This is a genomic window from Chondromyces apiculatus DSM 436 (genome assembly GCF_000601485.1).
Classification (GTDB): Bacteria; Myxococcota_A; Polyangia; order Polyangiales; family Polyangiaceae; genus Chondromyces; species Chondromyces apiculatus.
Genome location: NZ_ASRX01000018.1, coordinates 1 through 56,975 on the forward strand (window position 1 = coordinate 1; position 56,975 = coordinate 56,975).

The 56,975-nt window shown below is 68.7% G+C and carries 51 protein-coding genes and 1 other RNA gene (1 of these 52 running past the window's edge); 18 read left to right on the forward strand and 34 right to left on the reverse strand.

The window, feature by feature from the left end; genetic code table 11:
• Positions 1-27: 27 nt before the first annotated feature.
• The 9 genes from CAP_RS50310 to CAP_RS44445 all read right to left on the reverse strand — a co-directional run bounded on the left by CAP_RS50310 (position 28) and on the right by CAP_RS44445 (position 6,866).
• A complete protein-coding gene (locus tag CAP_RS50310) occupies positions 28-570 on the reverse strand; it encodes a hypothetical protein (RefSeq protein WP_156040751.1) in 543 nt (180 codons plus the stop codon).
• Between the two features lie 722 nt (positions 571-1,292).
• Positions 1,293-1,535: a hypothetical protein gene (locus CAP_RS13280; RefSeq protein WP_044240643.1), complete on the reverse strand. Its 243-nt coding sequence runs from the start codon at positions 1,533-1,535 to the stop codon at positions 1,293-1,295.
• Positions 1,536-2,364: 829 nt separating this feature from the next.
• Positions 2,365-3,429, reverse strand: a complete 1,065-nt coding sequence (locus CAP_RS13285) for an AAA family ATPase (RefSeq protein WP_044240645.1) — start codon at positions 3,427-3,429, stop codon at positions 2,365-2,367.
• On the reverse strand, positions 3,426-3,632 hold the full coding sequence (locus CAP_RS52260; protein WP_197041161.1) for a helix-turn-helix domain-containing protein: 207 nt from the start codon (positions 3,630-3,632) through the stop codon (positions 3,426-3,428). Before CAP_RS52260 ends, CAP_RS13285 begins: the two co-directional genes overlap by 4 nt.
• The gene (locus tag CAP_RS55705; RefSeq protein WP_156040752.1) at positions 3,629-3,958 is read right to left on the reverse strand and encodes a helix-turn-helix domain-containing protein; all 330 of its coding nucleotides are present in this window, start codon (positions 3,956-3,958) and stop codon (positions 3,629-3,631) included. The genes CAP_RS52260 and CAP_RS55705 overlap by 4 nt, the downstream gene beginning before the upstream one ends.
• Positions 3,927-4,256, reverse strand: coding sequence for a hypothetical protein (locus CAP_RS13295; protein ID WP_044240649.1), 330 nt, complete (start codon positions 4,254-4,256; stop codon positions 3,927-3,929). Before CAP_RS13295 ends, CAP_RS55705 begins: the two co-directional genes overlap by 32 nt.
• Complete coding sequence (locus CAP_RS47965) at positions 4,253-5,020, reverse strand: dUTP diphosphatase (RefSeq protein ID WP_081864849.1); 768 nt, start codon at positions 5,018-5,020, stop codon at positions 4,253-4,255. The genes CAP_RS13295 and CAP_RS47965 overlap by 4 nt, the downstream gene beginning before the upstream one ends.
• A complete protein-coding gene (locus CAP_RS13305) occupies positions 5,017-6,138 on the reverse strand; it encodes an adenylosuccinate synthetase (RefSeq protein WP_044240651.1) in 1,122 nt (373 codons plus the stop codon). Before CAP_RS13305 ends, CAP_RS47965 begins: the two co-directional genes overlap by 4 nt.
• Before the next feature lie 2 nt (positions 6,139-6,140).
• On the reverse strand, positions 6,141-6,866 hold the full coding sequence (locus CAP_RS44445) for an HAD family hydrolase (protein WP_052375034.1): 726 nt from the start codon (positions 6,864-6,866) through the stop codon (positions 6,141-6,143).
• A gap of 372 nt (positions 6,867-7,238) precedes the next feature.
• On the opposite strand from CAP_RS44445, the gene CAP_RS13315 reads away from it, so the two are divergent.
• Positions 7,239-7,673, forward strand: coding sequence for a helix-turn-helix domain-containing protein (locus CAP_RS13315; RefSeq protein WP_231511437.1), 435 nt, complete (start codon positions 7,239-7,241; stop codon positions 7,671-7,673).
• Here CAP_RS13315 and CAP_RS13320 read toward each other — a convergent pair.
• The gene (locus CAP_RS13320) at positions 7,648-7,956 is read right to left on the reverse strand and encodes a hypothetical protein (protein WP_044240656.1); all 309 of its coding nucleotides are present in this window, start codon (positions 7,954-7,956) and stop codon (positions 7,648-7,650) included. The two genes, CAP_RS13315 and CAP_RS13320, sit on opposite strands and share 26 nt — an antisense overlap.
• 564 nt (positions 7,957-8,520) lie before the next feature.
• On the opposite strand from CAP_RS13320, the gene CAP_RS55710 reads away from it, so the two are divergent.
• From CAP_RS55710 to CAP_RS13355, 9 genes are all read left to right on the forward strand, one after another.
• Positions 8,521-8,685, forward strand: coding sequence for a helix-turn-helix domain-containing protein (locus CAP_RS55710; protein WP_370865976.1), 165 nt, complete (start codon positions 8,521-8,523; stop codon positions 8,683-8,685).
• Positions 8,682-9,752: a tyrosine-type recombinase/integrase gene (locus CAP_RS13325; RefSeq protein WP_052375037.1), complete on the forward strand. Its 1,071-nt coding sequence runs from the start codon at positions 8,682-8,684 to the stop codon at positions 9,750-9,752. Before CAP_RS55710 ends, CAP_RS13325 begins: the two co-directional genes overlap by 4 nt.
• A 226-nt stretch (positions 9,753-9,978) precedes the next feature.
• Positions 9,979-10,284 carry a hypothetical protein gene (locus CAP_RS50320; RefSeq protein ID WP_156040753.1) on the forward strand — a complete coding sequence of 102 codons (306 nt, stop codon included), beginning with the start codon at positions 9,979-9,981 and terminating at the stop codon, positions 10,282-10,284.
• Between the two features lie 251 nt (positions 10,285-10,535).
• Positions 10,536-11,465 (forward strand): hypothetical protein, encoded by a 930-nt coding sequence (locus CAP_RS13335; RefSeq protein WP_156040754.1) that lies wholly within the window; start codon positions 10,536-10,538, stop codon positions 11,463-11,465.
• Positions 11,466-11,587: 122 nt separating this feature from the next.
• The gene (locus tag CAP_RS50325) at positions 11,588-12,082 is read left to right on the forward strand and encodes a DUF6573 family protein (RefSeq protein ID WP_156040755.1); all 495 of its coding nucleotides are present in this window, start codon (positions 11,588-11,590) and stop codon (positions 12,080-12,082) included.
• Positions 12,083-12,239: 157 nt separating this feature from the next.
• Positions 12,240-12,623: a DUF6573 family protein gene (locus CAP_RS13345; RefSeq protein WP_044240662.1), complete on the forward strand. Its 384-nt coding sequence runs from the start codon at positions 12,240-12,242 to the stop codon at positions 12,621-12,623.
• 2 nt (positions 12,624-12,625) lie between these two features.
• Entirely contained in the window at positions 12,626-13,009 is a 384-nt protein-coding gene (locus CAP_RS50330) for a DUF6573 family protein (RefSeq protein ID WP_156040756.1), read from the forward strand.
• A 253-nt stretch (positions 13,010-13,262) separates the two neighbouring features.
• The gene (locus CAP_RS13350; protein ID WP_044240664.1) at positions 13,263-13,805 is read left to right on the forward strand and encodes an RNA polymerase sigma factor; all 543 of its coding nucleotides are present in this window, start codon (positions 13,263-13,265) and stop codon (positions 13,803-13,805) included.
• The gene (locus CAP_RS13355) at positions 13,802-14,341 is read left to right on the forward strand and encodes an RNA polymerase sigma factor (RefSeq protein WP_052375042.1); all 540 of its coding nucleotides are present in this window, start codon (positions 13,802-13,804) and stop codon (positions 14,339-14,341) included. Before CAP_RS13350 ends, CAP_RS13355 begins: the two co-directional genes overlap by 4 nt.
• Before the next feature lie 106 nt (positions 14,342-14,447).
• Here the strand turns inward: CAP_RS13355 and CAP_RS44450 are convergent, their stop codons facing one another.
• The 11 genes from CAP_RS44450 to CAP_RS13400 all read right to left on the reverse strand — a co-directional run bounded on the left by CAP_RS44450 (position 14,448) and on the right by CAP_RS13400 (position 26,534).
• The gene (locus tag CAP_RS44450; RefSeq protein ID WP_156040757.1) at positions 14,448-15,320 is read right to left on the reverse strand and encodes a DUF6573 family protein; all 873 of its coding nucleotides are present in this window, start codon (positions 15,318-15,320) and stop codon (positions 14,448-14,450) included.
• A gap of 26 nt (positions 15,321-15,346) precedes the next feature.
• Positions 15,347-16,687 (reverse strand): toll/interleukin-1 receptor domain-containing protein, encoded by a 1,341-nt coding sequence (locus CAP_RS47975; RefSeq protein WP_081864851.1) that lies wholly within the window; start codon positions 16,685-16,687, stop codon positions 15,347-15,349.
• A 490-nt stretch (positions 16,688-17,177) separates the two neighbouring features.
• Positions 17,178-17,523: a transfer-messenger RNA gene (gene ssrA, locus CAP_RS47045) on the reverse strand.
• A 185-nt stretch (positions 17,524-17,708) separates the two neighbouring features.
• Positions 17,709-18,203, reverse strand: coding sequence for a nuclear transport factor 2 family protein (locus tag CAP_RS13365; protein WP_044240666.1), 495 nt, complete (start codon positions 18,201-18,203; stop codon positions 17,709-17,711).
• A gap of 405 nt (positions 18,204-18,608) precedes the next feature.
• The gene (locus CAP_RS13370; RefSeq protein ID WP_044240668.1) at positions 18,609-19,388 is read right to left on the reverse strand and encodes a hypothetical protein; all 780 of its coding nucleotides are present in this window, start codon (positions 19,386-19,388) and stop codon (positions 18,609-18,611) included.
• Between the two features lie 130 nt (positions 19,389-19,518).
• Positions 19,519-21,084: a M66 family metalloprotease gene (locus CAP_RS13375; RefSeq protein WP_044240670.1), complete on the reverse strand. Its 1,566-nt coding sequence runs from the start codon at positions 21,082-21,084 to the stop codon at positions 19,519-19,521.
• An 88-nt stretch (positions 21,085-21,172) separates the two neighbouring features.
• On the reverse strand, positions 21,173-22,636 hold the full coding sequence (locus CAP_RS13380; RefSeq protein ID WP_044240671.1) for a GDSL-type esterase/lipase family protein: 1,464 nt from the start codon (positions 22,634-22,636) through the stop codon (positions 21,173-21,175).
• On the reverse strand, positions 22,633-24,123 hold the full coding sequence (locus tag CAP_RS44455) for an FHA domain-containing protein (protein ID WP_052375047.1): 1,491 nt from the start codon (positions 24,121-24,123) through the stop codon (positions 22,633-22,635). The genes CAP_RS13380 and CAP_RS44455 overlap by 4 nt, the downstream gene beginning before the upstream one ends.
• A gap of 297 nt (positions 24,124-24,420) precedes the next feature.
• Positions 24,421-25,110, reverse strand: coding sequence for a TIGR00266 family protein (locus tag CAP_RS13390; protein ID WP_044240674.1), 690 nt, complete (start codon positions 25,108-25,110; stop codon positions 24,421-24,423).
• Between the two features lie 14 nt (positions 25,111-25,124).
• Positions 25,125-25,793: a TIGR00266 family protein gene (locus CAP_RS13395; RefSeq protein WP_044240676.1), complete on the reverse strand. Its 669-nt coding sequence runs from the start codon at positions 25,791-25,793 to the stop codon at positions 25,125-25,127.
• A 45-nt stretch (positions 25,794-25,838) separates the two neighbouring features.
• On the reverse strand, positions 25,839-26,534 hold the full coding sequence (locus CAP_RS13400) for a TIGR00266 family protein (protein ID WP_044240677.1): 696 nt from the start codon (positions 26,532-26,534) through the stop codon (positions 25,839-25,841).
• A 35-nt stretch (positions 26,535-26,569) separates the two neighbouring features.
• Here CAP_RS13400 and CAP_RS44460 point away from each other — a divergent pair, with 35 nt between their 5' ends.
• On the forward strand, positions 26,570-27,373 hold the full coding sequence (locus CAP_RS44460; RefSeq protein ID WP_052375050.1) for a M48 family metallopeptidase: 804 nt from the start codon (positions 26,570-26,572) through the stop codon (positions 27,371-27,373).
• A gap of 1 nt (position 27,374) precedes the next feature.
• On the opposite strand, the gene CAP_RS13410 is transcribed toward CAP_RS44460, so the two are convergent.
• Both CAP_RS13410 and CAP_RS13415 read right to left on the reverse strand, forming a co-directional pair.
• On the reverse strand, positions 27,375-27,911 hold the full coding sequence (locus CAP_RS13410) for a hypothetical protein (protein WP_044240678.1): 537 nt from the start codon (positions 27,909-27,911) through the stop codon (positions 27,375-27,377).
• Positions 27,912-27,982: 71 nt separating this feature from the next.
• On the reverse strand, positions 27,983-29,890 hold the full coding sequence (locus CAP_RS13415) for an ABC1 kinase family protein (RefSeq protein ID WP_231511439.1): 1,908 nt from the start codon (positions 29,888-29,890) through the stop codon (positions 27,983-27,985).
• A gap of 26 nt (positions 29,891-29,916) precedes the next feature.
• Here CAP_RS13415 and CAP_RS13420 point away from each other — a divergent pair, with 26 nt between their 5' ends.
• Positions 29,917-30,567, forward strand: a complete 651-nt coding sequence (locus tag CAP_RS13420) for a GNAT family N-acetyltransferase (RefSeq protein ID WP_231511440.1) — start codon at positions 29,917-29,919, stop codon at positions 30,565-30,567.
• Between the two features lie 60 nt (positions 30,568-30,627).
• Here the strand turns inward: CAP_RS13420 and CAP_RS13425 are convergent, their stop codons facing one another.
• The 4 genes from CAP_RS13425 to CAP_RS13440 form a co-directional block, all read right to left on the reverse strand.
• The gene (locus CAP_RS13425; protein ID WP_231511442.1) at positions 30,628-31,443 is read right to left on the reverse strand and encodes an alpha/beta hydrolase; all 816 of its coding nucleotides are present in this window, start codon (positions 31,441-31,443) and stop codon (positions 30,628-30,630) included.
• Positions 31,444-31,519: 76 nt separating this feature from the next.
• Positions 31,520-33,073 (reverse strand): HD domain-containing phosphohydrolase, encoded by a 1,554-nt coding sequence (locus tag CAP_RS13430; RefSeq protein ID WP_044240683.1) that lies wholly within the window; start codon positions 33,071-33,073, stop codon positions 31,520-31,522.
• A gap of 31 nt (positions 33,074-33,104) precedes the next feature.
• Complete coding sequence (locus tag CAP_RS13435) at positions 33,105-34,298, reverse strand: hypothetical protein (RefSeq protein WP_044240684.1); 1,194 nt, start codon at positions 34,296-34,298, stop codon at positions 33,105-33,107.
• Between the two features lie 15 nt (positions 34,299-34,313).
• The gene (locus CAP_RS13440) at positions 34,314-36,881 is read right to left on the reverse strand and encodes an alpha-amylase family glycosyl hydrolase (protein WP_044240685.1); all 2,568 of its coding nucleotides are present in this window, start codon (positions 36,879-36,881) and stop codon (positions 34,314-34,316) included.
• 531 nt (positions 36,882-37,412) lie between these two features.
• On the opposite strand from CAP_RS13440, the gene CAP_RS44465 reads away from it, so the two are divergent.
• Entirely contained in the window at positions 37,413-39,872 is a 2,460-nt protein-coding gene (locus CAP_RS44465) for an SUMF1/EgtB/PvdO family nonheme iron enzyme (protein WP_052375052.1), read from the forward strand.
• Between the two features lie 85 nt (positions 39,873-39,957).
• Here the strand turns inward: CAP_RS44465 and CAP_RS13450 are convergent, their stop codons facing one another.
• Positions 39,958-41,328 carry a carboxypeptidase-like regulatory domain-containing protein gene (locus CAP_RS13450; protein WP_052375054.1) on the reverse strand — a complete coding sequence of 457 codons (1,371 nt, stop codon included), beginning with the start codon at positions 41,326-41,328 and terminating at the stop codon, positions 39,958-39,960.
• A 454-nt stretch (positions 41,329-41,782) separates the two neighbouring features.
• Here CAP_RS13450 and CAP_RS47980 point away from each other — a divergent pair, with 454 nt between their 5' ends.
• Positions 41,783-42,013, forward strand: a complete 231-nt coding sequence (locus CAP_RS47980) for a hypothetical protein (RefSeq protein WP_156040758.1) — start codon at positions 41,783-41,785, stop codon at positions 42,011-42,013.
• A complete protein-coding gene (locus CAP_RS13455) occupies positions 42,003-42,488 on the forward strand; it encodes a hypothetical protein (RefSeq protein ID WP_052375056.1) in 486 nt (161 codons plus the stop codon). Before CAP_RS47980 ends, CAP_RS13455 begins: the two co-directional genes overlap by 11 nt.
• A gap of 33 nt (positions 42,489-42,521) precedes the next feature.
• Here CAP_RS13455 and CAP_RS13460 read toward each other — a convergent pair whose 3' ends face one another.
• Together CAP_RS13460 and CAP_RS13465 are read right to left on the reverse strand one after the other, a co-directional pair.
• Positions 42,522-43,151, reverse strand: a complete 630-nt coding sequence (locus CAP_RS13460) for a YkgJ family cysteine cluster protein (protein ID WP_231511444.1) — start codon at positions 43,149-43,151, stop codon at positions 42,522-42,524.
• A gap of 416 nt (positions 43,152-43,567) precedes the next feature.
• On the reverse strand, positions 43,568-44,254 hold the full coding sequence (locus CAP_RS13465) for a hypothetical protein (RefSeq protein ID WP_156040759.1): 687 nt from the start codon (positions 44,252-44,254) through the stop codon (positions 43,568-43,570).
• Positions 44,255-44,513: 259 nt separating this feature from the next.
• On the opposite strand from CAP_RS13465, the gene CAP_RS13470 reads away from it, so the two are divergent.
• Positions 44,514-44,945 carry a hypothetical protein gene (locus tag CAP_RS13470; RefSeq protein ID WP_156040760.1) on the forward strand — a complete coding sequence of 144 codons (432 nt, stop codon included), beginning with the start codon at positions 44,514-44,516 and terminating at the stop codon, positions 44,943-44,945.
• A gap of 80 nt (positions 44,946-45,025) precedes the next feature.
• Here the strand turns inward: CAP_RS13470 and CAP_RS13475 are convergent, their stop codons facing one another.
• From CAP_RS13475 to CAP_RS13490, 4 genes are all read right to left on the reverse strand, one after another.
• On the reverse strand, positions 45,026-46,582 hold the full coding sequence (locus CAP_RS13475; RefSeq protein ID WP_081864854.1) for a cytochrome P450: 1,557 nt from the start codon (positions 46,580-46,582) through the stop codon (positions 45,026-45,028).
• A 75-nt stretch (positions 46,583-46,657) separates the two neighbouring features.
• Positions 46,658-48,118 (reverse strand): SDR family oxidoreductase, encoded by a 1,461-nt coding sequence (locus CAP_RS47985; RefSeq protein ID WP_052375059.1) that lies wholly within the window; start codon positions 48,116-48,118, stop codon positions 46,658-46,660.
• 3 nt (positions 48,119-48,121) lie between these two features.
• Positions 48,122-48,883 (reverse strand): 4'-phosphopantetheinyl transferase family protein, encoded by a 762-nt coding sequence (locus CAP_RS13485; RefSeq protein WP_044240696.1) that lies wholly within the window; start codon positions 48,881-48,883, stop codon positions 48,122-48,124.
• On the reverse strand, positions 48,880-55,593 hold the full coding sequence (locus tag CAP_RS13490) for a type I polyketide synthase (protein WP_081864855.1): 6,714 nt from the start codon (positions 55,591-55,593) through the stop codon (positions 48,880-48,882). The genes CAP_RS13485 and CAP_RS13490 overlap by 4 nt, the downstream gene beginning before the upstream one ends.
• Before the next feature lie 466 nt (positions 55,594-56,059).
• Between CAP_RS13490 and CAP_RS13495 the strand changes: the two genes are divergently transcribed.
• Both CAP_RS13495 and CAP_RS13500 read left to right on the forward strand, forming a co-directional pair.
• Positions 56,060-56,596: a MarR family winged helix-turn-helix transcriptional regulator gene (locus CAP_RS13495; protein ID WP_044240697.1), complete on the forward strand. Its 537-nt coding sequence runs from the start codon at positions 56,060-56,062 to the stop codon at positions 56,594-56,596.
• Between the two features lie 44 nt (positions 56,597-56,640).
• A protein-coding gene (locus tag CAP_RS13500) for a cellulase family glycosylhydrolase (RefSeq protein ID WP_044240699.1) crosses the window boundary here: on the forward strand, positions 56,641-56,975 show its start. It continues 1,207 nt past the right edge of the window; only the first 335 of its 1,542 coding nucleotides appear in the window; its start codon is at positions 56,641-56,643; its stop codon lies beyond the right edge, outside the window.

Consider the following 56,975-nt stretch of genomic DNA (forward strand, 5'->3'; position numbering starts at 1 on the left):
CGCCTGGATTGGGCGCCCAAGTCGAGACTAGAAAGTCAAAACTACTTTCTTGGACGCATTAGTCATAGATTCGAGGACAATCGTGTCCCAATTGTAGCGAAATATTTCAATCTTGATCCTCCCGCCAATAATAGCATCATGGAGATAGTAAAATTCAATGGAGTCGCCCGTCAGCAGCCCCTCAACACTACCGTAGAATGTAAATTCACCCTGAATTGGACCAAGTGGCCGGACCTCAGTCCGGGCTTTACCCATGTAGCGAAACGGATCAGCCAACGCACATCGAAACGTTGTTATTTGTATCGAATCATTGATTTTCACTTCAGTCGAGCGCATGGCAAGGCTTCGATACGCAGAAGGACCAGGGAGATTTTCCTTTCGATAAAAATCAAAGTTGCAAGAGGCAATGGGACTAATTGTAATCCGCACTTCTCGCCAGGGGTCGTTAGCTTGAGCAGTATCTTTTTTTGCGAGTTCTTCGCCATCGCGAGACTGGCTTCCTCCATCGGAAACAACACCGTCTTCTTGTGCAATCTCATTGGTGGTCTGCGTCTTCCCTGTGCTTGTCATATCAGCTCTCCATAGCTGACATTACCCTGCGCTGGTTCTGAAACAAGCCAAATCCGAAGAACACCGCTACGGCCAGTGAACCCCGGTCGGCGGAACTGCTGAGTCCAGCGTCGTTCAGCCCGATGCGACTCATAGAGTTCGGAAGCTATCTGGCCATCTAGACAAGCCCCATGAAGTTGCCGGCCTCGACTCGACCGACGCTGGAGCGATTCGACGCCAAGCCGAGCAAGGCTGGACGACGGTGGAATCTACCAGCAACCTGTCGTCCCGGACCAAAGCACGCCCTTCGGCATCGCCTCCGCAGCTCCCTATGCACGTTCGTGACACCATGTCAGGTGTAATAGAGTGACTTGCAAGCGGCCGTTTTCGCAAGTTGGGACGGTGTTTGCCGCCTTCCTTGAATCGCAGCACGTACTACATGTGTGATTGTTTTCGGTCCCTCTGTGCGTGCCTCGTCGCACGAGCGGCAGCCCAGTGTTTCGGATCTCCCCAACTGTTCTCGCGGCCTCTCGTGACGCGGGGAGGCATCACCGTGGGGCTGCGGGGATGAGGGCCGCCATGGGGATAGCCCGGCAGCGCCCGGGCCCCAAGACGGGGTTTCCAGCCCCTCCCGTTAAGATGTCAGTGACATAGAGGTGCTCGCGTCCGCCATCGCGTCCTCCCAACGGCGCAAGGCCCAACCCCTTACGAGGATGCGGGGCGAGGCCGCCTCTCGCCGCTCGTCAAGGTTGCGCGAGGGCGGTGTGCAGCTCGGCGCGGAAGTCGAAGCCGAACCGCTGTTGCACCGCGTCCAGGGTCACCTCGAATTTTCCGCTCGTGAGGATGTGCTGAAGCGAGATGTTCAGCGCGTCATCCCACGGCAGGTCAGGATAGAAGTCGTACAGGAATGACTCGAAATCCGAGTAGCACGGCGGGAGGCCCTCCCGCGTGTAGCGCTGCACCGACTGCATCACATTGTCAGCCATCTCGATAGCTCGCTCTCGACTGGTCATCGTCGAACCTCCATCCACCAAAGCTGCATGCGACGTACCAAATCCAGCAATCACTGATAACCGGTAGCGAAGCCTGCCGCGAAACAGGGAATCATGGCGGCCGTGTCGGCGAGGCAGTACTGAGACGCCATAAGGAGGGAAAGGGTCCAGGGAACCGGTTCGAACCAGTACGAAGCTGGTTCTTGCTCGGTTCCTGCAGTTCCCCGCGCTCCCGCGCGCTGGTTCGGCGGTCCCCCCTAAAGGGGGGAGGACCGCCTGAGAACCAGCGCGGCAAGGGGTGCACTGGGAAGGCCACGGCAACGCCACGACGGAGCGCCGGAAGCTCAAGCCTTGTAGGCGCACACACCGACGCGCACAACCCGCCGAGAAGGCCGTTACCAGCGCCCGCGACGCCGGGGAGCACCCTAGGACGTAGGGCACCACCAAAAACCCCGAGAAGGCCCTCCAGCGCGGCGGCAAGGGGCTCTCCTGGGAGGCCCCTCCACCACACAGAACGAAGCACCACCAAGAGAGGATATGCCACAGGGCACGCTTCGGCAGAGGGGACCACATCCTTGGCAGCACGCAGCACGAGCACCGCGCGGCCATCCATCGCATCCGACAGCTCCATACCGAACAGGGATGAAGGCCGCGCAGCGCCGCCCACAGCACCGACACACCGAGAGCGGCAGCGGGGCCGCCAGCAGCCCGAAGCGCGGAAATGTATAAGCAATTTTGCATTCTCGCGAACAGCGCGAATCATTGCTCGCGAATCGCGATTCGCATTTGGCGCCTTCGGCCCGAGAGATTGCCGCGCAGAAGCCTAACCGCGCCCTACACGGAATGCGCCGTTCGCCTCGACAAGGCGCCGTTCGTCGAGCAGTTCCTGGATAGCACTGAGCTTCATGGAGCGGGTCCCGGGCACGCGCTCGCAGATGCTATTCTTGCTAGGCAATTTTCCGTGCGTACGGACGACATCGAGGATTTCTACCTTCAGCGCCTCGAATCGGTCCGCGGCTGCAGCGGGGCCAGAGGCAGCCTGCTCCGCAGGCTTGAAGACCACGCGCACGCCAGCACGCGGATCCTGGTCGGTGGCGACGTCCTCGATCTCCAAGTGAAAGTCATCGAGGGCGCCTCCCTCCGACTCCGCGGCCCCCTTCTCGTGCCGTACGAGCTTGGGCTTGCCTTTCTCACCGCTCATCACGAGGACCGAGCCGCAAGCATCGAAGATCGCGCTTGAGCCGCGCGGGATCATGCGTGCATCGCTGTGGTTGTCCTTCGGCTTCCCCGAGTGGTGGATGATGAGGAAGCTAGTTCCCGTCCTGTCAGAGACACGACTGAGGGTGTCGATGCAGTGGCGGATCTTGGAGTCGTTCTCGTCAACGCCTGGAGTTGCGCCCTTGAGGGCGTCGATGATCACCAGGTCGACGCCTTCGCAGGTCTTGGCGTAGGCATCCTCGGCATCGGCAAGGTTGAGGTAGACCGAGGGGAAGATGGACACCGCGAGGCGCCCTTGCAGGTCGTCTGGCGTGAGATCCATACCCACCGCGAGGCGCTGGTAGCGCTTGAGGGTCGCGTGGCGCCCCTGCTCGTGGTCGACGTGCCGGACGGTGAGGGCCGCCGGGCAATCGAACGCCCCCCAGACACGACGCCGCGCACAGGCGGCGAGGGCAAGGGACTGGGCGGCGAGGGTCTTACCCGTGGAGCCGTAGGCGGCGAGCATGGCAGGCCGACCCTGGCAGAGTTGCAGGGCGGGGACGAGCCATCGCGTCGGCGGCAGGTGCATGAAGATGTCACGGGTCGGGATCCAGTGGAACGGGGCCGGTGAGGTGTTCCCCTGGAGCGCCGCGCGCTCCTCGGCGATGTAGGTTCGTTCGCTGACGATCATGACTCCTCCGCCGTGCGATCCCACGCATCCATGGGGATGTCGTAGAGGGTGAACAGCGTCTGTCTGCTCTCGTAGTTGGGTCTGCGCTTGCCCGAGATCCAGGAGCTGATGGTTGCCTGACCGACGCCGCACTTGCGGGCGAGACGCACCTCCGAGAACTTGTGGGCAAGCCGGAGCAGGAGCACTTGACCTTGACTCCTCATGCCGCGCTCCGCGTTTTGGCGACTGCGCCCTCTGCGCCCTCTGCGCCCTCTGTGTGCTGTGACCCCTGCACACCTTGCGTGCCTTGCGCCGGCCTGTCCCACGCCTCCATGCCAATGTTGAAGCGCGCCAGGAGCGTCTTGCGGTTCTGGTAGTTGGGCCTCCGTCTGCCGTGGATCCATCGGCTCACAACGGGCTGACTGACCCGGCACAGCCGGGCGATCTGGGAAACAGTGAGCTTGAGCGCGAGCTGTCCGAGGATGATCTGACCTTCGGTATTCATAGGACTCGGGGAACTAGTGGGGGTCGTGGGTGATGGTGACGGCATGTGTCGAGCGAAGTGATGGATGCGAGCGCAGCCCCTCCCCTCCCCTCACAGGTGCGGAGATGCGCGAGGGGCTCACCGACGCCTCGGGGCCGTGGTCGAGGAACTGACCGATCCGATCGATGGCGAGATCGCACTGGTGCGCCGCGTACTCGGCAGCCGTCTCGATGCCCTCGGGGAGCGGCCGAAGCCGCTCCTCATAGGCAAGCCGCCGGGTGATGTAGACCGCGATGGACAGCGCGCGATCGGAGAGCATCTCACCGAGCTGGCCCAGTTCGGCAAGCGCGATGCCTCGGTTCATGACGCGAGGTTCCCCCGGTGAGCGGTTGAGCTGCCCGCGGTCTCGCCCGTGGAGCCAAACCCCTTACTACCGCGGCCGGTGTCGGGGAGCTGCTCCACGTATGCAAGGCGCGGCGTGATGACGGGGCAGAAGATGAGTTGAGCGATCCGCTCACCGGCCTTGATGGTGAGCTGCTGACCGGAGAGGTTGAAGCACGCGACGAACAGCTCGCCGGTGTAGCCGTTGTCGATGACTCCCTCTGCGACTACGACTCCGCGCATGGTGGTGCTGGAGCGGCCCACGATGCGGGTCCAGAGGCCCTCAGGCGCCTTGATGCGGATGCCGGTCGGCACGTACATGGGAGGCCCGAGGCGCGCGGGGAGCGTGACATCCTCGGCGGCGCGAAGATCGTACCCCACATCACCCTCGACCTGCGGAGCGGCGAGGCTGCTTTCGAGCCGCTCATGGACCTGCAGGGCATGGAGCAGATCGGGGCAGTCGACATCCCGCGTGTAGCCAGGCCAATTCCCCTGCCGCAGGAGCAGGAGGATCGCGGCGTAGTTCATGAGGTCGAGGAGAGCATCGTCGACCGCCTCACCGGGGATGTGCTGGTGACGGAGCCGGGCAAACTTGTCCGTCATGCGGAGCATGACGCCCTGCTCGCCGGCCTCGGTGATGTTGGCGCAGCCGTACGCCGCGCTCTTGGCGTGGAAGATCTCCGCGGCGCGGTGCTGCACTGCCGCAAATTTCGTGAAAAGCTCCTGATGGGCCGTCGTTGCATTCATGAGAGGTGTCTTCTCCAGGGGATGATCACGTCGTCGTGGTCCGGCCCAGTGCCGATCGCGGCAACGGAGACGCCGGACAAGCGCTCAAGCAAGCGAACAAAGTCCCGAACACGTTCGGGCAAGTCATCGATGCGCACCTCGCCGCGCTGCTGGTAGACGCTCCAGTCGAGGTACTGCGCGAAGTTGAGTAGGATCTTGGTGGCACCGTTGGCGCGACAGGCATCCACGAAGCCCATGCGGCTGAAGGTGCAGACCCGCCGAAGCCGCCGCGTCACCGTGGTGAGTTCGGTTTGGCGGAGAGCGCGGATCTCCTCCTCGGGCATGCCGGCGAGCTGGCCGATGGTCTCCCAGGTGGTCTCCCGCGCGTCCGGGTAGAAGTGCCCCGAGAAGCCGATGACCTCGCCGTCCTTCTCGATGTTGCCCACCCGGATCGGGTAGGGCCGGACGTTGAGGTAGACCTCGCCGAGAAGCCAGGGGCTCACGCCGAGGTCATCGAGGGCGCGCGCCGTGGTGCAGTTCCGGCTGGTGCAGTGGGGGAACTGCGAGCCGTGGTCGATGCTCAGCGCGTAGCCCTGCGAAACCTCGTGCAGGGCAGCCTCGCCCCGCTCAAGGCTCTGGAGGAGCGCCGCCCTGCACTCGGTCGTGCTGGCGACGTGGGCCCGCCCGAGCTCGTGCCAGTGGGCGGCGGCGATGACGCCAGGCTCTCTGAGGATCTTCTCGATCGCCGCGGCGGCGGAGCCCTGCTGGGTCGAGGCGATGGCGGTAAGGCCCCGGTGCTGCTGCTCCTGCTCGCGGTGCCGCGGCTGCAGCACCACGGCACGCTCGTGGATGAGCACCTCGGCGCGCGTCCAGGTGCTCTCGGTCCGGAGCTGCTCGGGGTCAAATACGCTTGCCCCCGTGATGAAGGCAGTCTTCACCGATGGCGAAAGCGAGGCGCTCGGCAGGCACTTGAACACCCGTCGCTCGCCCTGCCACACGACCGAGTGCCCCGCGTTCGGCGCGTTGCTCGCTGAGGCGAACGAGACGCCGTGGCGCTCGGCGAGCCACAGAGAAAACTTCCCCTTCCCGGAGCTGCCCCATTGGGCGTCCAGGAGGACATTCAATTTGCTGTGGTGCATGACTAGGCCGGCTCCTGCATCTGGTCGTGGCACAGCACGCACTCGTCCTCGGGCCCGCAGAGACACAGCACGGCGCCCGTCGGGATCCGGCGAGGCGCCGTTGGGGACAGGAGGCGAGCCTGGGAGGAACGGCAGCGCAGGAACTCCCCTTCCGGCCGCCTCCAAGTGTGCCCGAAGCTCTCAGTGATCCCGTTGATGTTCGCCGCCGCGGGGAAGATGTCCGGGGCCTTCAGGGCTACGAATCCCGCGCGCTCGGCGGCGAGGAGCATCCGCGGGTCATCGTCGATCCAGACCCCTCCACGGTCACAGCCTCCGTAGGTCCGGATCATGTCGAGCTTCACGTCAACCGAGGGCCGCAGGTCCGACCGCCGCCGCATGAGCAGGAAGGGCCGGAAGCTCGGATAGTGACGTTCGAGCCAGCGTGAAGTGGTCCCCCAGAGGGTGTTCCAGCGCGCGGTCACCATGAGCAGCCGCGGCTCCCCTGGTGAGGCAAGCAGGCTTGCCAATAGGCCCGACGCGCCCGGGATCGGCTCATCGAGCGCGACCAGCGCCGGATCCATGTACTGCTCGATCTGCTCCTGCCCGATGCCTGCGAGACAGGAGGTGTTCGAGCGAGGCCGCAGATGGCGACGGGCGACATCGGAGGCCAAGGTGCCGTCGATGTCGCAGACGAGCGCGGCGCCGCGGCGCTCGAGGGCGCGCGAGGCTCGGTCGAGAGCAAGGCTCATGACGCCTTCTCCGAGGAAGAGGAGCCGTGGCTTTGGAGGCCCGGGTTGTTGCCGAGGGCAGCGGCCAAGTCCTTCTGGGCCACAGCCCAGAGGCGGCAAGCGCCCCCGGCCAGAGCGTGGCCGAGGAGCATCGTAATCATGCCGCAAGGTCTAGGCAGCGCACCTAAATCTGTCAATTGGAAATTTGTCAGACTGCCAAGTCAGACACCGCGACGGACGGCCAGTAGGTAGCTGCACCTTGTGCAAGCGGCAGACCACGACTAGGCTCTCCCTCGCCGCCGCACCACGGTGAGCCCAACTACGATGGCAAAGCACACACAAGGCGAAGGGGGCCAACTCTCGCCGCAGCCCCTCGACACGCTGGCGACCCGAATGGACCACGCCTTGGGGCTGCGGGGCATGACGCGCCTGGCGCTTGAGGAGGAGGCGCGACTCGCCCGCGGCTACGCCTCCCGCATCCTCAAGGGTGAACGCCTCAAGCTATCGCCGGAGCTGCTCCGGAGGATCGCCGACGCGCTGCAGGTCAGTTACGAGTGGCTGGCCACGGGGCGGGGGAGCCTCGATGACCTCTCCTCCCCTCCCCCGGCCTCAGCGTCAGGGGCAAGGATGCAGCGAAGCCGCGCTTTCGCCCTAGAGGCTGCCCTCGCCTACCACCAGAACAAGTGGTCGGCGCCTACGGTCGCCGCGGCGCGGGCCATGGCCTCTCAGCCGGAGGGTGAGGAGTTGCAGCCGCCTGAATGGACCGAGACGCTCGACGCCATCGAGGCGGCCCTGGGTAAGATCAAGCTGAAGCGACGGGCGGGGTAGGAGGCCGGCTCTCCCGCCTCCGAGAGAGTTCAGCGAGCACTCGCAGGCGTTGCTGGACCTGGTTGAGCAGTCCGCTGGCCCACAGCTCGCCACGACTGTTGCACAGCTCGTAGAGCAGTTCGAGCTCCCGCGCGCTCGCCTCGATGCCTCCGGCGATCGTTGGGTCCTCGCCGCCGGCGATGGCGAGCAAGAGCATCTCGTCGACGCTGGTCTGACTCAGGCTAAGCGGCGTGGCAGTACGGGGATCGACTGAAAACGACTTGAACTGATCGGGTTTACTCAAGGCGCACCTCCTGTGTGTGTTGGCGAGCCGGCGAGGAACCCTCGTCCTAACTCGCGTTGTTGGGAGAGCCGGGGACGGCAGGGCTGGAGCCCCGCCGCACAACCCGGGGAGAACCTCACACGGAACCACCATGTGTCACACGGTCTGCTTCCAGATGACATCTGACACTGGGTGCATGTCACGAAACCCGCGGATAATAAGACGCACTCCAGCCCTGTCGATAGAAAACTACGTCCGCGGGACGCCTTCTGTAGGCACGCTTGTAGGCCGACTATGACGCCGGACATGCGGCGCAGCCTCGCGACACTTACCCACATCTGTCAAATCTGACAGTTGACAGATTTAAAACCGGATGCTTACTTGCTGGACGACAGGGCGCGCCCCTCCGGCCACGCTCTCTGCCTGCCGCACGACCCTGCGGGCGGGAGGAGAGTCGTGTCTCTTGGGAGTTCGCGTCGATACGGAGTTCGTTCGAACGTGAGTAGAACTGCTCAACAGCCCGATTACGAGAGGCTTGGTACTGGGGCGGAGACGGAGCCGCCCGAATTCTGGACAGTGGAGGAGGTGCGGAGCTTCCTGCGCCTTGGCCGCAAGACCGTTTACGCCATGATCAAGGAAGGGAAGATTCCCGGGGTAAAGCGATTCGGACGGGCATTGCGCTTGCACAGAGCCACCGTGCGCCAATGGGCGATTGATGAGCGCCATACAAAGCGAGGCAGGCAAGCATGACGGTACGCAAGCGTGGTGGAACGTGGCAAATCGATGCTGTTGTATGGAGAGGTGGCGAGCGAGTAAGGATCCGCAAAAACGTCGACGTTAAGACGCGGAATGAGGCTCTCATTCTGGAGCAGCAAGAACGGGCGAAGGTCCAGCAACGCGCCAAGCAGGTCACCGGGCGTGCTCCGCTCTTCGGCGATTTTGGCAAGGAGTTTCTTGAGACCTACGCCTACACCAACAACAAGCCCTCGGAGGTCGAGACCAAAGAGGCGATCCTGAGGCTGCACCTCCGCCCCTTCTTCGGCGAGCTGCGCCTCGACGTCATCGGCCCGCAGCACATCGAGCGCTTCAAGGCCCAGCAACTCAGGGCCGAGCTATCGCCAAAGACGGTCAACAACCAGCTCACGGTACTGCGGAAAGTACTCGCCGTGGCGAAGGAATGGGGACAGCTCGTCGCCTTGCCCCCCCTTCGGCTTCTCAACGCACCCGAGCCGGAATTCGACTTTCTGACCTTCGACGAAGCAGAGCGCCTCGTGCAGGGCGCGGAGCCCGAATGGCGACCGATGGTCCTGCTCGCCCTGCGGTCAGGGCTCCGGCAAGGCGAGCTTCTCGCCCTCCGGTGGGACGACATCGATTTGGAATCCGGCCTGCTCAAGGTGCGGCGAGCTGCAGCGCGCGGGATCGTCGGGACTCCCAAGAATCACAAGAGCCGCGAAATCCCCCTTTCGGACGAGGCGCTTGCGACCCTACGCGACCTTCCATCGCGGGCCCATCGAGAGTTGGTCTTCCCCGCCGACAGCGGGCGCCTACTCACCCGCAACGAATGCAAGCACCCCCTTCGGCGGGCCTGCCTCAGGGCCGAGCTGCGCCGCATCGGCTGGCACGTCCTGCGGCACACGTTCGCCTCGCATCTCGTGATGCGAGGCGTAGCCCTCAAAGCGGTCCAGGAGCTTCTCGGACACGCCACCATTGAAATGACGATGAGGTATGCCCATCTGTCCCCAGACATTCGACGCGACGCCGTGCGGCTCCTCGACCGCCGCACAGGTGACACGCAACCCCAGCAACCGAGCCTCTGAGCGGCCGGAGAGGGGAGCACGCGATCCTGAGCTGCTCCTCGGGCTCGTCGTGGAGCTGCGGGACGCGCTCCTCGCTGTGCTCCGAGGCCTTGGGCTTGTGCTGGCAGCGAGGCGGCAAGCGTGGTTGAACGCCGCGCTCGCCACTCGCCCTCCGGCCGATGTGGACGCGGAGCGGGCTGTTCTCGCTGCCGCCCTCCGGCGGAACGCGCTTGAGCCTTGGGTTGGGGTGGAGGACTTCTGCGAGCCCCTCCACCGCTCCCTCGCCGCGGCCCTCGTGGCGGGGAGGGTGAGCGAGGAACTCGGCTACCCCGAGGTCGCGGGCTACCTCCGAGGTCTCCTCCGGAGCCACGCTCCCGACGCGGATCCCCTCCCCGCAACCCTGAGGGTTGCCACCCTCGGCAGGCAGCGCCGCGCCCTCCGGATTGTCGAGCGGGTGGCGAGCGACCTTCGCCAGGTCACCTGTGATCAGGCGCAGGTGATCGGGCAGCTTCGGCAGGTCATCGAGCGTCTGGAGGGTGGCGAGGTTGTATAGCGTGGTTTGCATAAAACGACTCTCTCGATTCGCATAATCGCAAATCCGCTTATGCATTCGTGAGCCGGTAGACGGGTGTTGAGGAACCTGCTCGGGGGCCGGCGCCGAGCCACATTGAAGCGTCGAGAGGCGTTTTTGTAGCGGCAAAGCATTTCCAGGGCGCCCTCACACGTGGAGCGCAATGGCCTGGGTTCCAAATCATTGGAGGCCTGGCACGTCGAGTGAAAGGACCAAGGACAAGGAGAATGAACGTGAACAATACATCGCTGACGGGACCGCAGATCAGGGTTATCGAAACCATCGAGAAGCACGGCCAGATCGAGGCCATGCACCTCAAGGCCTACGGGCTCGACCCCAGGGCCGCAAATAAGCTGGTTAACGCTCGGGTGCTCACCCTCACCAATGGGGTTTACCGCCTCCGCGACCAGCGGAAAGGCAACGCTGAGAGCGAGGAAGCTCCCACCACCAAGCGCAACGGCAGCCAGGCTGCAGGTGAGGAGCCGGCGGCGATGCCCGCGGCACCGACCAGCAAGCCAGCGTCGGTGACGGTGGTGCAGGCCAGTGACCCGGAACCGAAGGAGGAGATTGAGCAGGACCCCCCTACGCAGCCGGCTAGCGACGCCGCGCCGAAGGTGGGACCGGAGAGCGACGCCGCGCCCTCGGAGGAGCCGGAGAGCGACGCCGCGCCGGAGAGCGACGCCCCGCCAGTAGAGGGGGTGACGGAGCAGGCAGCACTGAGTGTGGAGCCCGCGAACGACGCAGCCCCCGCCGCGAAGCCCGCAGCCCCCGCGGCAGCGCTGGCCGGCGGGGCCAAGCCCAAGGCGACGGCAGAGACGAAGGCGGCGCAGCCGGCGCGGAAGGCAGCGAGCGCGCCTCCTGCGCGTGCGCAGGCAACGAAGGCCGGGGGGGCTAGGGCCGCGAACAAGGCCAAGGCCCCCAAGGCTCCGAAGCCGAAGCCCGTGGTCAACCCGGCTGGCAAGTGCCTGTGCGGCTGCGGCGGCGAGGTCGGCGACAGGCGGAGGTTCACCATCGGCCATGATGCCAAGCTCCACTCCCTCGTGCTCCGCGCCTTCCGCGGCGCCGTGGACAAGAGCGAGGTCCCCTCGACCGAGGCGACCCTCACCTACCTCCAGACCGCGCCCTGGATGACGGACGAGATCCGCGAGTTCCTCGGCATCTGAATCCCCTTCCCGAGCTGCCGCAATAGCTGCGGCTGCATGGCATATCGCTTGAAAGCGTGCCCTTGCCACCCCCGCACCTCCGCACAGCCGAAGGCCGGGGGTTTTGGCGTTGGAGGAATGACATGGATAATTTCTTCGGCAAGGTGAGCCCCTGCCAAGGCGTGAACGCAACAGAGGGCTATTGCACGCTGGCATCCCAGTGCCGCACGCAAGCGAGACGTCTTGGCGGGGCAGCGACGGGAGATTTTGTGAGGTGCTCCTATAAAAATTACCGCCTCCTGGCCATTGAGGATGGCGAGTTCGTGGACGTGACCGAGCGGGCCAAGAAGGCGGGCTTCAAGATCCCCGTCGTCCTCACACAGGACGCGTGGGAGCGCTGCGTCGAGATGACAGAGGTCGCCAGGATGGCGGGGCTCACCGAGAACAGCAGGCTCGCTAACCTGCTCTCCACGGCCTACACCGCCGCAGCTCAAGAGCCAGACGCGGAGGAGGTCAAAATGCGCCTCTACGTGGTGACGAATTCTCCGGACGTGGAGTTGATCACGCTGAAGATGCGGCGCGAGCCAGGAGATGAAGGCGACCCTGAGTTCACCATCATGCTCCCCGAGGAGGACTGAGCGTCAATGCTACCATCAAGTGCTCACGAGCAAAGGCGCTTCAATGGATGCCCCCTCCATAGACGCGCCTGCGTGGCATATCGCTTGTAAGCGTGCCCCGGCTACCCCCGCCCCTCCGCACATCCGGAGGCCGGGGTTTTGGCGTTGGAGGAATGCCATGCATGAAATCTTTGGCGAAGTGATTGATGCGTATACCCGAACCCAAGCCATCCAAGATGGCGTGCTCGTGGACGTGACCGAGCAGGCCAGAAAGGCGGGCTTCAAAATCCCCGTCGCCCTCACGGGCGGCGTGTGGGCCCGGTGCGTCGAGATGACCGAAGCCGCCGAGAAAGCGGGCAACAGTGAGGATAGCAGGCTCTCGGACTTGCTTTGGATGGCCAGGGCTGCCGCCGCCCAGAAGCCGGATGCTCGGGAGGTGGACGTGCGCCTCCACGTCGTGACGGACTCTCCAAAGGCGGCGCTGGTTGAGCTGACGATGCAGTGCGGGCCCGGGGACGACGGTGAGCCCGTCATCACCATCATGCTGCCCGGAGAGGATTGATCATGGGTGCTCCCACGATGTGCTTCCGTGCGGAGGCCCTGGCATCAGGGCAGCTCCTCGACGTGTCTGAGACTGCAAGAGCGGCACAGCTCAACCAGCCGACCGCAGTAACGCATGCCTTCTGGGCTCGTTTCACGGCCGCCCTCCCCTCAGGGCCGGCGCGAGAGACCCAACTGAAAGCCCGGTTGCTTGGCCTCCTTGTGTCTTGCCGCATGGCCCTTGAGGACAGACCCGAGGCGAAACAGATCGGCCTGATCTGTCTGATGGACAAGAAGCTGAAGCCAGGGGTGATGCCTGACCTTGATGGCGCACTCCACCTCAAGCTGGTGCGCGGGGAGGGAGACCAAGGCGAACCCGTGCTCACCATTGTGATGGATGAAGATTGACGCACCATTAAAATGGCACGCGCCTTGTAACGGGAAAAGCCACGATCCCGCACTGATTCGAGAGCCATTGTGCTCACGGGGCAGACGTGGGAATCGCAAAACAGTGCAGCCCGCGGGTGCTACCAACACCCCGGGCTGCGTGGCCGAACCCCGCTGTAACGAGGTACGACGTGCGCCTTGTATCGCTACGCCCCCGAAGGGGCCAAGGAACCGATCCGTCTTTCACCCTCCCCCCAAGCCGGAGGGATGAACATTGAGCGCCCGCGGTGATTTCGCCGCGGCCATCCCCTCCATCGCTGAGTTGCTCCGAGAGGTCCCCGCCATCCGGCGGGTCCTCTTCCGGTGCGGCATTCGCCCGGCAGACCGGGCGGACCTGATCCAGGAGGTGCTCCTCGGCGCCTGGGTCAGGATCGCGGAGGGAGAATTCCGACCAGATCCGCAAGCCGCCCCAGGCGTGGCCCTGCGGGGGTGGCTCTGCCGCATCGCCTACAACAAAGCTGACCACTGGCGAAAGAAGGCCTGGTCCCGACGGATCGCCTTGGTCGGCCTCGACCTTGCCGGCGCCTCGCCCGAGTACGCCACCCACCCCATCGCCTACCTGGAGGCGCGGGATGAGCTTGCCTCCGTCCGCCATCTATACTGCGAGGACCGGAAGGCACTCCTCGCCCGTGCCGCGGGCGCCACCTTCGAGGAGATCAGCGCCAGCCTCGGCATCCCCCTCGCGCTCGCCGTCCACTGGACCAACACGGGCCGCGAGAGGCTCGCCGAACTCCTCGGCCGGGAGGGGAAGCGATGACCCGCCCGCAGGGAGCACCGCACCACGTCAGCCTCGCCATGTTGGTTGCGGAAATGCCAGCCATCCGCGAGAAGCTGCCCTTCTACGGCGTCAGGACGCGCGAGGTCGACGACGCCGCACAGGAGATCCTCATCGCCGCATGGCGCGCCGTCCGCGAGGGGCGCTTCTACGTCGAGCCAGGGATCGGTTTGGCCGCCGCCGTCCGCAGGTGGATGTACGGCATCGCCTGGAGACAGGCCTCTCACTTCCGGGGCAGCGCCCACCAGCGGCGCGAGATCCCCTCCGGACTCGCCCTCGAATTTGTCGCCGATGATGGACGGGATGTGGACAGCCAGCTTGAGGCCCGCGAGGCCCTGCGCGCCGTCCTCGACCTGCCGCCCGTACCACGCGAGGTCATGCTCCTCACGGGCGCAGGGATGACCCGGGAAGAGACCGCCGCCGCCATGGGCAGCCCACAGGGCACCGTCGCCTCGCACCTCCGCCAGACACGCGCCAGGCTCGCCAAGAAGCTCAAGCTAGGCGAGCGCGCACGGTAGGATTGCGCGACTTCAGCTTGAAGTACACCGCCCCGGGAGCGTCCGACACCTCAAGCAGGTGACCTGGATGCTCCTGCGCACCGGAACCGCGCGCTGAAGCGCCGAATCACCCGCCCACCGCAACGGGCGTGCCGGTGCCAATGGATTCGCAATCCCCCTCCATCACCACTATCGTGAGCACCGGCTCTCCTCTATCCCCCTTCCCACGCACGACCTTGAGGTGCAAGTCCCCTTCAAGGGTCAGCACCTCCCCGGGCGCCAGATCTCGGTCTAGCAAGCACACAAACCCGATCTGCTCTGCATCGGGGTTATTGTCCATCACAATGCGGCAGCACTCGAGGATCGAGAGTTCCCGCGTTTCCGGAGTGCCCCGCATCGACTCCGAGCGAAGCGGGGCTGTGATGTAACCCCACACCGCGCGTGTCACCGCCGTCGGAACAGAAATCCCCGCGCTCTGCGCCGTCTCGCTCACATCCACAAGCTGTCCCGACGAGAGGGCCTCTGCACGCGAGCACGTCACGTAGCTGTCCACGCTCTCCCCACCCTCCGGCAGCATAATAGTGACCACCGGCTCCTGGTCGTCCCCGAGCCCGCACCGCATCATCAGCTTGACGTACACCGCTGTAGGAAAGTCCGTCGGCTCAAGCAAGTAAACCGAATGCTGCTGCTCACCAGGGCTGCTTTCTACACAGAAATAAGAGCCCCGGAGCAGGTCCGAGAGGCGGTCCTCTTCCGTGTGGCCAACCATCTCAAGCTCCTCCGTCACCGCCACGCAGCGGGCCCACGCCCCAGCGGTGAGAGCGACTGGCACCTTGAACCCTTCCTTCTTCGCCTGCTCGGTCACATCAATGAGCACACCATCCTTGATCGCCTGCGCCCGGCTGTAGGTCCCCCCATCACCACAACCACCCGCCTCGACCGTCTCGACTGCCTTGAGCTGGGAACCCGTGAATTTGGTTAGTAGCGACCGGATAGCCAAGCAAAGCGAAGGGCCTTACCTACGAGCTAATCTATCTCTACTCTGGAGACCCGACCATCAAGCTTACGCTTCCGCATGTACCGGATCTGCACGTAGTCGTCGTTGACATCTCTCTCGAATGTCTCAACCGTATACCGGGGATGAGATCTCTTGACCGTGATCACAATCCAATCTTCACCACGATCGCCAGCAGGACTGTCGAATAGAGTGATCACTGCTCCGGGACGGACGTTGTGCAGTACGCAAGAGCGTGCCTGATCGTTGGCCAGAGAATCGGTCGCTGTCTGCAGATTAATCCTCTGACCAGGATAATCGAAAACGTCTCCCAAGCTCCTACCGGAAGCACGACCGGCATCATAGAAAGCGATGGCGTTCGTCTTGACGAGAGGGTCCTCCATGTCATCGGGAAACAAAGCTGAAGCATCGGACTCGCCAGCTTGGAACTCCTCCGCAGCAGTCGTGGGTTGATCGTGTTTGGCCTGTTCCTCTTTTGCCTCCTGCATAAGCGCCTCAAGAAGGCGCTCTGCCTCAGTCTGCGCGGAAGTACCTTGCCTCCGGCTCTCTTGGCCGTTGGCACCTTTGGTCTTGGCATCGTTAGCGCCTGAACCCACTATGGTGATTAACCCAACCCACGCGACCAGTGAGGCAGCTACGAGGGGCCAATACTTCTTGGCAGTAACCTTAAGCGAGCGGCCGGGAACCGAACGAGTCAATTCATGATGACTCGGGCTTGCATGATGGTAACTGGCTGGCAGCGATCGGACCGGAAGAGCGTTGCTAAAGGTGTAGGTGGGAGAGGGCGGAGCGTGAGCCACTGCCGGAGATGCGTGGGGCCGATAAGCAGTGGGATCGTCCGCTGCCACCGACATAGACACGGTCCCCTCAGACGATTGGGCTGACGGCAGTTCGGCCCCCCGCTTGAGGTTGTGAACTACATCGCGGATGCCCTGCACTACTTCCGTCCACCCCTCTTGGGGTAGTCCACGCTGACTAACAATGGGTCGGCCACCGCGAGGCAAATGGGATAGCTTCCCCAAAGGTGCATCCCGCCAGTCACATGTCTCAACAATGATGGGTATAACAATCGCCCTACCATTATCGTGACGCGCAACTGCTTGCTCCATCTCTGGCCAGCATGCATGCATGTAGCTGGCCGTGACGAGCAATAGCAGTATCTGCGCTTCAGCCATGTGAAGCGCTTTCTCGGCTTGATAATCGTGCCCTGCCCCTATCAGCCTGGCATGCCAGACGTGGATCTCGCCTCGTTCCTTAAGCACCTTGAGGTGCTTCTCCAAGTCTGCGAGTTGGTCTTCATCTTCATCTGCGTAAGAGATAAAGACCTTGATAGAAGCCGGCACTGTGGCCACGTATGAAAGTTACCATGACCTTCAACGTGTCGGAAGACAAACGCCCCGCGTACCTTGTGCCGGCAGAACAGCGCACTGGTTGATGAATCCCGAGCAGAACCACGCGCCATCGGTCTGCCCATGCGCCCAGAGAGCCCCTAGCCACCCCCCGGGAGCTACCCCCGAGTGAATGTCGCGCCGCGCAGCCGTCCCGTGTCCCCTGACGCCCATCTCACGCGCCAGCATGCCGGCGAGCTATCTCATCAAGAGATCCAGGTCCAGCGAACCTCAGCCCCACGGCTTGCCATGAGCGCGCACGCCCCCCCCGAGGCTCACCCAAGCATGACCCATCGCCAAAGATGACGAACGTCCTGACTAGCTCAGGTACTCGCCTCAAGGCCGACGACCGGTTGCTCCTCGCACAGACGAAGCGGGAGAAGTGATCCGTAACCCGGATCACCTTGTCGGGTCACAAACAGGGCACAAGCGATACAAAAACACCGAGAAAAACAGGTGGAGGCGCCGGGAATCGAACCCGGGTCCGCAAGGCATCCAGCCTACCTTCGTTCACGTGCGTAGTCGTCAATAACGCCGACGACCGCGTTCGTAGATTCGGCCACGACCTATCCCTCACTAATCTCGGTCACGCTATCGAGGGCTCCCTCGCGCGACCCAGCCCTCGTAGTTCACACCCTCGGGGTACCAGGACGATCTTCCCTCTGGATGTCTCACAGTTTCTTAGGCTGCGAGAGCGTAGGCGTTGTCGTTCGCACTTATAACGTCCCGCTTGATAGGCGGAGCAGGAGCCGCCGCACGCAGATAAACCTTCAGTCCCCACGTCGAAGCCGATCGCCCCCGTGGTATCGCCCGTCATCGGGGCGACAGGTTCAATCTAGTCTCAGGTGTAAGTCTGTCAATGTTGTGCAAGCCTTGGACCCCGGCAGGCTCAAGAAAGGCTGCCTGAGCACCACGTTCTGCTGGGCTCACGGACAGCCTTCCTGGCGGGGAACCCGCGCTATGCCTTTGCAGGCTCAGGCGACGCTCAGGCGGCCCTAAAGCGGATGGTGGGGGCTCGGGGCGCCCGTGGGACGATGGCGGGCGAGGGAAAGCTGGAGGGAATGAGGCCTTCGGAGCGCGGAAGCTCGGATTTCGGAGAGGGTCCCGCCAGGTCGAGGAGCATCTGCAGGGTGTCTCCGTAGGTCGCCCCTCGGACGAGCTTGCCGTGTCGGAGTTGCTTGATGTCGCAAGCCATCGCGTGCGTCGAAGGCGGGTGCTTGCCGCCACTGACCACGTAGATCCACTCGCTGGCCACGGTGGAACCGGTCTCGTGGAGGCCAGTCACGTGGATCTGGGCGTGGGGGAAGGCTTCCGCGGAACTTTGAAGGAGGGCGGTGACCGCCTCCCGGCCGCAAATACGCTCGCCTCGCGAAGCGTGGAACCACTCCACGGAGGGGGAGAGGTGCGCCGCGAGTGCCTCCCAGTCCCGTCGGTTGTAGGCATCGTAGAAGACCCGGATGATCTCGGCGTTACGACCCATCCTACCCTCTGCCTTCTGACGACATGCGTCATGGTGGTCTGCACAAGTCACGCCAGAAGAACAGCACCTCGGAGCCGCCCGGTTCTTCGAGAGGAGGCAGGGAGTTGGTTGGCTGGCAGGGGAGCGAGAGAACTAGGGGAGATGGATCAACCCGAGCCCAGCGGATCGACCCCGATCCCTGCACAGCAGCCAGGGCAGAGGGGCGAAAGGGTGGCTCAGGGCGGCTCACGCCTGGTCAGGGCAGAGGGGCGAAGGGGCGGCTCAGGGTGGGTCATGCCTGGTGACTTTTTTCACCAGGTCAAATCACCTCCGTGGGCTCAGCTTGCCCCAGGGGGTGTCGTCCCTGGACAGCTTGCGTCAGCTTGCTTCAGCTTGCTCGAGGCGGGGCTTCGGTCCGAGCGATCCTCAGGGCTTCAGAGGCTCGGGAGTCGGCAGCGCGCCTCCATTGCGCACGTACTCGACGATGACCTTGCTCATCATCTTGTCTGCCTTCTCGCACTGGAGGGAGACGGACCCCATGGTGGCACCTTTGCACTCGCGGCGGCGCTCGCCGACCACCTTGCCCACTTTCTCGTCGGCCTCGAGCGCATTGCGGGTCTTCTCGTCGAGGCTCTTCCAGGGAATGGGGGCGTACTTGGGCTGCCCTGGGACCTGGGTACGAAGCTCGCCGCCGGAGAGGGAGGCGCAGGTGCCATCCCAGCGGAGGACGTCGTAACCACCCCCGGCGCCGCTGACCATCATTCCCCCCGTGTCGGCAGTGCGCTGGATCAGGATCAGGACCTCCTCCTCGAAGACGAGCTTGTCATTCGAGGACATGCCGCCAGACGCATTCCAGGCCTCCACGTTGCCAGCGAGATAGCCGCGGCTGAAGGGAGAGTTCTTGCCGAGAAGCGTGAGCGCAATGTCGGGGTGAAAGCCTTGGCAGAGGCGCTTCGCGAATGCAGGGGGAGGGAGGCAGAGCTTGCCGTCACCGACGCCCTCGGCGCACTGGGTCGGGATCTGACGCGCTGCCTCTTCCTGGGCCTTCTTCTTGGCGTCGGCTTCGGTGGAGGCGCTGGAGGGAGCAGCGGTTGTCGTGGGCGCCGGGGCCTCGGCGGTTGTGCTTGCAGGCGCGGGAGGCGCCCCGCCACATGCAGCAGGGAGGCCGACCGCAGCGAGGGCGAAGGCCTGGACGATGGAACGCATGCAGCGAACCTAGCGGACATGAACGCGGCAGTACGCGGAAAACGTCACGTCTGGCGCGCCGCCGGGAGTGGTTCCGCGGCACTGCGTGCAGGGCAGGACGAGCACCGCGACCGGCGAGACGTCTGCAGACTCACCGCACTGCTTGCACGAGGCCATCGGGCAGGTGCGCCCGCGCAGTGATGGCCGCATTCGAGGTCCGTGGCCAGAGAAGCAGCCCACCCTCGATGTGGTCATAGCGGTAGAACTGAGCGGTGACGGCTTGAATGCCGTTCGCGGTCTGCACGTCGACCTGCGTGGCCTGGGCAATGGGAGGACGCTGCAAGGTGACAGGCTCGAGGAAGGTGCCGTGCCCATCGATGCCGATGTGCACCCGGTCGTAGGTGAGGCCGAGGGACTCGGGGGGGAAGACCATCCTCACGCCATCGATGAACTGAACCCGCTCGTGGATCTGGCGGAAGGAGTAGTCGCTGATCCAGATGGGGACGCAGTAGCCCATGAGGTCCGTGAATGAGGTGGGGTCGTAGAGCTGCTTGCTCACGATGTTGTAGCCCCAGGTGCCAATCCCCCCGTCTGCATAGGGGAAGGCGGGATCGGGGTCGCCCGCGCCACCGCAAGGGGAGTGCGGGCGGCCATGGGCGTGGCCGATCTCGTGCACTGCGGTCTCGATGTCGAGGTTGTTCTCGGGATAGCCGAGGCCCACGGCGACACGACCGTACGTGTCTCCTGGTGAGGGGAGAAAGCCGAGCCCCGCCACGCAGCCACCGCCGCAGAACTGACCGACGTCCGGGAGCGGATTGAAGATGCCGTAGTAGTACGTCGTGTCGGGCGCGCCCTCCTGCTGTCGGTAGCTGGCAAGGCCGTCGAGCACCTCGCCCCAGCCGCCGCCGTTGGGGCTGATCGCGCCGCTCCAGGGCATCGGCTCGTGCAGGACGACATCGACGCTGGTGACCGGGTACATCGCGTAGAAATAGTCCTGATAACGGCGGAGCTGCGCGGGCGAGGTGTCGGGCACACGGTCCGAGCCATCCGCGCTGTACGTGACGGGAACGATCTCGATCCGGAGGACGGCGGGAGATTCGTCGATGGGGATGGGATCGAAGCCGGCAGCGGGGTACTTGGCCGCGGGGTTGTCGATGGGGGAGTCGGCCGGCAACTGGAGGAGCTCGACACGGTAGGACGTGGCGCCGAGCACGAGGTCCGCCGTGAGTTCGAAGTTGATGGTGCTGCCGAGGTTGGTCTCGACGGAACTCTGGAGCAGAGGCTGTACGACCTGCAGGGTCGAGCGCCCGTCGAGGTACAAGCGTGCCGTGACAGGGTCGCCGTTGTAGCCAGCGTCGGTGTCGTAGAAGACGCGGATCAGGGCGTCGCGACCGAACACGACGGGCAAGGTGCTCGTGGAGGCGACGCCGTTCTCCATGAGGGGGCGCTTCACGCCCTGGTACAGGGAGATTTCCCGCACGTTGACGCCCGCAGCGCCCACCATCGGCGTGGGATCCACGATGACGGTGCCGCTCGATCCGGCCCCCGTGCCCATGTTCGTGCCCGTGCTACTGACGGTCGTTCCGCCAGCACCCGTCGCGCCGTCCAAGTCGCGGATCGTCAGATCGTCTGCACCGGTGAGGGCATTGCAGGCAAAGGCACCGGAGGTCAGAGCGGCGAGGAGGGCGTAGAGGCGCCTGGAGGGGCGGAGCACCATGGGCGGCGCGCAGTATTGCGCGCCGTTGCACGAGACCCAAGGACGAACGACCGGTGTGTGCACCGCGGGGCTGGCTGGCAGTCCAGGCTCAGCGACCACCCTTGGCCTGCCACTCGGCGTAGGACTCCATCAAGGCCAGATACACCCAGCGGCCCAGAACCTCGGCGCCAGCGCTGGACGGGTGCGCCAGATCAGCCCCACCGAGCCCACGCTGCACCCAGACACCCATGGATCCTGGGCCCCCCATCGCCGTCAGCGTGTCCCAGAACCCGCACCCCACCTCTCCGGCCACCTTGCGCTGGATGCGCGCGAGCTTCGGGATCACCGGCCGGCTCCGGTACACGTCACCCCGGCGATCCGCCCGATCCATCGGGCCCACGAGCAGGCACGACGCTCCTGGCAATGCGGTGCGTACCTGCTCCAGCACGGCCTTCATCGTGGCCTCGTACTGGTCCAGCGGGTACAGCTCGCCGTCTTCGCTCTCGTTCATGCCAAACTGGAACACCGTCAGCGATGGGGACCTCATCTTGAGCTGCTCGGCGAAGTGCGCATCGTCGCTCTTGTCCAGGAAGCGGATGCGGCAGCCCTGGATCCCGATGGCATCGAGCACGACCCCCGGCACGTTGCGCTCCATCCACACCCCGAAGGCCCGCACGTTCGGCCCGAGCGCGCGCACTTCGAGTTCATGCGGACCGTCCGGCACCTCGTACGTCTTCAGCGCCACCCGCGTCGTCGGGGCCTCCGTCGCGATCTCCTCGTGGGGCGCGCCGTCGAGGGCCACCGCCATCCGCCCGCCCCCTGGCTGCTCCAGGTAATCGAGCACGAACGTCGACACCGCGCGCCCGAACGCTCCCTCCTTTGCCGTCGCGAACCGCGAGAACACCCCCGCCCCCTGCGAGCGAAACGACACGCCGCCGAGTCCGTACAGCCCGTCCTCCGCGAAGGGCCCGACCACGCGGCTCACCTGCCACCCTGGCGCCGCGAACCGCACCACGTCGTTGTGGAAGTAGCCCGGCCATGCGTTGGCCATGAGCATGAAGCCGTGCCCGGCGTCGCCGAAGCGACGCTGGAGCCTGCGTCGAAGCGTCGCGGTCACGAAGTCGCTCGCCACGATCGAGTCGCCGAAGTACGTGATGCGCGCGATCGAGCCCGCCTCCTTGCGCTCCACCCGCGAGAGCGCGCCGAAGAACCCATCGAGCGCGTGTCCGCCGGGGTCCTCGATCGATCTCGGCGGCTTCTCCTCGTTCACGGAGGGCAGCACCGACGCCGCGGCAGGCGGGATCACCTGCTCCTCGGGCTGCTGCAGCTCGACTTGCTCCGTGGTCTCGATCTGGAGCGTCGCCTCACCCACCGACGCCACGGGCGCGGGCGCAGGGACGGCCACGAGGCCTTCGCCTTCCGAGAGCGGCGTGAGCACGCGCAGGCGGCTCACGCCTGGCACCGCGTACGGCAAGGCCACGAGCACCCCCAGCGTCACCAGGGCTGCTGCCGCCTTCGAGAGCAGCCCGTTCTCGACCCGCGCCGGCTCGGGCCCGGCGTCCTCCTCGGTCACGGACCCGACGCTTCCTTCTGCTTCAGCATGGCGCCAGCCCGATCTCGGCAAGCCTTGTCGCCCATGTGGTTGCAGATCGCCCTCAGCATCTTGATCTCTTCGACGCTTGCCCTGCCGCCCCACACCTTGGGCTCCAGCGACTTGCGCTGCGCGGCGTAGCCGCTCATCTCCGGCACGTTGGCCGCAGGGGGATCGACGATCTTCGTCGGCGAGGAGACCGAGGTCTGAACGGGCTGGGGTACAGGCTGGGGCACGTACGAGTTCGTGCCCCCGCCCCCAGGCAGCCGCGAACCCCGGATCGCCGGGTTCACCGGAGGCAGCGAGGGATCTTCCTCGATCACCTTCGCCATCAGGTCGATGGCCCGATCGCGCATGGCCGCATCCACGGTCTGCGTCCCCGCCACGCTCGCGAGCAGCTCGTAGCGCTGCGACGTGGAGAGCGCCTTGTCCTGACCGCGCTCGACGGCCCACTGCGCCCAGCGGTTCTCGACCTCGCGGAACAGCGGATCCTGCCGCACCGTCGACGCTTCCGGGAGCTGCTGCGCGAGCTGGTGAGCCTTGTCGTACTCGCCCCGGTCGAGCGACTCCTTCGCCCGCTGGAGCTGGATGCGCTCCTGCTCCTCGGGCTTGCTGGCCTGCGCGCTCTCCACCTGCTTGTCGTCGCCTGGATCCGACCGGGTCAGCGCGTACACCGCCGCCCCCGCGACGACCGCCAGCAGCACGAGCCCCACCACGATCTTCCAGGCGCCGCTCTGCCCTCCCAGCGCGCCCTGACCCGCCACACCTCCAGGGGTGACGATGGGGTTCAGGAGCGAGGTCTCGACAGGCCGGAAGATCTTGCCCGCGCCCACGAAGCGCAGCCGCACGTCGCCGAGCTCCAGCGCGTCGCCCGCCTCCAGCAACCCTCGCTTCAGCTCCACGCCGTTGATGCGGATGCCGTTGGCGCTGCCCTGATCGATGACCTCGTAGCGGCCCTTGTCGATCTTCAGCAGGTCGGCGTGCAGGCGGCTCACGGAGCTGTGGTTGATCGAGACGCTGCACTCCTCCGAGCGACCGATGCTGAGCCGATCACCGTCGAGCGCGTACTCGGCGCCGGGCGTGGGACCGACGATCATCACCAGCCGATCGGGCCGCGTGTGCAACGGCGAGAGCGTCGTGCCCCGACCCTCGGGGGCCGGCATCGGCACCGCCAGAAGCGACTCGTCGACGACCTCCAGCCGGTAATCGCCGAGCTGCACGAGGTCCGCGTGGCGCAGGTGCTGCTCGCCAGCGACGCGCACGCCGTTGACGAACGTGCCGTTGTAGCTATCCAGATCCTGGAGCAACCAGCCCTGGCTGTTCTTCACCAGGACGGCGTGTTTGCGCGAGATGTTGCGATCGGTGAGGCGAACTGAGTTCACCTCCGCGCGCCCGAGCGAATACTCGTCGTGGGCGAGAGGGAGGGTCGTCTGCTTTCCCTCGTCGTCCTCGATCGTCAGCTTCCACATGGCAGCAGGGGGCTTTGGGGGGGCGAATCCGGCTCGTCCGTTGATCTGAAGTCGGTCGCCCGGCGGGCCGGGCACCCCTCAGAGAGAGCTTTCCGCGAGGCCGCACTACTCTAGCGAGCCCAGCTCCTGAAACGCAACGATGGCGGGGCCTCTGCGCTCCATCCACGTGTCGGGCGCCCTCGCGCACCGCCACGCCCGGAGCCCGCGACGGCCGCGTCGCTGCGCAAAAATTCCGACGCTGGTGAGAAAGAAGGCCCCCGCGGAACCTCGCCGAGGGCGTCAGCCGGTGAGCCCCCGTCAGCCGCTCCGGACCTCGACCCGGCGGAAGGGGTGCACGAACGACGCGAGCGAGCTCGGATTGCGGGTCTGGATCCACAGCCGCCCCTGACCCTGGAACTCGCAGATCAGGCCCTCGCCCGACAGGAACAGGCTCTTCAACCCTCCCAGCTTGCGCACCTGGTACTGGAGCCCCGCGGTGAACCCGACGAGGTGGGTGTTGTCGCAGATGTACCCGCGGTACGCCTGGCCGATGTCGATCGCGTGCAGCCCACCGTACGACGAGAACCAGATCTGCCCCTGACCGTACGCGCGCAGCAGGAAGAAGCCGCCGGCGAAGAAGCCCTTGGCTCCCTGCCACTTGGTGTCGAGCGTGACCCCCGGCGTCGACGCCAGGTACGCGCCCGACTGGAGGAAGATCTCCATCCCGGGCTGCAGGGTGATGCACTCGACAGCGCCCTCGGGCGCCGGAGCGATCCACATGGTCTGCATGGGCGCGGTGGCCGTGAAGGTGTTCTGGAACAGGCTCTCGCCGCCCAGGAGCTTGCGCTTCAGCGCCCCACCGAAGCCGCCTTGAAGGCTGGTCTTCATGTCGATGGCGCTGTCGCGCGCCACCATCGCGCCGCTCTCCGCGATGATCTGTTCGCCGGGTTGATCGAACGTCACCTGGATGACGCCGAAATCAGGGTTGTGTCGGATCTCTTGCCGCACGCGATCCTCCGATCCTACTGCTTGCGCGGGGGGAGCATGGCGCCGATGGCGGCACCGTATTCGGATGCGTTGCGCGACTGGAGCCAGACGCTGCCCTGCCCCTCGAAGGTGCAGACCAGGCCCTCGCCCGACAGCCACGAGGCGATCCAGCCCGAGCCGCTCTTGCCGACGCGGTACTGGAGGCTCGCGTCCCACGCGGCGAGGTGCCCGGTGTCGATCACGAACGACCCATCGACCCGCACCTCTTCGAGCGCACCGAACGCGCCGATGATCACCTGGCCTTGCCCCTGCGTCTCCAGCATGAACAGGCCCGCGCCGGAGAAGAACCCCTTCATCCCGCCCGCGCGCGTCCGCACGTCCATGGTCTGGCTGGAGGCCACGTAGGCGCTGCTCTGGATGCAGTACTGCCGGTGCCCCGCGTCGAGCACCAGCATGTCGCCGCAGAGCGGGGTCGCGAAGAGCACCTCGCCGTTGCCGCCCTGCGCGGTGAAGGTGTTCCGGAAGAACGACTCACCGCCGAACATCCGCTTCAGGCCGGACATCAGCCCGCCGGACTGGGTCTGCATCGCCACGTTGGGGGACATGCCCACCATGGCGCCGCTCTCCGCCAGCACGCTCTCGCCCGGCGCGAGCCAGCACTGCGCCAGGGCCTGGGAGGGTCGATAGAGAAGGTTGACCTGCATCGCTCGAATCCTTCGTTCTTTGGCCGTTCTGCGCCGTTCTTCGGCTCAGGGAGGCAGAATGGGCGTCAACCACCCGACCAGCGCGCTCGTGTTGCGGGACTGGATCAGGATCCGACCCTGCCCCGTGAACTCGCAGACCAGCCCTTCGCCCGAGGCCATGAAGCCCATCAGCCCGCCGCCCGCGCTCCGGATCTTGAAGTCCAGCGTCGAGTCGAAGCCGACGATGTGCCCGTTGTCCACGATGTACGAACCGTTGCAGTAGACCTCGTCGATCGCGCCGTAGCTCGTGACCCACAGGTCTCCGCTCCCTGACGCTTCGACGAAGAAGGCCCCCTCCTTGGAAAGGATCGCCCGCAGGCCTCCCCAGCGCACCTTCAGGTCCACCTCGCCGGCGCTGGCCAGGTACGAGCCCGCGCTGAAGAGCATCGCCTGCCCCTGCAGCGGGATGTGCCGAATGTTGCCGCTCAGCGCGGGAGCCAGCCACACCCACCCGCCCTGCGGCGACGAGAAGTGGTTGACGAAGAAGGTCTCGCCGCCGACGAGCTTGCGGATCAACGCGATGCACACCGCCTTGAGCTTCCCGAAGAAGCCCGCGTTGCGCCCGGCGTTGAGCTTGACCTCCATCGAGAGGCTCGTGGAGCGCGCCACCATCGAGCCCGCCTCGGCAATGATCACCTCGCTCGGGCCGAGGCCGAGCTGGAGCATCGAGAACGACGGACCGTACTTGACGATATGCTGCATACCTGAACCTGCTCGGCGAGCGGTATAACGGAGTCATGACCGAACAGGAAGCGGGAAAGGTCGCGCCGCAGGGCTTCCATCAGAGTGGGAAGAGAACCGTCGCGGAGGTGCTCGTCTTCCTCCTCGCCATTGCCCTGCTCATCCTCGCCGCGCGCGGCTGCGCGGGGTGCGCCACCACCGCGCTGGTCTCCCAGATCCCCTCCTCGGTGGACGCCACCATCGGCAAGGTGGGCGGCGAAGCGATGCGCGCCCAGCACGGCGTCGGGCAGACCCCCTCCGCCGAGGACCAGGCCCGCGCCGCGCGCGTCTTCGAGGAGCTGCGCACGCACCTCACCAGCGAGGAAGCCGCGCGCCTCGTCAGCCCGCGCCTCACCGTGCTGAGCGACAAGCAGGCCAACGCCTTCGCCCTCCCCGGCGGAGAGGTCTTCGTCCTCACCGGCCTCCTCGACCGGACCAAGGACGACGACGACGCCCTCCGCGGCGTGATGGCTCACGAACTCGGTCACGCCGTCCGGCGCCACGGCGTGCGCTCGCTGGTCCGCAACAGCGTGTACGGCCTGGTGCTCGCCTACGTGCTCGGCGACATGGGGGGCATCACCGCCACCCTCGTCGCTGGCGCCTCCCACCTCGACGAACTCGGCTTCAGCCGCGACATGGAGGAAGACGCGGACGCCTTCGCGGTCGATCTCCTCCAGCGCGCCGGCCACACCCCCGAGGGCCTCGCCCGCTTCATGGAGAGCCTCGAATCGGCGCCCGTCCCCCAGATCCTCTCGACCCACCCCGACAGCGCGGACCGCGCCCGCGAGATCCGCGCGCGCATGCAGAAGCCCGCGCCCTGAGTCAGCGATGTGCGGCCTTGCGGGTGAACGAGGTCGCGGGCACCAGCACATCGCCCTCCACCCGGCCCACCACGTCGAGCACCATCCGGCCAGCGCGATCGCGCCCCGGCCGCTCCCGCGTGTACCGATCGGCCGACGCTCCCAGCACCACCCCCATGGACTGCGCCGCGCCGGTGAGCTGATCCGACAGATCCTCGGCGATGAGCCGCGCCCGCTGCGTGCTGGAGCTCCCCTTCGGCACGTCCACTGCGATGAGGCCGATCACCTCGTCGTCGTCGGCGATGAGCCCGAACGGAGTCCCCTGAAGCCTCAGCAGCGTCAGCCCCGCCTGGGCCGACTGCACCCGGCTCTCCGCCTCGCTCTTCGCCTGCCCCACCCGCCGCCGCTCGGCACGCGCCGCTTCCCCGGGTTCCTCGCGGAGCTGCGCGCCGAGCGCCGCGTGCTCCTCCTCCAGCCGCTGCAACACCCTCTGAGCCTCGGCGAGCTCGGCCTCGAGCCAGGTCTGGTGCTCCTGCTCCTCAGAAACCCCGTCGCTCATGGTCTTTGCCTCAGTCCCCGACCGCTTCCGGGGTGTCAGCTTGAAAACTTTCCCTACCATTGCCTAGTCTCTCATGCCCGCCGCGTGAAGAGCAGGCTTAGCACGAGCAGCGCCAGCGCTCCGCCCGCTCCGTAAAGACACATCTGTGCCAGCGCCGCCTGCCCCGCCAGGTGGAGCTGGAGCGCCGCCATCCCCGCGGCGATCCCCAGCGCCGCGAAGATGAGCTGCCGTACCCCTGCGTAGATCAACCCAGCGGCCTGCGACAGCCCCCGGATCCTCATCTCCGCCTCGCCGCGATTCGCCCGCGTCAGGTACTTCCGCAAGTCGTCGGGCAGCGTCAGGGCCTTGAGCCCCATGTCCTTCGCCGCCTCCAGCGCGATCTGGGCCCAGTCTCGGTTGCCCAGCACGAACTCCTGCAGGTAGGGCCGCACCACCTCGATCGGGTTCAGCTCCGGGTCGAGCTGCGTGCACAGCCCCGTCAGGAGGAGCAGCGTCCGCTCCAGCAGCACCCAGTCACGCGGGATGTGGAATGCTCCGGAGAGCTCCTTCAGCCCGATGTTCATCCGCTTCAGGTCGATCAGGCTCTCGATCCCCCGCTGCGGATCGATCTTGATGTCCTTCAGGTTGAACTTGTCGAGCCTCACCTCTTCCTGGAAGCGCTGGTGGAAGAACTCCACCACCTTCTCGCTCACGTCGAGGTTGTCCCCGCGCGCGAGGAACCCCATCTTCCGCATCGCCTTGACGATCCGGTCCGTGTCGCGCCGGATCACCGCCTCCAGGAACTCCGGGATCCCCTCGCGCGTCTGCGGGGACAGCTCGGCCACCGCCCCGAAATCGAGCAGGATCAGCGCCCCGTCACGCGCGACCAGCATGTTCCCAGGGTGCGGATCCGCGTGGTAGATGCCGTCGACGAAGATCATCTGGCAGAAGGCCTTCACGATCCGCCGCGCCAGATCCTTTCGGTCCACCCCGAGCGCCTCCAGCGCCGCGAGATCCCCGACCTTCACCCCCTCGACGAACGCGGTGGTCATCACCCGGCGCGTGCAGTAGCCAGGGATCGGCGCCGGGAACCGCACGTCGTCCTGCCCCGCGAAGTTCTCGGAGATGCGCACGATGTTCGCCGCCTCCATGGCGAAGTCGAGCTCCTCCGAGATCATCGCCCGCACCTGGTGGTAGTAGGCGTCGAGCCCTCGCACTGGCACGAACATCGACACGATCGCCATGATCCGCCGGATCGTGGCCAGGTCGAGCCGCACGATCTCGTCGATGTCGCGGTGCTGCACCTTCACCGCCACGTGCGTCCCGTCCTTGAGCCACGCCTCGTGCACCTGCCCGAGCGAAGCGCTGGCGATGGGCCTCTCCGTGAAGCGCGCGAACAGCTCCGGGATGGGCTTGCCCAGCTCCGCCTCCACCCGCACCGCGATCTCCGCGTAGGGCCGCGGCGGTACCTGATCCTGCAGCCCCGTCAGCCCCTCCCGCAGCTCCACCGGCAGGAAGTTCGCCATGATGCTGAGGAGCTGCCCCACCTTGATGAACAGCCCCTGGAGCTGCATGATCGTGCGCTCGATGCGCCGCGCGTTCCGCCGGTGCACCTCGCCGATGCGCGCCTCGGACCACGGCCGCCCGAACAGCCGCCCGAGGAACGAGAACCACAGGTAGCTCCCGAGCACCGCGAAGGTCGTCGCGTACGCCCGCACGAACCGCCCGCTCTGGGCGGCCTTCTCCCGCACCGACACGGGCGCCGGCTTCCGGCGCACGAGCGCCTCGGGCTCCGCCGGCTCCGCGGTCATCAGGGGCACGAGCGACGCCGACGGGGGCCTCACGCTCGGCCGCGATGCGCGCTGTGACGGAGGCCCCGACGCGGGCGTCCCCGTCGACCCCGGCGCGCTCGCCGGCATCGGCACCACGCTCACGGGGGGCGTCGCCGTCGACAGGGGCAGATCGGTGGGAATGTCCACAGTGCCCGTGCGCAGACGCACCTCGGGCTGCCCTGGAGAAGCACTCGATGGATCAGGGGCAGCGCCAGCACTCACCGGACGAGCTTACCATCGACCTCATGACCCGCATGCCTCCCCTCGAAACCGAGCGGCTTCTCCTGCGCGAATTCACCCTCGAGGACCTCGACGACATCCACCGGGTCCTCGACATCGAACTCGCCGATGCCACCGTCGGCGCCGGGGAAGTGGTCCCGCGCGACGCGCGCGCCCAGTGGTTGACCTGGACCGTCCTCGGGTACGCGCAGAGCGCCTGGCTTTGCCAGCCGCCTTACGGTGACCGCGCCGTCGTCCTGCGGGAGACCGGTGAGATCGTGGGCGCCGTCGGCTTCGTCCCTTGCCTCGCCCCCTTCGGTCAGCTCCCTGCCTTGCGCCTCTCGGCCGCCGCGCCGAGCCCGCCCCGCTTCACCCCGGAGCTTGGCCTTTATTACGCCATCTCACCCCGCCATCAGCGCCGCGGCTACGCCCTGGAAGCCGCGTGTGCCATGCGCGACCACGCCTTCCGCGCGCTGCGCGTCGCCCGCCTCGTGGCCACCACGCACCACGACAACGCCGGCTCGAAGGCGGTCATGAGAGGTCTTGGCATGCAGATCGAGGAGAACCCTCTCCCGGAGCCGCCCTGGCTTCAGGTGGTCGGTGTGCTCGACGCTCCTGGTACCTAGGCAACCGAGGGCATCGCACGCTCAGGAGCGCCCTTGCTCTCTCCCCCCCGGGAGACGTGCTCACACCGCGCCGCGCCGCGGGGTCCCTGCCGCGCCCGCGCCCAGCGCGCGCACCCATGACAGCGCGTACCCTGCCACCTCTTCCCAGCCAGGCTCCGCGATGATCCAGTGGCTGCGCTTCGGGAACTCGTGGAAGTCCGTACGCGCCGACGAGTGACGGTAGGCGGCGTGGTTCACCCGGTTCATCGACGGGGGGGCCGTTCGATCACGCTCGCCCGCCACGATCAGCAGCGGCGCCCGGTCACCCCGGCGGAAATCGACCTCCGTCGCCCTGTGGAACGGCGCGAACGCCGCCTGGAAGTAGGGCCTCCCCGGCGTCGGGATCACGTGCTCCTCGTACGCCTCGCGCCGCGCGCGCTCTGGCAGCTCGTGCACGAAGCCGCTCACGAACTGCTCGTAGGTCATGGTGAGGACGCGCTTCCAGCCCCGCCACGCGAGCAGCACCGGTACCGCTGTGAGGAGCGCCCGCGGCTTCGGGAACACCCCGCGCGGCGGCGCAGGATCGACCGCGACCCCTGCCGAGCCGAGCCCGCGCGAGATCAGGAGCTGCACGATGAGCCCACCGAACGAGTGCCCGACGAGCACCGGTGGCTCCGGCATGGCCTCGATGATGCGCGCGTAGTGCTCCACGATCTCCGCGACCCCTACCCCCGCGAGCGCAGGATCTGGCGCCCGGCGCAGCTCCTCGTAAGGCCGATCGTCGTGGGGCCACGCCGGCGCCACGCAGCGCAACCCCTCGGCCTCGTAGAGCCGCGTCCACCCCTCCCAGCACCGCGGCCCCACCCAGGCACCATGCACGAAGACCACATCCGCCACAGGAACACCTCTTCTTTGCTCGGTTCGCGACCGGAACATAGGAGCCGCGCTCCCGGCGCACCATCGGCCAGATGGCCTATGGGCCGAGCAGCCCCCGGTCGACCGCGTAGATCGCCGCCGCGGCCCGCGTACGCACCCCGGTCTTCTCGTAGATGTGGGCCACGTGGTGCTGCACCGTCTTCGCCGAGATCCCGAGCCGCGCCCCGATCTCCTTGTTCGACAGCCCCCGCGCGAGCACGCAGAGCACCTCCACCTCCCGCGCGCTCAGCTCATCGGGCCCCCCGCGCGCGGCGCGCCCCTCTCCCCGACGCCCACCGCCCACCGCCAGCACCGCCTCCACGACCCGCGCTTCCAGCCTCCCCGCGCGCACCTCGTCGAGGAGCACCGCGACCGCCGCCTCACGCCCGTGCGCGGCCCGGTGGGGGCGGTCCTCCCCGAGTGCGTGGAACACGTCACACGCTGCCAGGATCCGGGTGGTGACCGGCAAGAGGCTCCCAGGGATGGCCCGCGGATACCCCGTCCCGTCGGCGCGCTCGTGCCCTCCTGCCGCCACCGCTGCGATCGCCGTGAAGAGCGGCGACCGTCCCAGGATCCTCGCCGTATGCCACGCATGCGTGTCGGCCCGCTCCCGCTCCATCGCGCTCAGCGGGCCCGGCTTGTCCCAGATCCCGTTGGGCACCGCGACCCGCCCCAGATCGTGGAGCAGCGCCGCGACCTGGAGCTTCGCCCGCTCCTGCGCGTCGAGGCCCATCTCCTCTCCCACCTGCCCTGCGAGCGCCGCCACCCCGCGCGAGTGTCCCAGCGTGAACGGCGACTTCAGGTCCACGTAGTCCGCGAACGCCTCTGCGATCCTCGGCAGCTCGTCCACCTGGATCCACCCGAGCGGCCGCGGCTCCGCCTCCAGAAAAGCCTCCCAGCGCGCGTCCCCCTCGATCACGTCCATCACCTCCCCGGCCGCCTTGAGGAATGCCCCCGCGAACTGCGGATCGAGCTCCGTCCCCCGACGCTCCCGCACCGCCTCCACCGCCGCCTCGCGCCCCTCCAGCGCGTGGTACGTGACCACCCGGAACGCGACCACCACCAGCCGCGCCGTGGGCGAGATCGCCTCGCCCGCGAGCCTGTTCGGGCTCCCCCGGCCATCGTACCGCTCGAAGACCTCCGCGAGTGCCCGCACCACCCCCTCGCCGACACCCAGCCTCGCCGCGAGCGTCGTCGCCAGCCCGCAGTGCGCCAGCGCCAGCGCGTCGGCCGGCCTCACGTCTGTCGACAGGCGCGCCAGCGCCGCCGCCCGCTGCCCGAACGCGACCTCTCCGCCCAGCGCCTGCGCCGCCCGCCGCACCACATCGATCCCGCTCGCGGCGTCCGCCCTCATGAACGCCCGCATCATCGCCAGATCATCCCCCGCCCCCCAGCGCGTGGCCGTCTCGTGCGCGTACGCCGTGCACCCCAGGAACCGCAGCAGCGCCGTCAGGTACACCTCCCGCAGCGCCTCTCCCCCGAGGCCACTCGCGCGCCCGATCGCCGTCGCCACGATCGCCGTACGCAGCGCGGTCTCTGGGGGCATCCCGTTCGCCCCGTCCGTCGCCAGCGACAGGGCCCCGAGCAGCTCCGCAAGCCGGTGCGCGGTCATCGGCACGAGCTTACCCGCTCCCCCTTCCTCTTCAGGACGCGTTTCGGTGCGGCGCAGGCGCCGACGACACCCGCGACGACACCTGCGCCGGCGCGCTCTCCTCGTAGGTCATCACGCTCGACGCCAGCGACCCGGGGCCCCGCTCCACCACCCGCCGCTGCTCGTACCAGGGCATCACCTGCCGCCGCATCACCCAGAACAGCAAGATCGCCACCACGACCGCCAGGTGCCCGAGCATCCCCCGCCCGTTCGAGAGCGCCGGCGTCGTGCCCACCTGGTGGATCTCTGCGTCCCACGGCACCACCAGGAACGGGATCGTCTGGAGCGTCCTGTCCCGCGCCGCCTCGTACGTCGCGCGCGGCACCTCGTCGGACAGCGCGTGCGCCTTGCCCCGCGCGTCCTTGAACGTCGCCTTCAGCCCGAAATGCATCCGCCCCCCCGAGCGCGTCGCGGTGGTGTACACCTCCCCATCGACGATGCTCGCCTCCACCACCTGACCGGCCGCGCGCAGCGCGTGGTACGGCCCGTAGGCCAGCAGTTGCACCGACGCCAGCGTCGCCCCCAGCACCAGCGCCGCCCACCTGTACCAGGTGGCCCAGCGCTGGTGACCTCCGCTGAGGCCTCCCACCGCCACCTGGAGCGGCTCCGCGCGCCCTCCCCGCAGCGTGTACCGAGGAGCCTCGCCCCCGCGGTACACGCTCTCTGCGCGCTGCGAGGCCCGGTTGCGGAGCAGCATCCCGTCCACGCGCACCTCCTGCCCAGCCTTGAGCTCTGCGGTGCGCTCTCGCTCGGCCCCCGTGAAGAGCCGGATCTGCAGCGAGTCCACGTAGATCACCCGCTCGTCGGGCACCACCCGCACCCGCTCCCCGGACGCGAGCCGCAGCGTGAAGGACCGCGCCTCCATCGCCCGCGAGCGCTCTCGCCAGCGGTGGTGCCACGACCCCTTGTGATGCCACTCGGTCCCCTCTTCCCACAGCGTCAGCGTGATTGCCGCCTCCTCGCCGTCGGTCTCCACGACCCCGCAGAGAGAGGTGAACCCGGGGGCGAGTGAGGGCGCCTTCGCCTCCTCGGCGCGCGCCTGCGCCTCCGCGCGCCGGTGGAAGAACCACCGGTAGAGCGCGAAGGCGACGTGCGCGGCCAAGAGGAGCCCGCCGACCCCGTAGACCAGGAAGGCCGTCACGGGACCATCCAGCCGATCCAGCAGCTCGGGAACGGCGGGGTTCACGGCGTCAGACAGGGCTCAGGGGTTGACGACCTGGAGGATCAGCGCGCCGTAGGCGGGCACGTTGAAGACCGGCCCGTTCGAGCCGCTGAGGAGGTCGGTGACCATGGTGCGCGCGAGCGTCTGGTCCGTCGCCGTCCGGTTCAGCAGCACGGTGAGGGACTGCCCACCGGCCGTGAGCGAGTACTCGTACCAGGTCGCGGTGTCCTGCTTCTTCACCGCCACCACGTCGCTGTTGGTGATGAAGTGGTGTGTCCGCCGGATCTGGATGAGCGACTTGTAGTGGCTGTAGAGGCTCTCCGGATCGCTCATCTGCGCCTCGACCGACGCCGGCTCCGACTCCGACATGAACTTGATGAACGGGTAGTCCGGGTTCGGCGCCATGCAGATACCGGCGTCGGCCATGGTCACCGCGTTCGCGTCGTTCGTCGCCGCGAAATCGATGTCGTGGCGCAGGATGCGGTCGTCCGACTGCCGCTCGTCGGCGAAGATCAGGTCCTGGAACCAGCTCATCGGCTCGCGGATCAGCTCGTCGCGGTCCCAGTCGCCCTCCGCGACCGCCCCGGCCAGCTTGTCGCGCTTGCCCTGCTTGCCGAGCTCCTCGCCGTAGTACACCACCGGCATCCCCGGCATGGTGAAGATCACCGTCGCCGCCTGCTTCAGCACCGCGGTCAGGTGCTCACCGGCCATGTCCCGGAACTGCGTCGCCGGCCGCTCCAGGTCGTGGTTCGACAGGAACCGCTGGTAGAAGTGGTTCACGTTGCCGCCGTTCACCGTCGCCGCGCTGCTCGCGCGCAGGTCGTTGAAGTACTTCACGAGATCGGCCGGCTCACCGCTCTGGCCGCTGACGAAGTTCGCGAGGATGCTGCGGAACGGGAAGTCGAACTGCGAGTCCATGTCACCCGCGTACGGCACCATGTTGGTGGCCACCGCCGGATCGTCCCACCGGTTCTCGCCGGCCAGGAGCACGGGCACCGACCCGGCCGGGCGGGGCACGTCGCGCTTCACGTAGGCGTTGAACTCCTTCCACCAGATGTGCGTCCCGTGCAGCGCCAGGTCGGTCTGGTTGTTGTCGTCGAACTGCTCGATGTGCTTCGAAGCGTCCAGGCGGAAGCCGTCGGCGCCGAGGTCGATCCAGTGCTTCGAGATGTTCTTCATCTCGGTGCGCACCTCGGGGTTCCGGTAGTTCAGCTCCGGCATCTGCCCGCCGAAGATCTGGTGGTAGCACATGTAATTTTTGCACGACCAGATGACCGCCGACGGATCGAAGGGGTGAGCGTCGGTGAACATGTTCGAGTACTCGTCGGACCACAGGAACCAGTCGTGGTACTTCGCGTGGTCGGCGTGTGACGGATCGAGCGCCGCCACGAACCACGGGTTCACGTCGGCCACGTGGTTCTGCACGAGGTCCACGATGATCTTGATGTCGAGCGCGTGCGCCGCGTCGGTGAGGTCCTTGAAGTCCTTCACCGAGCCCACGGACGGGTCGATGTTGTAAAAGTCGGTGGTGTCGTAGCCGTGGTACGAGTTGGCCGCGAACACCGGCGTCATCCAGATCGAGGTGATCCCGAGATCGGAGAGGTAGGGCAACTTCTGGCGGAGCCCCACGAGGTCGCCGATGCCGTCCTTCGCGGCGGGATCGATGCCGCTGTCCGCGTCCGTCCCCGTCCCCGTGGGCGAGCCGCCGTCGGCGAAGGTGCGCACGATGAGCTGGTACATCGTCCCCTCGCGCCCCCAGTTCGCCCAGTCGGCCGTGGCGACCACCGGAACGACCGCGATGGGCGTGAGCTCCATGATCTCGCTCTCGTCCGTGAACTGCTCGTCATCGGTCACGAGGGTGGTGCTGACCTGGTAGTGGATGGTCGTCCCCGCGGTGAGGCCGTCGATGATCAGCCCGCGCGCGTTGATGTCGTCGCTGTCGGTCCAGGTGACCGACTGATCGAGCATGTCCGGCGCCGTGCCGTACCTCACGGTGCCCGTCGAGCCCATCGCCACCCGGAACATCAGCCGCACGCTGCCGTTGCCGAGATCGATGAAGTCGTTCGGGTGGGAGATCTTGTACGCCGGCCCCGTGGACGACGGCGGCTCGCGCGAGATCGCCTGCCCCTGGGTGATCCATGCCTCGTGGATCCGCTCGTTGTCCGCGTTCGGGTGCAGGTCTGCCCAGCGCACCGAGGTCTCCACGTCCTTCGTGCAGTTCGCGCTGGCGTCACACTGCACGGGGATGAGGCCAATCCAGCTCGTCTCCGTCGCGGCGGTGTCGTCGATCAGGATGTCGGTGTAGCCGCCGAAGTCGTCCTTCTCGCTGAAGAGCTGCGGGCTTCCCCACGCGGGCTCCGTCACCACGCCTGTGCCGAAGAAGTGCACGCCCCAGGTGCTCACGTCGCCGTCGCCCTGCAGGCGGTAGTGGAGCCTGATGAACCGACCCGACGCGCAGTCCGGCCCGCAGCCCCCAGCGCCACCTCCGGCGTCGCCGCCCTGACCACCGGTGCCCGGGTTGGGCCCGTCGTCACCACCGTCGCAACCGGCGACCGAGAGGAGTGACGTGATGGCCGTTGCTGCCGCAAAGTAAAGGATACGCTTCATGGATGCTCCCCGTGCTTCTGGCACCATCGCCAGACCCCGGGTGGGCTCCCGAGGACTGCGCCGAGCCTAGGTTGAAGCGAGACGAGGATCCAGCGGTTCGGGCCCTGTTGCACGGTCCCCACGACGCGCGGACACCGGATTTCTCTGCGTCAATCCTCCACACGTACGGCGCTCCCTGATTGTGTCCTCGGTCTCTGCTCCATCCATGGCCCTCTCTCTGCACGCGCCCTGCACAACGCAAGCGTGTGGCACTCGCGCTGCACCACGCAGCAGTGCGCACCTCCTTGGCACGACCCCTCATCTCCGCACTCGTTCCGGTCCCCTGGCGTGGCGCTCTCCACCGGCAACGGGGGTAGCGACCAACGGGAGCGTAGGGGCCGCAGGCCCCTGATTTTGGGTACGCAGTACGGAGCGTGGGGGCTGCAGGCTCCTGATTTTGGGTACGCAGTACGGAGCGTGGGGGCCGCAGGCTCCTGATTTTGGGTACGCAGTACCTAGGCTGGAGGGTGAAGGCGAGGTAGGAGCGGGGGGATGACGGAGGCTCCTGCGTCTGGCGACCCTTTCCTGCTCTCTGGACAGACCATCGAGGGGAAGTACCGCGTCGCGTCTGTCGTCGGTGATGGCGGCTTCGGCGTCGTGTACCGCGCCGTCCACAAAGGGTTCGGTGAGCTCATCGCCGTCAAGTGCCTCAAGATGCCGGCGCTCGACGAGAAGGAGCGCGAGGAGCTGCTCGAGTTGCTGCGCGAGGAGGGACGCCTCCTCCACCGCCTCTCGCGCATGACGCCCAACATCGTCCAGGCCCTCGACGTCGGCGCCTTCACCACCGAGGGGGGCGTCTGGGTCCCTTACCTCGTCCTCGAGTGGCTCGAAGGCCAGACCCTCGCCCACTTCCTCCGCGAGCGCGCCGAGCGGGACGAGTACGGCATGTCCCTCACCGAGGCCGTGCGCCTCCTCGACCCTGCGGCCCGCGCCCTCGCCGTCGCCCACACCCAGCGCGTTGCCCACCGCGACGTCAAGCCTGCCAACCTCTTCCTCACCGACGTCGGCGGCACCCGCACCCTCAAGGTCCTCGACTTCGGCATCGCCAAGGTCCTCATCGACTGCGCCTCCGTCACCGAGGCCCTCGCCGCCACCCGCGACGGACCGAGCGCCTTCACACCCCGCTACGGCGCTCCCGAGCAGTTCAGCAAGATGCGCGGCGCCACCGGACCCTGGACCGACGTCTTCGCGCTCGCCCTCATCTTCGTCGAGATCGTCAGCGGCAGGCGCGCCCTCGACGGCGACGACCCCACCCAGCTCTACGTCGCCGCGGCCGATCCCACCTTGCGCCCCACCCTACGCTTGCGCGGCGTCGACGCTGGCGATGCCGTCGAGCAGGTGCTCCGCAAAGCCCTCGCCGTCGAGCCCAAGGAGCGTTACGCGAGTGCCGGCGAGATGTGGGACGCCCTCACTGCGGCCGTCCGCGAGGCCCCCGCGAACGCCGGCGCGCCGCAGGGCGCCCTCCTGGGCAGCGCCGGATCCGCGAGCCCAGCGCTCGACACCGGGCCGAGCGCGAACAGCCCCACTCCCCGCACCGGCAATGCCCCTAACGCGGGCGCTGCGGGCGCTGAAGGCTTCGACGCCACCATCCCCGTCGAGTCCCTCGACGCGGGCGGCGGACGCAGCAGCGGCAGCGGCAGCGGTGGCGGTGGCGGCATCGTCAGCAGCGGCAGTGGCAGACCCCCGGCGGGCGCTCCTGGTGTGGCGACCGTCAAGCATGGCGCCCGCCCTGCGGCTCACCTCGGCCTCACCGACTCCATGGCCGAGACCCCCCGCGGACAGCGCGCGGGCCAGAACGGCAACGTCACCCCTCCTGCCGTGCAGCCGCCGTCCACGAGCGGACCTCCCGCGACGTCTGACGCGCCCTCTGCGCCTGCACCGAACGCTTCGCCCACCCCTCCGCCCCGCGCCGCCAGGGCCCGCGTCTGGCCCTGGCTCGCCCTCCTCGCCCTCGTCGGCGGCGGCGCTGCCGTGTACGTCGACCTCGTCCCTGCCAGCCCGCGCTCCCCGGCATCTCCGCGGCCGTCCGCCCCGCGCCCCACTGCCTCCCCCCGCGCGTCCACCCATGCTGTCGCGCCTTCCTCGGCCTCTCCCTCCGCCTCTGCGAGCGCCAGCGCGGCCCCCTCCGCCTCCGCGAGCGCGGCCCCCTTCAGCGCCCCCGAGGACATGGTCTTCTTCGCCCCGCAGAGCACCGTCATCGGCGCCGGCGGAGACCAGCGCAACGTCACCCTCACCCGCGGCTTCTACCTCGACCGCCACGAGGTCACTGCACGCGCCTACCAGGCCTGCGTCTCCGAGCGCCTCTGCTCACCCGCCGACCACGTCTCCGTCACCCCCGAGGGCGGCCCCGAGACCGCTGCCCTCCCCGTGGACAAGGAGTTCGTCGACACCTGGACCCGCCGCTGCAACGCCTCCCGCGGCGAGCCGAACCACCCCGTCAATTGCGTCGACTACGCCAGCGCCGAGAGCTACTGCAAGTACCGCGGCCGCCGCCTCCCCACCGAGGCCGAGTGGGAGATCGCCGCCCGCGGCGCGGCCCAGCGCCCCTTCCCCTGGGGCACCGACGCCCCCACCTGCGACCGCGCCTGCTACGACAGGAACGAAGGCTGCCGCATCGCGGGCACCGACGTCGCCACCTGCACCTCGGGCACCCACCCTGGCGACCGCACCCCCGAGGGCATCCAGGACCTCGCTGGCAACGTCGCCGAGTGGGTCCAGGACGGCTTCACCACCCCGCCCCCGGGCGGCACGGATCCCCGGGCCGACCCCTCCATGGCGGTGAAGGTCGTCCGCGGAGGCAGCTTCTTCGACGACGCCGCCAAGCTCTCTGCCACCTGGCGTGGCGTCGCCGCGGCCGTCACCGCCTCCGCCAACATCGGCTTCCGCTGCGCGCTCGACGCCCCTGATCCCGCAGCCCCGCCCGCACCTTCACCCGAGCCGCCCCCTCCCTGACCCTCCGTGCCCCGCGGAATCCTCACGGATTTCGAGGGAGACCGACCGACGGCGCCGGGCGCGCAGCAGCTTTACCGCCCGGCTCTCAGTGGAAGCGGTACCCGAGCGTGATCGGCAGGCTGATGGCCATGCCTTCGAGCCCCTTCAGGAAGGTCGGCCACGCGCTCACCATCAGCGCTCCCGAGTGCCACTTGTCGCTCGGGTTGTCGAACAGCTCGTACGACACCTCCACGGAACCGCCGAACGCGAACGTACCGACCACCTCGGACGGGGGCAGCGGCGTCCGCCCTTCGAGCGAGACCACCACCTCCGAGTACCCCTCGTTGAACTGCTGCGCCTCGTCGGGGATCCCGCCCCGCACCCCCGTCGGCGTCGCGCTGTTCGCCACCCCGCCCACCAGCAGGTTGAGCCCCGCCCACAGCTTGCCGAACTTCAGGCTCGCCGACGGCCCACCGACCAGCATGTACCCGCCCCCGAACCGGTAGCCACCGAGCACCCGCGCTCCGATCTGCAGGTCCTCCTTCAGCGCGTACCCGAAGAACGCCTGCCCCCCGAGCACGAGCCCCACCGCCGGATCGTAGACCCCATCGCACACGCTGTTCGAGCACACCGCGATCTCGTCGCGCACCACCCCGTCCGGGCTCTGGTTCGCGAACGTGTAGTCGTACGAGGAGATCGTGCTCAGGCTTCCCCGATCGATGAGCCCCACGAGCAGCGTCGGCCCCACCCCCACGTCGACCACGAAGCGCCCCGCGCGGTGCGTCGTCACCGGAGGCGGCGCGCTCGGCCCTCCTGCTCCTCCCGCCCCTCCCGCCCCTCCCGCCTTCCCGCCCCACGACACGTCCTTCGGCCCCTCACCCCCGGACGGCTGCGGCGTCACCCCCGCCTGCGACGCGGCGAGATCCACCGCCAGCGCCGTGACCGTCACGCTTTCCTTCCTGCCGATCCGGAGCGTCACCGTCTTCTCGAACGGCTTCCGCCCCGGCGCCGTCGCCGTCACCTTGTGCTCCCCCGGGTTCACCGGCGACCCCTGGTTCCAGCTCCCCCGATCGAGCGGCGTGTCGTCCACGCGCACCTCGAGCCCGTCCACCACCGCGTCCTTCGGCACCTTCACCGTCAGCCGCGGGATGCGCGTCTCCAGCATCGCGCTCCGCACCTTGGCGTCCTGCTGCAGCGGCTTGTTCCCTGCCTTGCGCGCCTCGGCCTCCGCGTCGATGTACTCCACGTACGCCGTCGCGATCTTCCCTTGCTTCTCGTGGCAGGTCGCCACCTGGTAGAGCGACGACGGGCTCGGCGCGAGCTTGTAGCTCTCCTCGATCTTCGGGCACGCCTCCGCGAGCTTGCCCGCCCCCATCAGCTTCTTCCCCTCGTCGAGCAGCGCCGCCGCGTCCTGCGCCCCCGCGTCCCGCGCCACCCCGAGCGCCCCTGTCAGCGTCAGCAGCGCCGCCGTGACCACGCGCGCCCGGCGCCTGGCACCAGCCCCGCGAGCACCGCGAGCATCGAGAGAGGAAGAAATCAGCCCGTCACGTCGATTCTGATGGTCGCTCATGGCTCAAGCAGGAAGGGAGGCCACCCTAACACAGGATCCCCATCCTCCGAGCCACCCCAGCAATGCCTGGACGGACTGCGTCCGCCACCCGGGCGCCCCGCACCGCTCCGCGCACCTCCACCCCCCGATCCAGCCCTGCGCGCCCCCCACCGTTGCCGCGTCGATGGACCTCTCCACCCGGACCGCAGCCATCCACAGCCTCTCCCGGATGACCCACCTCGGGTCCAGCCCGCACGTTCAGATGCCCTCCCGTACCCACCAGACCGCAGCCATGGAGGTGCTGCCTGCGGCATGTGCGTCAGGACTGGCGTGCGTCAGAGCTGACCTACTCCCACCACGGAGTGCTAAACTGCAAAGAACCATGGCGGCCTCAGACGAGCGTGCGATGCGGGCACAGGCACGCAGGATGTACCCAGGGGAAATCGTTCGCTCCGGAACCCCCAAACCGAACCTCTACGCCGACCTGACGCTGGAAGAGCGCTTCAACCATCAGGCTGAACTGGTGGCGCGACAGCACGGAATGGTGGAGCTCGTGCAGAGCCGCCCGCGGCATGAGTGGCCCGGCGAAGTGTTCTGGGGCCGTGCCCGCTGAGGTCAATCTTGGCAACGACTTCCGCGACCTGCTCACGTGCTTCGTGGACGAGGGAGTGGAGTTCCTCCTCATCGGCGGATGGGCGCTAGCGCTTCACGGTCACGGGCGTTCGACAGACGACATGGATGTCCTGGTACGCCCGTCGCCAGAGAATGCAGAGCGTGTCTACCAGGCGCTGCTCGCGTTCGGTGCTCCTCTTGATGCACATGACGTGACGCCGGGACTGTTTGCGCAGCCCGGGTCCGCCTACCGACTGGGAGTGAAGCCAGCCCTCATCGAGGTTCTCACGAAGATCGACGGGCTGAGCTTCGACGAGGCCGTGGAGGGGGCGCGGACCTTCGAGGTGGATGGACGTCGCGTTCCATTCATCGCCCGTCAGGCACTCCTCAAGAACAAGCGGGCTGCAGGCCGCCCGAAAGACCTGGCCGACGTCGCGTGGCTTGAGGCGCATCCAGAGACGAACTCCGAGCGCTGAGGAACGTCGCGTCGCATCTCCGCTACCCCAGCGTCAGCCGAGGGGCGCGCCGTCGCGCAGGCCCAGCGTCTCCTCGCGCGCGGCGAGACACGCCTCGCTGCCCATCAGGAAGGCGCGGCAGTTGTCGGGGCGCAGCTTGTAAACCGTGCAGAGGCGGTCCTCCGCGAGCAGCTTGCAGCGCCCGCCGGGCGCCATGCGCAGCGTCCGCTTTCCCTCGCGTGAGCGGCGCACGAAGCCCCGCCCCGCGAGATCCGGTCGCCCAGCCTCGCGGAAGCGCGCCAGATCTCGCTCCGTCAGCACCACGTCGCCGTCGTGGCAGCACGCCGCGCAGGCCGTGCAGTTGAGCTGAAGCTTCCGCGTCGCGCCCTCGTGCACCCCGTCGCGCTCGCACCAGTCGAGCACCGAGCTGACGTTGCTCTCCTCGATCACCGCGCGCGCCAGGCCCTCGGCCTCCCCCGCGGTCACCCGCTCCCAGTGCTGCTGGCCGATGGCCAGGAGCGCCCAGAGACCCAGGTCCGTCACCATCCCCTGCCCGTCCACCGGCAGCAGCGCCTCCGCGAGCCCCGTGGGGTCGACCACCACCGCGTGTCCCCCCGCCCGCACATGCGCCACCGCCTGCGGCAGGAACCGAGCCCGAAAGCTCCGCCACACCGGTCGCCTCATCCCCTGCCCACTCATCGTCCCCGCTGGAATGCCACCCCTGCACTCGGGGGACAAGTACCGAGGCTCATCACACCAGCACACCTCGGCGGCGTGCCTGCCACGCTCTGCGTCAAAGTCGTCGGCTCGGAGCGGACAGCGGGCCGGCCGGAGGCGCCAAAGGCCCCCGGAGCGCGGCGAGGCGAGGTGGGAGTTTGTGGGGCGGCGGCGCCTGGTTCATCAGGTCTGCCGGATATCCGGGAGGTACTGATCGGCGGTTTCAGCGCGAAAAGCGGCCCTGCGCGCGTGAAACAGGTCATGCACGCCGTGCAACGGCCTCTGCAAACCTCCAGGAGGTCATGCACGACGTGCTCGCGGTCCTTCACGACCTCCACAGGGCTCATGCACGCCGTGCTCGCGGTCCTTCACGACCTCAGGGGTCACTGCACGAGGGACACGGACACCTGGAGGTCTCCCGGGGTCCGCTCGGTAGCCGAGCCTACCTTCGTGACCGTGGGACCTGGCGGCGACTCGCGGAGATTGCAGTGGGCGAAATAGTAGTGCGTGCGTTTGTCGCGGCAGGCCGCGGAGCCGCCCAGAGCCTCCACCGCTTGCGGCCACAGCGCGCAGGTGGCTTCCGCGAGGGCTGGCGCCCCGTCTTCCACCGCCTTCGCCCCCGCAGCGAGTTCCTGCCACGCGGAGGGCGCGAGCCGCCGCTGGCCGTCCTCCACCGCAGCGGGCTTCGGCGGTTTCTCGGCGTGTCGTCGTACGCCGGTCACCACGTCGCGCGTCTGCTGGCCGTGCCCTTGGACTGACTCCACCCGCGCGACAAACCAGGTGAGGTCTCCGCTGGCGAGCGTTCGCGCGAGGAAGATGCGCTCGGTCAAGGCGCTGCGCTCGCACAGCGTGAAGGCGGCGCCGCCGCTGCTGCTGCCGTCGCGCCGCGCGCCCTCGGCCAGGTTCACCCCCTCCAGAGCCTCCTTGAGGGAGGCCAGCGCTTTCGTGAAGCGGTCCCAGTCGGCCTGCGAGGTCATCCACGCCGAGAAGCGCGGTGGCGAGGCGGCTTGCAAGGGGAGGAGGAACGCTTCGAGGTCGCTCACCATGCGCCGGCGCACGCACTCGGTCACGAGGAGCAATTGCTCTTTCAGGGCAATGGTTCTCGCTGTCTCCTTCCGGGGCTGACAGGCGCGCCGCACCGCGGCGGCCATCATGAGGTACTCGACAGAGGCGCGCTCCTCGTCGCGGACCGCCGTGAGCGCTCAAGACGGGATGCCGCTGCCTGCTCTGCCCCGATCACCAGCACACCCCCGGCTCCGATGGTCTGCATCTCAGGCTACCATGCAGGGGAGAGCCGCGTGCGATGCAGGAGCGCGGAGGAGCATGCACGTGGGTCGTGAGATCGAGGTGGGAGCGCACACGGTGAGGGCCGAGCCGCCGGACCTGTTCGTGGTGGTGTTTCGCGGTGATCTGCGTCCCGAGGAGGTCCAGGAGATCGTCCGCCACGAGCGGCAGGTCGCGATGGAGGCGGGTTACGTGTTCATCCTGGCCGACGTGACAGGGCTGGGGGACGTGCCCGTGGCCGCGCGGAAGGCGATCAGCGAAGGCAAGGACCTGCCCAGCCGTGGCACTGCGATCTGCGGGGCGACCTTCCGGACGCGGCTCCTGGCGACGATGGTGATGACCGTGCAGAGGCTCCTCAACGACAAGAAGGACAACCCCATGGTCTTCTGCAAGAGCCTCGATGAAGGGCGGGAGTGGCTCGCCGCGCGGCGGGCGGCGCTGGGCCTGGAGACCACCGAGGGAGCGAAGGACGGCTGAAGGAGAGGGCCGGCCTGCTGGCAGGTGCAGGCGCGGGCCCTGGGTCAGGCGCGGGCCCTGGGTCAGGCGCGGGCCCTGGGTCAGGTGCGGGCGCTGTAGGGACAGCCGGTGGGCTGCGGGGGCGTGGGGGCAGCTTCATCGCTGGCCGAGGCCGATCCTGTGGGGCCAGCTTCGTCGCTGGCCGAGGCCGATCCTGTGGGGCCAGCTTCGTCGCTGGCCGATCCTGTGGGTACGGACGCGGATTCTACCGGCGCAGGTGCGGAGGCGCGGCGGACCGGCTCGCGGCGGCGGCAGAGCATGCGCATGCCGTTCAGGGGCTGGAGGGAGATGAAGCCGCGGCAGCGGGGGTCGAAGCCGGGGACGAGGCGGAGCGCGTAGCGCTGGAGGATCATGGCGACCATGATCTTGCCCTCGAGCTGGCCCATGAACTCGCCGAGACAGATGCGCTGGCCGGCGCCGAAGGGGAGGAAGGCGAGCTTGTCGATGGGGCGCGGCGGGGGGTCGGCGAAGCGCTCGGGCATGAAGCGCTCGGGGTCGGTCCAGAACTCGGGGTGCCGGTGGGTGACCCAGGGGACGATGGCGATCGTTGAGCCGGCGGCGACGGGGTAGCCGCCGAGGGTGTCGTCGGCGAGGGGGCTGCGCAGGATGAAGGGCACGGAGGGGAGGAGGCGCAGGCACTCGTTGAAGACCATGCCGAGGTAGGGCATGGCCTCGATGTCGCCGGGGGTGGGGGTGCGGCCGCCGAGGACGCGGTCGATCTCCTCGACGAGCTGGGCGCGGGCGTCGTGGTGCTGGGCGAGAAGGTAGAGGGCCCAGGTGGCGGTGACGCTGGAGGTCTCGTGGCCGACCATGAGGATGGTCTTGATCTCGTCGCGGAGCTGGGTGCGGTCCATGGTGGCGCCGGTCTCGGGGTCGACGGCGTTCATGAGGCGGGCGAGCACGTTGTCGGTGTCGCCCTCGCCGCGCTGGTAGCCGTCGATGATGTCGTCGATGACGGCATGCACACGGTCCATGGCGTCGCGGAAGCGGACGTGGCTGGGAAGCGGCCAGGAGAGGGGCGGGTTCACCAGGGAGTACATGCGCTTCAAGGCGATGGAGAGGGCGTACTTGAAGGCGCTCCGTACGGTGTCGGTGTGCTCCTCCAGGGCGGCGCCGAAGAAGGCCTCGCCGGCGATGGCGAAGGTGACGTCGAGCATGTCGTCGTTGATGTCGCGCTCGAACTCGCCGCGCTCGGCGTCCCAGCGCTGGAGGAGGGCCTCGGTGTGGGAGACGATCAAAGGGACGAAGGCCAGGGTGCTGGCGTGGTTGAACTGGGGCTGGACGAGGCGGCGCTGGCGGCGCCAGAGGTCGCCCTCGCTGTTGACGAGGCCCCAGCCGAGGACAGGGACGAGCTGGTGGTAGCGGGCGCCCTTGGGGTAGTTGCGGCTGTTGGTGCGCAGGACATGGCCGATGTCGCGGGGGTGGAAGGCCATCACGAAGTCCTCGGCGCCCGGGGCGCGCAGGCGCACGACGTCGCCATGGCGGGCGAAGAGGTCCTCGTAGTGGCGCATGTTGCCGGTCCGGAAATTTGCCAGGTAGCGCAGGCTGCTGAGGGGGCCCGGGCCGGGGGGTTGCCGATCGTCACGCTTGGGGGTCATGCGTTCTCCTGTGGGGTTCGGGGGGGCGCGGGGCGGCATGGGTGCGGATCAAGCGCGTGGGTCAAGCGCGCGGGGTCAGATGCTGAGGGAGCCTCCGCCGTCGACGGTGAGGGTGGCGCCGTTGATCATCCGGGCGCCGTCCGAGAGCAGGAGGAGGACGGCGGCGGCAACGTCGTCCTCGGTGCAGAGGCGGCCGCCAGGGGTCCGCGACTCCCAGTAAGGGAGGAGTCGCTCGTGGTCGGGGTAGTGGCTGGTGACGTGGCCGTAGATGGGGCCGGCGGAGACGGTGTTGACCTGCACGTTGCGGGGAGCGAGCTCGATGGCGAGCGCGCGGGTGAGCGCCTCGACGGCGGCCTTCACGGCGCCCATGGCGCCGAAGTGCTCCAGGTAGCGGGTGGATCCGTTCGAGGAGAGGGCGACGATGCGGCCGCCGCCCTGGCGCTCCATGAGGCGCGCGGCGCGGACGGCGCACTGGTGGTAGCCGACGACGTTGGTGCGGAAGGCCAGCTCCCAGTGCTCGGGCGTGGTCTGGTCGAGGGGGGCGAAGCGGCCGTTGGAGGCGTTGCTGACGAAGTGGTGAAGCTCGCCGACGTCGCGGGCGATGGCGTCGAACATGGCCTCGACGTGGATGGGGTTGGCGACGGAGCCCCAGACGTGCACGGCGTCGCCGCCAGCGCTGCGGATGGCGTCGGCGACTGCCTCGCCATCGTCGCGCGAGTGGAAGCTGTTGATCACGACCCGGGCGCCGGCGCGGCCGAGGGCGGTGGCGATGGCGCGGCCGAGGCCGCGGCTCGATCCAGTGACGAGGACCGTCTTGCCCGCGAGCGCAGATCCGGGCTCCGGGGAGGCGTGGGGCGCGCGCGTGGCGTCAGGGGCGCGCGTGGCTCCGGAGGCGTGCTGCGCAGGAGAGGCGGGGTGGGTGGGCGCCGCGAGAAGCCGGGCGAGATCGCCGACGGTGCGCGCCTCGTCGAGCGATGCGGCGAGGGCTTCGGGGAGGGCGCCGCGCTGGCAGAGGAGGTCGCGGATCTTGTCGCGGCGGCGGTGGTCGATGCCGAGGTCCTCCTCCAGCCTGGCGTGGGGGACGAGGAGGTCGACAGGGTGACGGGTGGCCTCGGCGAGGACGTCGGCCACGAGGGAGGACGCGGCGGGCGCGGCGGATGGCCGGGAGGCCACGGCGGGCGCGGCGGATGGCCGGGAGGCCACGGCGGGCGCGGGGATGGGGCTTGCGGGAGGGGTGTCCGAAGGTCCGCCCGGCCTGGTGCTGCCGTTCCGTGGCGCGGGGCCGTCGGCAGAGGAGAGCGTGCGGCCCAGGACATCGGCGATGCGGGACACCGTGCGCAGCTCATCGGGTGACGCCTTGAGCGCCTCCGAGAGGCCAAGCTCGCTGCGCAGGGCGGCGAGGATCTCGCCGCGCTTCACCGAGTCGATGCCGAGATCCTGCTCCAGATCGGCCTCGGCGACGACGACCTCGTCGGGGTAGCGCGTCATGCGCACGAAGACCGAGCGCACCTGTTCCAGGAGATCTTGCGATTGCATGGTTCAATCCTCGTGAAGGGTGAGAGCTGCACGTTTCAGCGCCGCGGCCGGCGGAGCCGCGACGACCGCGACGAGCGCGAAGGTCCCGGTCAGCACGGCCCAGCCGAAGAAAGGCGCGCCGCACGCGGTGAGCGTGAAGGCGCGGACGCACGGGCGCGCGAAGGGCGCGGTGTCCGGCGTGAGCGCGATCTCGAGATCGCGGAAGGAGAACTGGGCGGGCAAAGGGAGGGCGCCCGTCTTGTAGAGGGCCTCCTTGGCGCTCCAGAGGAAGGTGTCGAGGGTGGGCTGGTCGGCGCCCTGCCCGGCGTGGCGGGCGAGGTCCTCGCGCTCGCGCGGGGTGAAATGCTCGTCGGCGAACGAGGCGGCGCGGTCCTCGATGCGCTCGATGTCGACGCCTACGGCGCCAGCGCGGGTGACGGCAGCGGCGGCGAGGTCGCCCGTGTGGGTCAGGGACACGGCGAGGGCAGCGTCGTCGAAGCGCGGGGGATGACGACCAGGGGCCGAGAGCGCGCAGGCGAGGTAACGCTCGCGCGGGTGGTCCGCGAGGGAAGCGGCGTCGAGGGCGACGAGCGGGGCGCTGCGGCCAGCGTCGGTCTCCAGCCGGAGCCATTTCGCAGCGACGCGCGCGCAGGTGGACTGTGCGCGCCGGGAGAGAAGACGCTGGCCGGCGCAGGCGCGGCGCTCCTCGGAGGTCAGGTAGGCGGCGCAGTGCGCGGCCATCGCGGCATGCGCGGGCGTGATGGCCATGGCGAGGTGGGGGGTCACGGCGCCCCCAGGTGCAGCCGTGCGGGAGAGCGCAGGTCGCCGGGGATGCGCGGGTCGCCGGGGACACGCGGGTCGCCGGGGACGCGGCCGACGACGTGGCCTTCGAGGGCCTCGACGTCGAGCAGGACCGCGCCCGTGGAGCCTTGGGCCTGCGCCCAGGGGCTGAGGATGCGGTCGCCGCTGGCGGGGGGGATGGTCGCGACGAGGCGCACGGGGCCGCGCGCGTGCGCCTCGTCGCGGAGGGCGAGGTCGTTCGTGGCCGCGCCGAAGCGGATCCGGCCCATGCCGCGGGCGGCGCAGACGGGGAGCATACCGTCGGGGTCGCAGCGCAGGACGCCCAGGGTGAGCAGGGCATCGAGGAGGAGGAACGGGGTGGCGGCGTCGCGCAGCCGCTCCAGCGCGGGGTCCGCGGTGAGGCGGAAGGTGGCGGCCTTGCGCGTGGTCCCGAGGGTGAAGGTGCCGAGGTGGTCGAACCAGCCTGCGTGGCGCAGCGGGGCGCCGAGGGCGGTGTAGGGGTCGCCGAGCGTGGGTCCGTCGACGTGGCTGCTGGGCCGGGGCGTGAGGGAGTCGCGCTCGGGGCCCAGCTCGACGACGCAGGCGGCGAAGACCATGTCCGGCCGGAGGACGAGGCCCGAGCGGTGGATGAAGTCGCCGCGCACCTCGACGGCCACGGAGACGCGACCGCCAGAGAGAGAGGCCTGATGGGTCGTCACCGTGCGTACGGGGCGCGCCGCGTCATCGGGGAGACGGAGGAGCTCCAGGAAGCGCACGTCGCGGACCTCACGGACGAGCGCGCGGTCCGCGGGCCGGGTGGCGAGGGCGTGGCGGACGGCCAGCTCGACGAGGTAGGCGCCGGCCGCGACGGCGCTCGTGGACGCGCGGTGATCGATGAGCCAGCGGTCGGCGCGCGGGTCGAGGGTCCAGGTGAGGGTCATCGCGCTGGCCGGGGGAGAACCGGCTGGAGAGGCGTCGGCCGGGGGAACGTCGGCCGCGATGCGGGGCCGGAAGCGCTCGATCTCCGCGTCGGTGAGGAGCACGTACGCTCCGCCCGCGGGACGTCCGAGCACGAGGTCGACGAAGAGCTGCCGCCCCTCGGCGGGCTCGATGCCGCGGAGGCCGCGCGCCGCGCCGAGCACGCTGTACTCGGAGCCGGCGGTCATCCCGATGCCGTTCCAGCCGAGCCACGCGGCGCTGGACCACACGGCGCCGACGCCGTCTGCGGCGAAGCAGGCGACGACGCGGTTCATGGCCTCGTTGGCGGCGCCGTAATCGGGCTGGCCGTCGTTGCCGAGGGCGCTGAAGGCCGAGGTCGCGAGGTGGAAGTGTGGGCGGGCGTCGGGGAGGTGGCGCGCGAGGGCGCGGTAGAGATTGGCGAGGCCGGCGAGCTTGGTGTCGACGATGCGCTCGAACAGCGCCAGCGACTTCGAGGGCAGCCGGCCCGAGACCTGGATGCCGGCGCCGTGGATCACCAGGTCGACGCGCCCGTGGGCCGCGGCGACCTCCGCGATCACCCGGTCGACGTCGTCGCCGCAGGTGACGTCGACGGCGTGGTAGGCGACGCTGCCGCGCTGGGCGCGGAGGCGCGCCAGGACCTGGTGGGCCTCGCGGGCGGCGCGGAGGCGGGCGTACCGGTCGCGCAGGGTGGCCATGCGCTGGGTGCGGTCGGCGCGCAGGGCCTCGGCGTAGAAGTCCCGCTCGTGGGCGGCGAGCTCCGCGTCGGTCATGGCCAGGGTGTGCGGCGGGGCGTCCTCCAGGCGGGACCTGCCGAGGAGCACCGCGTGGCAGCCGAAACGTTCGAGCAGTTCCTCGGCGAGGAGGGCGGTGATGCCGCGCGCGCCACCCGTCACGAGCACCACGGATGCGGGTCCGAGGGGAGGCACCGCGGGGGGGCTCGGATCGGGCGCGCGCACCAGCGTCACGGCGTGCCGGACACCGCCGAGGTCCACCACTTCCTCGGGGGCAGCGGGGCGGGGCCGCTGCCACTCGGCGGTGAGGGCGGCGAGCGCTGCGGCGACGGGGCCTGTGCCGTGGAGGGGCCCCGAGCGAGAGAGGTGGCGCGAACCAGGGAGAGCATCTGGGCTGGAGGGGAGGCCGGCGTCGGCGTGGATGATCCGCACGTCGCCGTCCGGAAGCTCGCGGGCGAGGGACTTCACGAAGCCGCCCACGGCGCCGCTCAGGGGGTCGAGCCGGCCTGCGGCGTCGACAGCGTCCACGACGACGGCGGCGAAGGCCACGTCCCCGCGCGCGATGGGCTCGTAATAGCGCTGGGCCGCACCGAAGAGGGTGCGCAAGGTAGGCCGGTACGAGCCCGGCGCTCCGTCGAGGAAGGCCTGGGCCCCGGCAGCGCGGGCGAGGACGACGATGCCGTCGATGTCAGCAGGGGCGGGGTTCGCGGGCGTTGCGAACGCCTCGGGCCCGGTGGCCACGAGGATGCCGGCGGTCGCTGGGCTCAGGCGGCGCACCTCCTCGGCCAGTGTCTCGTCCGTGCAGACGTGGAGCACCCGCGACGGGAGGCGGGTCGCGGTGGCCTCCAGCGCCGCGGGCCGGATCTCCGGGACGTAGGTGTGGATCGGGGTCCCCGTCGCGAAGCCGACGCGGGCCGTGAGGGCCGTGAGGGCCGTTGGAGAAGGTGCAACCTCAACGCTCCGGGAATCGCCGGGCCACCGCACCCATGAGGCGTGGGCGCGGGCGTGGGCGCCTCGCAGGGCCGCGTCGAGCTCCACCGCGCCCTCGGCACCGCGCAGCCACGCGTGGGCGCGGCCGACCGCGTGCTCGGTGCCTGCGTGCTCGGGTCCCGCGTGCTCGGGTGCCACCGCGTTCGAGATGCGGAGGTGGGCGAGGACTGGCCAGGCGTGGCGCGCTGCAGTGGACTCGGTGCACAGGGCGACGAGCAGGGCTGCGTCTCCGAGCGGCCGTGGGTCGTCGGTCGCGGAGGTGCCGCGCGCCACCTCGTCGCTGAAGGCGTTGACAGCGCCCGCGAGCACCACCTCGCAGTCTCCGTCGAGGAGCAGCTCCGCCATCGCGAGGGCTTCGAGGAGCGAGGTCGCCGAGGTGTCGACCACGAAGTTCGGGCCGCGCAGGCCGAAGACGTTGGCGACCCGCCCGGAGATGATGTTGGGCATGTTGCCCGGCTGGCTGTACGGACCCGTCGGGGGGGAGCCGGCGCGGAGTGCCTCGACGACACTGGCGACGAGCGCTGGGCTCACGCCCCGGCCGCGGAGCACCCGGGCGACGCGGTCGCCGAAGATCCGCTCGTTGGCGCGCACTCCCCGGGCGGTCTTCCCCTCGTGGCCGATGACGACGCCGATGCGGTCGGCCAGGTCGCGGAAGGGCAGCGCGTCGAGGGCCCGCTCGGCAGCGAGCGCGGCGAGGATCTGGGTGGGATCCATGGCCTCGCAGGCGTCCGGGAGGACGGGCGCGCGGGCCGGGAGGCGCAGCGCGCTGGCGTCGAAGGTGAGGGCGCCCGAACGCACGACCGAGGGCGCGTCCGAGGGCACCCCGCCCGCTCCCGGGAAGACGCTGCCCAGGCCGACCACGCACAAGGGGCCGCGTGAGCGGGGCGGGCGCGCGGCGCGCGCAGTGCGGGGCTGCGTCGCGGCGCGGTCCTGCCGGTGCTCCTCGACGACGAGATGGGCGTTGGTGCCGCCGAAGCCGAAGCTGTCGAGGGCCGCCCGCAGGGGCACGTCGCCGCCCGCGGGCTGCCAGGGGACGGCTTCCGTGGGGATGAAGAACGGCGAACGCGCCAGGTCGATGCGCGGGCTGGGCGCCTGGAACCCGTGCTGCGGGAAGAGGGTGCGCTCGCGCATCGCGAGCACGACCTTGATGAGCGAGGCGACGCCCGCCGTCCACCCGGTATGCCCGAGCAACGATTTGACGCTTCCCAGGCCGAGGCGCGGCGTCGGCGGGAGGGCGCACTCCCCTGCCCCGTTTTCGCCGGTCCGTCTCGCGCCTGCCTCGTGCTCCGCGCCTCTCCCCTCCCCGTCTCCCCCGAACACCTCCGCCAGCGCCTGGAACTCGGTGGCGTCACCGACCGGCGTCGCCGTGGCGTGCGCCTCGACGTACTGCACGGAGGCCGGCGCGATCCCGGCGCGCGCGTGGGCGCGACGCATCGCCAGGGTCTGCCCCCGGCGCTGCGGCACCGTGACCGAGGGGCTCGGGCCGTCGCTCGACACGCCGCTGCCCAGCAGCACCGCGTCGATCCGGTCCCCCCGGGCCACCGCGTCGTCGAGCCGCTCCAGCACGACCACGGCCGCCCCCTCGCCGAACACGACCCCATTGGCGGCGGCGTCGAAGGGGCGGCTCCCGGTGGCGGAGAGCCCACCGAACTGCGAGAACTGACAGGCGTTCGAGGGACCCGGCTGGTAGGCGCCTCCGGCGATCACCACGTCCGCGAGCCCGTGGCGCAACATCGCCGCGCCAAGGTGCACGGCGTGCATGGACGACGCGCAGGCAGCGTCGACGACCACGGTGTGCACGCCCTCCCGGATCACGTCGCGCACCACGCGCGCGAGCGGCTCCAGGTGGCCGCGGCACGCTGCCCGCCGCGCGCCGTCGAGCCCCAGGGCCTCGGCGAGCGCACCTGCGACAGCCGTGCGGGTCTCCTCGTCCGGAGTGACCTGGGCGAGGACCCGCTCGACGCCGAGGAGCAGGGTTGCCTCGTCGTGCTCGATGGAGCCGTCTGCCGTGGAGCCGAGGACGCAGGCGATGCGCAGGGGCGCGGGGTCATCGAGGATCGCGGCGCGCGCCCTGGCCTCGGCGAGCGCGCACGCCAGCATCCGGGCAGTCTTCGGCAACCGCCCGAGGGTCTCGGCGTCATAGCCGGTGCGCGCGGCGTGAGGCCCGAGCGCGTCCACGGCCCCGGTGAGCAGGCTGTAGGTCTTGTCGGGGGCGCGTTCGTGGCTCAGGAAATCGGCGGCCAGCTCCGGGTGGCGCGCGCCCTGATCGACGATGCCGCTGGTGCCCGCGAGGAGCTGCGCGAGGTAGGCCTCGACGCCGCCAGAGCCCGGGAGGACCGCGCCCATGCCGACAACGGCAATCGGGGCCAAGTCCGCCAGTGGCGCGGCCTCCTGCGGACCGTCACTGGCAGGGCCGTGCCCGCGCTCGCGGGCGCCGGGGAGCGGGGTGACCTCCGTCAGGTCACAGCCCACCTCGCGCAGCGCCTCGATCACCCGGCGGTGCTCGGCCACCACCTCCTCGCCGACGCGGAACGTGGAGATCACGCAGAGGCCTTGCTCGGGAGCCAGGCTCCGGCGCGCGAGGGCGGTCAGAGTGCTCCCGCCGCCGCACTCGACGAAGGTGCGGCAACCCGCACCGTGGAGGTCGCGCACGGCGGCGCCGAAGTCGAGCGGCGTCACCAGGTGCATGGGGAGCAGGCGCGCCGGGGCGAGCGGTCCCCCGGCGTAGTGCACCCGGTCGAGCGGCGAGTACGTGGGGAGGCGGGGCTCCGTGCCGCCCCGCCTTTGCAACGCCCGCGCGAAGGGGCCGACCGCAGGCGCAAGCAGAGGCGAATGGAAGGGGTAGCGGCTCGTCAGCACCGTCGCGCGGACGCCCGCGCCCGTGAGCCGTTGCTCCAGCGCCGCGATGCCCGCCTCCGTGCCCGACGCGACGGTCTGGTCCTCCGCGTTGAGTACCGAGACGAACACGTCGTCCCGCCCGAGTCCCCGGATCTCCTCGCGCAGACGATCCGCCCCGAGAGCCGCCGCGAGCATGCGTCCAGAGGGCGCGCCGCGGAGCGCGAGCACCCGCTCTCCTACGACCGCGGCCGCCGTGGCCAGCGACCACGCGCCGCCCGCAGCCAGCGCTGCAATCTCGCCGAGGCTGTGCCCGGCCACGACGTCTGGTTCGAGCCCCGCGGAGCGGAGCAAGGAGACGGCGAGGTGGTCCTGGACGAGAATGCCGAGCTGATCGAGGTCGGCGCACGCGGCGAGGGCGGCCCGCGCCTCCGCCTCCTCTCCGCCCACGAGCGCCGCGAACGAGGCGCCGAGCACCTCACGCGCCACGGGCTCCACGGCGGCGACAGCCTCGCGCGCCACGGCGAACCGCGCGTGCAGCCCTCGCAGGAGCCGCAGGTCGAAGGAGCCCTGGCCGGGGAGCAGCAGCGCCACCCGCGCGCTCCCCTCCTGGTGGCGCCCGCGCTCGTCCGTCGCCCCCCACTGCTTGCGGTGCGGGCGCGCGTCGTACAGCGGCAGGCGCGCCACCTCGGCGCCGTGCTGGCGCAGGTACTCGGGGAAGAGGTCGCGGAGCGCCGCGCCACCACGCAACGCGAGTTCCACGAAGCGCCGGTGCGGTATCCGCTCGTCGAGCGCGCCGACGTGCATGGTCACCGACCGGGGAAGCGGCGCCAGCTCGTCGCTCGTCGCGGACACGGCCACGAGGCGCTGGTAGCCGCACGCCACGGGCTCCCCGTCGAAGCGCACCGTCCGGAAGTACCCGTACACGCTCGACGGGGTGACGGCGCCGAGGGTCATGAAGATCGCGACGCGCTCTCCCACCCGGACGGGGGCCAGGTTGCGGCTGTATCCCTCGGTCGTGAGCAGCCGGATCGCCGCTCGATCGTCCTCGTGGGGGAGCGCTCCATCGGCGCCCTCGGCGAAGTAGAGGGTCTCGCGGGCGATGCACTGGAAGCGGAAGTTGGTGAGGTAGTGATGGCTCCCGTAGGCCATGCTGTCCTCGAACTTCACGCAGTACGGAACGACGAAGAACGCGCCCATGGCCCTTCTCCTTGAAGCTCGCGCCATTTCACGCGGCGCACGCAATGCGCGTCGCGATGCACCCGATGCAATGCACCCGATGCAATGCACGCAACCCACGCCACCCGGCGGATGCTCGCGCATGCGCACGTCGACGCACTTCCATGACCGACGACCGACGCGCGGCGCTTCCCTGCCCACGTCGAGCCGTTCGAGATGCAGAACGTGTATCTACACCTGGATGCACGTGCGGATGGGTTTCCGCCTCCACGGACCCCCGGCGCGCGCACCTCTCCCTCGCAGCGAACCGCGCGATTACTTGCGGATCACCCCCTGAAATGTCGCATCACGACGCAGCACCAGCGAGCACGCTGGTGCGCGCGCTGCGCTGCGCTGCTGGAGATACGTGTACCTGCACCTGTTCAGATGTCAAGGTACCCAGGGGCCCCGTTTGACGGGTGTACGCGCCGCGCGTACACCTTTTTTCGTGGTTGGTTTCGCCCAGGCCTCCCGGATCATCGCGAACCAGTGCGCCTGCGTGCGCGTGCGCCGGGCCTCCCGCGCGCTGACGCGTCTCTACGACGAGAGCTTGCGGCCGGCAGGGATCCAGGCCTCCCAGCTCACCATGCTCGCGGCGGTCGCGACGTGCGGCGACGAGGGCGCCAACATCGGCGCCCTCGCGGAGGGCCTCGTCATGGATCGCACGACGCTCACCAGGAACCTGGTACCGCTCGAGAAGGCCGGCTTCGTCCGCGTCGCGCGCGACCCCGCCGATGCGCGCGCGCGCCTGGTCTTCCTCACGCGGCAGGGCGAGCGCGCCATCGAGGCAGCCTTCCCCCTGTGGGAGCAGACCCAGGAGCACGTCCGCGGCCAACTCGGCGGGAGCAACGTCGACGCGCTCCGCGAGGAGCTCGGCCGCGTCGTGGCCATCGCCTTGGCCGCTCCGCCCGACCCGCCCGCCCCGCCCGCCCCGCTCCCCAAGGCACCTCCGCCGACGCGCACCCGTAAACGCAAGGCGAAGTGACGCACTCCCCTCGACCGTTCGCCTCGGCGTACTCTCTGCCCCCCATGCTGCGCCCCGCGAACCGTCTTCGCCTCGGCTTCCCGCTCCTCGCGGCCACCTTGCTCGCCTCCGCGCCCTGCGCTGCCGCCGGTGCCCTCCACGTGGAGGGCGGCTTCTTCCGCGACGCGCGCGGCGGCGCCGTGATCCTCCGCGGCGTCAACGTGGCCGGAGATTCCAAGGTCCCCCCCTTCATGCCTGCCGCGGAACCCACCCTCTTCGATCCCCTGCGGGACGCCGGGATGAACGTGGTCCGCCTCCTCTTCACCTGGGAGGCCTACGAGCCCGAGCCGGGCGCCTACGACGCCGCCTACCTCGACTACTACGCGGCAGCCGCCCGCGC

Excerpts from the sequence above, each read along its gene's own strand:
- CAP_RS50310 (WP_156040751.1), bottom strand. The coding sequence starts at position 570 with ATGACAAGCACAGGGAAGACGCAGACCACCAATGAGATTGCACAAGAA.
- CAP_RS13280 (WP_044240643.1), bottom strand. The coding sequence starts at position 1,535 with ATGGCTGACAATGTGATGCAGTCGGTGCAGCGCTACACGCGGGAGGGC.
- CAP_RS13285 (WP_044240645.1), bottom strand. The coding sequence starts at position 3,429 with ATGATCGTCAGCGAACGAACCTACATCGCCGAGGAGCGCGCGGCGCTC.
- CAP_RS52260 (WP_197041161.1), bottom strand. The coding sequence starts at position 3,632 with ATGAGGAGTCAAGGTCAAGTGCTCCTGCTCCGGCTTGCCCACAAGTTC.
- CAP_RS55705 (WP_156040752.1), bottom strand. The coding sequence starts at position 3,958 with ATGCCGTCACCATCACCCACGACCCCCACTAGTTCCCCGAGTCCTATG.
- CAP_RS13295 (WP_044240649.1), bottom strand. The coding sequence starts at position 4,256 with ATGAACCGAGGCATCGCGCTTGCCGAACTGGGCCAGCTCGGTGAGATG.
- CAP_RS47965 (WP_081864849.1), bottom strand. The coding sequence starts at position 5,020 with ATGAATGCAACGACGGCCCATCAGGAGCTTTTCACGAAATTTGCGGCA.
- CAP_RS13305 (WP_044240651.1), bottom strand. The coding sequence starts at position 6,138 with ATGCACCACAGCAAATTGAATGTCCTCCTGGACGCCCAATGGGGCAGC.
- CAP_RS44445 (WP_052375034.1), bottom strand. The coding sequence starts at position 6,866 with ATGAGCCTTGCTCTCGACCGAGCCTCGCGCGCCCTCGAGCGCCGCGGC.
- CAP_RS13315 (WP_231511437.1), top strand. The coding sequence starts at position 7,239 with ATGGACCACGCCTTGGGGCTGCGGGGCATGACGCGCCTGGCGCTTGAG.
- CAP_RS13325 (WP_052375037.1), top strand. The coding sequence starts at position 8,682 with ATGACGGTACGCAAGCGTGGTGGAACGTGGCAAATCGATGCTGTTGTA.
- CAP_RS50325 (WP_156040755.1), top strand. The coding sequence starts at position 11,588 with ATGGATAATTTCTTCGGCAAGGTGAGCCCCTGCCAAGGCGTGAACGCA.
- CAP_RS13345 (WP_044240662.1), top strand. The coding sequence starts at position 12,240 with ATGCATGAAATCTTTGGCGAAGTGATTGATGCGTATACCCGAACCCAA.
- CAP_RS50330 (WP_156040756.1), top strand. The coding sequence starts at position 12,626 with ATGGGTGCTCCCACGATGTGCTTCCGTGCGGAGGCCCTGGCATCAGGG.
- CAP_RS13355 (WP_052375042.1), top strand. The coding sequence starts at position 13,802 with ATGACCCGCCCGCAGGGAGCACCGCACCACGTCAGCCTCGCCATGTTG.
- CAP_RS13365 (WP_044240666.1), bottom strand. The coding sequence starts at position 18,203 with ATGGGTCGTAACGCCGAGATCATCCGGGTCTTCTACGATGCCTACAAC.
- CAP_RS13370 (WP_044240668.1), bottom strand. The coding sequence starts at position 19,388 with ATGCGTTCCATCGTCCAGGCCTTCGCCCTCGCTGCGGTCGGCCTCCCT.
- CAP_RS13375 (WP_044240670.1), bottom strand. The coding sequence starts at position 21,084 with ATGGTGCTCCGCCCCTCCAGGCGCCTCTACGCCCTCCTCGCCGCTCTG.
- CAP_RS44455 (WP_052375047.1), bottom strand. The coding sequence starts at position 24,123 with ATGTGGAAGCTGACGATCGAGGACGACGAGGGAAAGCAGACGACCCTC.
- CAP_RS13395 (WP_044240676.1), bottom strand. The coding sequence starts at position 25,793 with ATGCAGGTCAACCTTCTCTATCGACCCTCCCAGGCCCTGGCGCAGTGC.
- CAP_RS13400 (WP_044240677.1), bottom strand. The coding sequence starts at position 26,534 with ATGCAGCATATCGTCAAGTACGGTCCGTCGTTCTCGATGCTCCAGCTC.
- CAP_RS44460 (WP_052375050.1), top strand. The coding sequence starts at position 26,570 with ATGACCGAACAGGAAGCGGGAAAGGTCGCGCCGCAGGGCTTCCATCAG.
- CAP_RS13410 (WP_044240678.1), bottom strand. The coding sequence starts at position 27,911 with ATGAGCGACGGGGTTTCTGAGGAGCAGGAGCACCAGACCTGGCTCGAG.
- CAP_RS13420 (WP_231511440.1), top strand. The coding sequence starts at position 29,917 with ATGGATCAGGGGCAGCGCCAGCACTCACCGGACGAGCTTACCATCGAC.
- CAP_RS13430 (WP_044240683.1), bottom strand. The coding sequence starts at position 33,073 with ATGACCGCGCACCGGCTTGCGGAGCTGCTCGGGGCCCTGTCGCTGGCG.
- CAP_RS13440 (WP_044240685.1), bottom strand. The coding sequence starts at position 36,881 with ATGAAGCGTATCCTTTACTTTGCGGCAGCAACGGCCATCACGTCACTC.
- CAP_RS44465 (WP_052375052.1), top strand. The coding sequence starts at position 37,413 with ATGACGGAGGCTCCTGCGTCTGGCGACCCTTTCCTGCTCTCTGGACAG.
- CAP_RS47980 (WP_156040758.1), top strand. The coding sequence starts at position 41,783 with ATGGCGGCCTCAGACGAGCGTGCGATGCGGGCACAGGCACGCAGGATG.
- CAP_RS13460 (WP_231511444.1), bottom strand. The coding sequence starts at position 43,151 with ATGAGGCGACCGGTGTGGCGGAGCTTTCGGGCTCGGTTCCTGCCGCAG.
- CAP_RS13475 (WP_081864854.1), bottom strand. The coding sequence starts at position 46,582 with ATGACCCCCAAGCGTGACGATCGGCAACCCCCCGGCCCGGGCCCCCTC.
- CAP_RS47985 (WP_052375059.1), bottom strand. The coding sequence starts at position 48,118 with ATGCAATCGCAAGATCTCCTGGAACAGGTGCGCTCGGTCTTCGTGCGC.
- CAP_RS13490 (WP_081864855.1), bottom strand. The coding sequence starts at position 55,593 with ATGGGCGCGTTCTTCGTCGTTCCGTACTGCGTGAAGTTCGAGGACAGC.